We start from the raw sequence: 45,273 nt of genomic DNA, 5'->3' as shown, positions 1-45,273 counted from the left end.
ACCACGGTTAGAAAGATTGGCGCATACCTGCGCCCAAAATGAAGCGCCTTCTTCTTTGGCAATCCACAATCCTAAAATGTGTTTGATGCCGTCAAGGTCCACACCGATTGCCATGTACGCACTCTTGTTGACTACCCGGCCGCCATCGCGGACTTTAATGCGCAGCGCGTCCAGGAAAATGACCGGGTAGAACTCATCTAGCTGGCGGTTTTGCCAGACCATAACCTCATCCAAGACGGCGTCAGTAACCGCTGAAATCGTCTCATGGGAGATATCAACCCGCATCGCCGTTGCCATGTGGTGCTGGATATCCCTAATTGTCATCCCACCGGCGTACAAGCTGACAATCATGTCATCGACATCAGTTAAACGTCTCGAGCCTTTAGGGACCATAGTTGGGATAAACGTCCCAGTCCTGTCTCTGGGGATATCCACGGTGACCGGCCCGTAGTTAGAATCCACGGTCTTTGTGTACGACCCGTTGCGGTGATTGTCTGTCCCAGCTGCAGCTTTGCCGCTCCTATCACCAGACTCGTAGCCGAGGTGGGCATCCATCTCGGCATTCAAACCCCTAGTAATCGAGGCTTGCAGCATGCCGCGAACCAGGTCATTGGCATCCGTTGTGGACGTGCCTAGGTCGTCAATCAGTTTCGCGATTTCAGGGTTAGCAAGAAGCTTCTTTTCAATCGCATCAATCTTGGCCTTATCGGCCGGATCTCGTCTTGTCACAGTAGTCATTCTGGCTTATCTCCTTATGCGGGATCGGTTCCCACACACAAACCATCAGACACTCTCTGAAGGTCCAGGCGATTGTCATCCTCAAGTCACGGCATCGTCTGCACTACCTTTTGGATGCGGCCGGCATGGCACGGTCGACATTCTTCTATCACCAGAAACGACTCAGCGATCCGGATAAGCACGCTGCGCTCAAAGACGCGATCCGGGGAAGCTTCGAGCGCAACAAGTATCGCTACGGCTACCGACGAGTGCTACTTGACCTGCGCAACCAGGGGTGGGTGGTCAATCACAAGCTCGTCTACAAACTCATGAGCGAGATGGGGCTTCGAGCCAAGATCCGCCAGCGCAGGCCATATGTTTCTTATAACGGGACGATCAGCCACATTGCCGACAACACACTTGACCGCAAGTTCACCCCAGATAAGCCAAATACCGTCTTTGTCAGCGACGTCACCGAGTTCAGGGTCGCAGGCCGCAAGGTCTACCTATCACCGGTGATGGATCTGTTCGACCGTTCAATCGTTGCCCACACCGTGGCTACATCGCCGTCGACAACGTTTACCGCCGATTCTTTAACTAAAACGATTAAAACGTGTGCGCCTGAGCCTGGGTGGATGATGCACACCGATCAAGGTTTCCAGTACCAGCATTCGTCCTGGCGCAACCTCATTCATGACAACGGCGGTGTTCAGTCAATGTCGCGTAAAGCCAACTGTTACGACAACGCGGTCATGGAGAACTTCTTCGGGCACTTAAAAACCGAGATGTACCACGGAGAAGTCTTCGACACCGTCGCAGAGTTCAACCAGGCCATCGACGAGTACATCCAGTGGTACAACACCGAACGCATCCAACAACGACTCAAGGGCCTGACCCCGATGCAATATCGAAATCAGACCCTTGAAGCCCTAACCGCCTAGAATTAAACCAGTCCAACTTTCGGGGGCCAGTTCAAGGTGCCTAGCCGGGGGATTTCTTTTTGAGCGTCTCACCGAACACTACGGCGGACGAATCAGCAACACTGACACCATCGTCCGTGCCATCAAAGAAGCAGCTCAACGAGAAGGACTCATTGAGTAAATATCGGCAGAAAGACAACCGCGAAAAGGCCCAACTTTACGTTGCTGGGCCTTCCTCACTCGTCTGGGCTTTTTAGTCGCTCTTCCTGTGGGAACGTACGTGCAACAGATACACGAACGGCCCTACCAGAGGAATTAACACTAGAAAGAGCACTATCCAAATATCCGACCACCGTTTGTTAGGCTGCCTGAAAAATACAATCACGCTGACAGCTAATAACACCACAGCCGCTAACGTGAGCAACATAAAAACATAATCAACCGGATATGGTTCTAATGGAGAAGCCCCATCACTTCTCAGAGCAGTTAACTGCATTTGTGAAATTTACATCCACCCCTGATTAATCACCTTACCGTTGCCATTTCCAACCACGCCCTGCGTAGCGTTCTTAGTGCTCCAGCTGATCCGACCCCATGGCGACGGCCAGCCACGCTTCACCTCTACAGCACAAAGAAATGTAGCATTACCACCCGATGTGTAGGCATTGCTCTTATCAGTTTTTACCTGGGTAAGCGGCTGGTAATTGTGCACCACAGTGCATTGATGGCCAAGAATTCGGGTAGCGCCCACCCCCGGTTTTGTTTCGTAAGATCCGCTCACTTTAGTTTTGGTGACGCTAATTCCTGCGAACTTAAACTCGTCCCACGACTCAATATGTTTTGAGCCACCAGCCGCATAAAACGTCACGCTCGGCGACGTCTTCAATTCGCGTGAGAAATCACCATCAGTAGCTACCGTTTCGCCCTCACCGTAGTTAAGATTCGGAACGCGCTTCCCTTCAAGAAACGCTTCTAGCTCTGAACGCTGATCGGAAGACAGTTGTTCAAATTTGCTCAGATCGGACATCGCCTGGCGATCCCCGTCTTCTGCAGACATACGCAAATTAGATGCAAACTCCCCAAGCACGGAAACGTTTTCTTCCGCCGCAGCTGCTACAGCAGTGCCCCCTGAAACAACCATGCATACCCCGATTGCTGTTGACAACACTTTTCCTAGACCGTTTATCTTCATATTCCTCATCTCCAACTTTCCCGGAACAGCAACTCATTGTGCTTGCCTATAACAATACTGAAGTCACCGCCACCTTTCAACGGCATTTCCGCCCAGCTTCCGCGCCAGAGGACGCGGAGAATTACCCCGAGCGCAGCAAAACAACTCACCACCACCCCACGCCAGGAAAACCCACCCCAAGCCCGAAACCGAGACCCAAAAGCCACCAATAGAAAGGCGCAGCCCCCCTACAACGCCTCAGCAGATGACTCAGAAAATAAGATAGACACGCCCAAAACGCGAAAAGAGCCTAGCCAGCGAACTCACTGTGCTAGGCTCTCCCGCAGGTGAAACAAGTTGATACCGATCATAGCAGACAACCGCTAAATGCAACAGTTTGCTTGCTGCGCGTGTTGAGAGGGAAACACCACGCGTTCCCGGAAGAGGGAAAAGAAAACAACCCCAACCGGCTTAGCGCTAAGCCGCAGCCGGTGCAGAGTCCGCCGTTAGAGGGTGTTCCTTAATCACGCGAAAATCACCGCCGGGCGCTCGCTATGACCATAAGGCATAGCGGAGATGGACCGCCGAGCCCGAGGCTTAGGCCATCAGCCATAACCTTAAAGCTGGTCAAGAGTGATTTTCATATGCCGCCGGTGGGGAGAGATAATGCGCTCCCCCAGGAACCCGCTATACGCGGGGCTGATCGATTCGACTGACCGAGATGACGGGCTGAATCCAGACATTCCTGCCTTTAACGCTCTCCTTTTACTACCGAGAGCGTGGGTTAAGGGTCAAAATGTGTGTCTGGCTCGGCGTGTCGCTGGGGTTAGATTTGGCCTTTTTGGATGCCGATTGAAGTGTCCCAGGTTTTGTTCCGTTTAAGTAGATGGGAAAATCTGGAATATGCCAAGAAAATTTGACCAGGATGCAAAGGACCGTGTGGTCCGTCTTGTAGAGGACCGCATCTTGGCGGAAAATATGTCGATGCAAGCCGCGTGCCAGGCAGTAGCTCCAAAGCTGGGGGTTTCATGGCATACGGCCCGTCAATGGACTCAACAGGCCCGTCGTGCGGGAAACATCCCAGAACCTGTGCCTGAAGATTTGGCCGCGGAAAACGCGAGGCTGCGTCGTGAAAATCAAGAGCTACGCGACACTAATGAGCTGCTGAAGGCCGCTTCAGCTTTTTTCGCGTCAGAACTCGACCCAAAACGTCGGAAATGATCCGGTTCATCGATGAATACCGGAGTAGTTTTTCCGTCGAGTTCATCTGTAAGACGTTGAAGAATAACCGGGCTGGTGGGTTTATCACCTCGCGTGGGTATCGCCAGTCCAAGGCCCGTGGGTTAAGTGCTCGTCGCCTTCGTGATGCTGTGCTGGTCGAACGCATTAGAACTGTTCATCGGGATAATTACGGTGTCTACGGTGTACGGAAAATGTGGCATGCTCTCCGCCGTGACGGAATTGATATCGGTCGTGAACAAACTGCCCGTTTAATGCGCTTGGCCGGTGTTTCTGGCAAAGGCAAAGGCAGATCACCACTTACAACCCGTAAGCCTAACGTGCCTGATCTGCGCCCAGACTTGGTCGAGCGTGAGTTCAAAGCCCCCGGCCCGAACAAACTGTGGATGGCTGACATTACGTATGTGCGCACGAAGAAAGGCTTTGTGTATGCCGCGTTTGTCACCGACGTTTACTCCCGACGGATCGTTGGGTGGGCGTTATCAGACTCGATGCGCACCGAAGCGTTGCCGCTGCAAGCTCTTAATCAGGCGATCGTGTGTGCTAAGGAAACAACAGGTCTCATTCACCATTCGGATCACGGCTCGCAGTACGTCAGCGTGGTCTACAACGAGCGCCTTGCCCAGCACGGGATTGCCGCTTCCACCGGAACTGTCGGGGATTCTTATGACAATGCTCTGGCTGAAAACGTTAACGGCTCCTACAAGAACGAGCTAATCCATACTCGCAGGTTGGATGATGTTGTCGAGGTAGAAATCGCGACGTTCGAGTGGGTGTCATGGTGGAACGAGATGAGGCTTCACCAAAGCTTGGGATACCGAACCCCAGTCGAAGTGGAAACCGATTTTTGGAAGCAGAACCCGCCGCAAGAAATAATAGAAATCAAGGCAAATGCCTAGGAACAAAACTCGGGGCACTTCAGGGCGACGTTTGATGCTTGATGCCCCGCAGGCTTGACACCGCCATCGTGTGGTTCCTTTGCTGGTAGTTCCGTTGCGTTTCATGTCGCCGCCGCAGTGGCAGCGTGGTCGATTCTTCGGCATCAAGCCACCACACCACCAGGGCCTACCACATCCAGGTAGAAACACCGGGGATTTCCCGTCAAGGACAGCGATATACGGTCTTGAGGCCTATACTTTCAACAAACACACTGGACAGTGACTATAAATCACCGATCTCAGACACACTTTCTGACCCTTAACCCGAACTCAAGCATCCCCGAATTTCCCCGGGTGCTCTTGTGGGCTGAACTTAAACCTCGCTGAAAAAGTCAGCTATTTCACCTAGACCAAATCCCCGTATCAAGGCACCAACGACGGGTACCAGCGCCATAGAAATAATGGGATTTACTCGGCCGCAGATCAAAATTCCCGCCGCAGCAGAGGTGAGCGTCGGACCCATGGCCGCAAGCCCGACTAGGACCCCCTTAGTGGCGCTGCACACGCCGACGATCTGCCATGCCCTACGCTACGCGGGCAAGCGAGTATGCCCCAGGTTAAACCTCGGCTATCGGCGGCCTACGGCTGCCCCCAAAGCCCACACAGATTTAAATTGAATTTCCTATAGACAATCGTCATCACGAAGCACTTCGCGCTGCTTGAAAAGTCCCCACCCCAGCAAAAGCATTCAAGGAATTACACGGAATTTTCCGCAAAAATTGCAGCTAAACACCCCACATATGGGAAACGACGCGGTGCCCCTACAGCGCCGCGTCGTCCCTATTCCCTATCACTCACAACGGATTGGAGAAACCGTTCGCCTACCCCCTAAGTAGGCTTTGTGAGCAAGACCAACTGTAGCACTCGCACAATGCAAACGGTAGCGCGAATCAAAATTCCCAGTTTCCACCAATGTTTCTTATTCTTAGGTGTGCTTTTTCAGACCTAATGAACCGTAGGTTTGAATTTTCCTGTGGATGGAGCCCACCACTTTGCACTCAGCCCAATGAGAGTGATGGCGAGCAATACCGCAACGCCGGTCCACAAGACGGCCTGTTCGCCTTCGTTACCCGCCGCCGTGACGGCCGCGGTAGTCCAATTCAGTGGCAAAAGATTAGAAACAATCTGCCAAACCTTAGAAACACCGGCAATTGCCGCGGATTTCCACAGCCACCCCACCAGAGCGGTCTGACCTATGCCAAACAGCGCCGCGAGGATGCTGCCGGCAGTAATACCGCATAGCCCGAGTAGGCCACGGGTGATGACCGCCATGGACAGCGCGCCCAGAAGGAGCGCCGCGCCGGCCCACACCGCCGCCACAGGGGTAAATCCGGTGGCAAGCACAAAGAGGAGGATTTCGCCGATGGCGACCGCGGCCAGCGTGCCGCCGAAGACCGTCAACCATGGGCGGAATCCCACCTGCCAGGCCACACCGGACGCGGCGCCTGCGAGCAGGACCAAAGCGGAGACCAGCATCGCCACAATAGGGCTGAGCAGATGTGCCGGGCCGTCGGTCGCGGTATGCACCGGCGGCAGGGCACGCTGAATTTCACCCACATTGGTCTGGTTTTGGGCCGCCATGGTGGAAAGCCTGCCGGCGCCGTCGTCAAGCTTGTCCACGCCCTCCTGCGCCTCACCAACGCGCTTGTTCAGCTCCGCAATTCCCTCGTTGAGCTCCTGCGCACCGGATACGGCCTGGTTCACGCCATCGTGATAGGCATAGCCGTTGACCGCCAACTGATTGGATAGATCGCGCGAGCCGTCCTTGAGCTTCTTGAGCTGGTCGGTCACTGAATTATCCAGGCGGAAATTATTCACCTGCGCACGGAGATCGCCCAGCTGCGAGCGAATTTCCTTCGCTTCCTTGGACTTATTGCCTTCCAGGTCGCGCATCGTGCCATCGATGGCCTGCAGAATCTGCCCTTGGACGGCACCGAGGCCCACCACCTGGTCCACGGCACCGCCAACGCCATTGGCCAGCTCCGTTGCACCGCCACCGAGCGTATTAGTTCCGGACTGCAGCTGATTGAGGCCGGCCACCAGTTCTTGGGAGCCCGTCGCCAGCTTGTCGACGCCCCCTCCGAGCTCATCCGCCCCCTTATTCAGCTCTCCTGTGCCGTCGTCAAGCTGCGTGGCGCCCGATTTAAGCATGCTCGCCTGTGCCTGCGCGCGGCTGGCCGCCTCGGCGGCTTCCTTCACCTCTGGCGAGGCGGAATTTTCCCGCGGCGCTCCAAATGGCTGCGCGGCGCTAGACCAGGTGTGGGCGGGTTCCCACTGCGCAAGGCCCGCCACTGCAGCGCCGATAATGAGCGGCAGGGCGAGCAGGAGGATCAAGAGGACGCTGCGCCACCGGGAGGGGGACGCAGCGTCTGGGGAGGCAAGGCGTGAGGTCATGGTAATGAACCTATCCTTGCAGGTCACTCCCCTGTTGCAGGCGCGCCGAACACCCCCGCATTGGCAGTTCCTCTACGATATATGGCATGTCCCACAATTATCCCCTATCCCCTTCCCGCTACCTCGCCGCTGCGGCCATCGCGCCGCTGTGCTTCAGCCTTGTTGCCTGCTCCAACGACGCCGATACCTCAGCAGAACCGGAGTTCTCCGACGCCACCGCCGCAAACTCCTCGGCCGAGGAGACCTCGCCCGAGGAAACCACGAGCGAGCCCGCTACCTCGGAAGCCGCAGACACCGCCACTGAGACCGCGGCGGCCGAGCCCACTTCTGCGGAGGCAGCTCCCGCTGAGGACACCGCGGAATCCGGCAACGCAGAAAGCAAAGCCCCGGCCGCCGTACCCGCCGACACCGGCCGCGGCGATTGCTCCCCAGAAGCGCTACAGCCCGCAGCTCCCACCATGACCAGTATCCGAGTCAATAACTGCGATGGTCAGTGGGCCCACTTTGGCAAAGACAGCACGGACTGGACTGCCTGGGCGCGCTATGAGGGCGGCCAGTGGGTAGCCATTGAATCCATTGGCGAGGCAACCTCCGGCATGGCCGCCCCGTGCTACGACGTGGATAAGTGGGCCGCCGAGGGCGCTCCCGCCTTTGTTACGGAAAAGATGCGCCGCTGCGACTAGCCACACAGCAAGAAACCGCCCCCGTACCGTGCAGTAAAGCAACTCGGTACGGGGGCGGCGTCGTTAGCGCACAAGCGCTGCCGGGAAAAGATTACTTCTTCTCGGCGTAGACCTCGCGCACGCGCTGGCCTAGGGCTGGGTGCACGTTGGTCCAGTATTCGTAGACGCGCTCCTCGGTCTCCTCGGATACGCCGGCCATCGCGTTGGTGATATTGGTGACCAGGCGCTCCTTGGCGGCATCGTCATAGACGTTCTCGTACAGGTCGCGCGCCTGCACGAAGTCATCGTCCTCGGCGTGGCGAACATACGGTGCACGCACCAAGTCGCTGCCGTGGGACTCCGGATTGATGTAGAGCTCTGCCGCGGTGGTGGTCTCGAGCTGGGAGCGGTCGTTTACAGCGGCGTCGTCAAGCACGCCCGTACCCTTGTCGTGGCGGTTGGGCGAGTAGACCGGATCCTCCGGAGCATTGAAGAGGAACTGCATGCTGCCCTCGTGCTCGTAGGTATTGACCTCGTTCACATTCTGCGGCTGGTTAACCGGCAGCTGCTTGTAATTCGCGCCGATGCGGTAACGCTGCTGGTCAGCGTAAGCAAAGGCGCGGGCCTGCAGCATCTTGTCTGGGGATAGGCCAACGCCCGGCACAATATTGGAAGGATCGAGCGCCACCTGCTCAATCTGGGCAAAGAAGTTGCGCGGGTTGCGGTTGAGTACAAAGTAGCCCACATCGTGCAGCGGGTAGTCCTTCTTGGACCAGACCTTGGTCAGGTCGAAGGGGTTAAAGCGGTAATTCTCCGCCTCATCCAGCGGCATGATCTGCACCTTAACGTCCCAGATCGGGTAGTTGCCCTCCTCGATGGCGTTGTAAAGATCCTCGCGGTGGCAATCCGGGTTCTGGCCGGCGGTGGTGGTGGCCTCCTCATCGGTGAAGTTCTCCACGCCCTGGCGGGACTTGAAGTGATACTTGACCCAGAAAGCCTCGCCTTCTTCATTGACCCACTGGAAGGTGTGGGAGCCGTAGCCATTCTGGTGGCGGGTGGACTTCGGGGTGCCGCGGTCACCCATCAGATAGGTGACTTGGTGTGCGGATTCCGGGTTGCGGGTCCAGAAATCCCACTGCATATCGGCATCGCGCAGGCCATTGGTGCCCAAGCGCTTCTGGGAGTGGATGAAGTCTGGGAACTTAATGCCATCGCGAATGAAGAAGACCGGGGTGTTATTGCCCACGATGTCGAGGTTGCCCTCCTCGGTGTAGAAGCGCAGGGCAAAGCCGTGCACATCGCGCCAGGTATCCGGGGAGCCCTGCTCGCCGGCCACGGTGGAAAAGCGGCCCATCATCGGGGTGACGGTGCCCTTCTGGAAGACCTTGGCCTTGGTGTAGGCAGAGACATCTTCCGTGATGTGCAGCTCACCAAAGGCACCGTGGCCCTTAGCGTGCGGCGTGCGCTCGGGCACGCGCTCGCGGTTGAAGTGCGCGAGCTTTTCAATGAGGTGGATATCATTGAGCGCCACCGGTCCCTGCTGGCCCGCGGTCACTGAGGTGTTTTCGGACGGCACCGGCTGGCCCGAGGGGCGGGTGGTATTTCCCTTGCCAGCGGGGCGCTGGCCCTTGTTCAGGATGTCATCAGCGGTAAATTCACTCATTTTTGCCTCCTGGCAATTCGCGGTCAGTTCTTCCCAGTGTGGCAAAACTTTGCACGGTTGTCAGGGCTCGCCAAAGAGAGTAAAGGGTGCTGGTAGATTCATTCAGGTGACTCACCACTCCGCAGCAGACGACGCCCGCGTCACCGACCTCGCTCTTCGGGCCGGTCGCGGCGACCGCGCGGCCCTGACGGAGTTTATCAAGGCCACCCAGGATGATGTGTGGCGCTTGCTGGCGCACCTGGGCGGGCCCGAGGGGGCCGACGATCTCACCCAGGAGACCTATCTGCGCGTCATCAGCGCCCTGCCGCGCTTTGCGGCGCGGTCCTCCGCCCGCACGTGGTTGCTGTCTTTGGCCCGGCGCGTGTGGGTGGACAATATTCGCCACGATATGGCCCGGCCGCGAAAGTCTGCCACCGAGTACGAAGACGCGATGGGTGCGACGCCGGAAGACTCCGCGGCGTGGAGCGAGTGGATCGATGCCCGCACGCTTATCGACGCCCTCCCGGCCGACCGCCGCGAAGCCCTCATCCTCACCCAGGTACTGGGCTATACCTATGAGGAGGCGGCCAAGATTGCCGGCGTGCGCGTGGGCACCATCCGCTCCCGCGTTGCGCGCGCCCGCAAGGATCTCATCGCGGGGATAGGGTAATACCCCCAAATAGCCCCCTGCGATTGCGGAGTTAATTTCACTCCCAAATTGTTACGCTCTGGTTACCTTGTATCCCGCGGGCCCCAGATATTGGCACTTAGCTGCACTTTACGCCTCGCGTGCGGGGTGAACGAGACCACAGTTGGGGCGATTCTTGCCCGAAATATCTGTCCAATGTGTGGTTTATTAGTTGTGTACACACGTGATAAATCGACCGTCGATCCGGGCCCGCGCGATACCAATGCCGGGCCCGGCGCGTGTGAGTAAGAGAGTTTCTCCCTTTCATGTTAAAACGCGCAATCGGAATTTCCATGGCGTTTATCGGCGTCGTCGTGGGCGCAGGCTTCGCCTCCGGCCAGGAGGCCATGCAGTACTTCGTGGCCTTTGGTGACTGGGGCCTGTGGGGCATCGCCCTAGCCGCTGGTTTGATGATGATCACCGGCATCTCCATCCTGCAGCTCGGCTCGTACTTCCAGGCCGAGGAGCACACCGCTGTCTACGACAAGGTCGCATCGCCATTTACCGCCAAGATTTTGGACTGGTCCACCCTGGTGACCTTGTTCGCCATCGGCTTCGTCATGTTCGCCGGCGGTGGTTCGAATATCAATCAGCAGTTCCCGTCCGTCCCAGTATGGGTGGGCGCCACCGCCATGCTGATTTTGGTGCTGCTCGTCGGCCTGATGGATGTCGACCGCGTAACCGCAGTCATCGGTACCATCACCCCATTCATCATCATCTTCGTGGTCATTGCCACCGGCTATACCATCTTGAATGCGGACGTTGATTTCTCTGCCATGAATGACTGGGCGATCAACAATGTTGATACCTCGCTGCCTAATTGGTGGCTAGCCGCACTGAACTACACCGGCCTGAACGTGATGACGGCAGTATCCATGTCCATCGTTATCGGCGGTAACTTCCTGGATAACCGTGCAGTTGGCGTCGGTGGCCTCATCGGTGGCCTGCTCTATCTCATCCTGTTGGCACTGTTGGTATTCGCCCTCTTCTTCGAGGCAGAGACCGTCAACGGCCAGGACATGCCGGTACTGAGCCTGATTACCAGCATCCACCCAGTCTTGGGCGTGCTGATGACCTTTGTCATTTACGGCATGGTCTTTAATACCGCCATCGGCATGTTCTACGCGCTGGGCAAGCGCTTGACCCGCAATAACCCCAAGCGCTTCTACCCGGTTTATGCCGGCGCCTGCATCATCGGCTTCATCTTGTCCTTCGTAGGCTTCCAGGCCTTGGTCAGCAACGTCTACCCGATCCTGGGCTACCTCGGACTGCTGATGATCGTGGTGATGGTCTTTAACCGCATCAAGAACGGCAGCAAGCTCTCGGACGAGTCCGACCGCCGCATGCGCGCACACGAGCTGGTGTCTCGTCGTCTGGATCCGCGCAAGCGCTTTACCAAGAAGAACGAGCGCGAGCTGCGCAAGTTGGCTGCAGCGTCCAATATGGAAACCACCGAGTTCGTCACCAATATCGCAGAAGAGATCCACGAGGAGCTCGAAAATGATGATGATATTGAGTATGACCGCGAGGATCCGGAGCCGTCCGTGACCTACGTGCAGCACACCAAGCCGGAGGTTCCGTCGTCCACTAGCGACCTCGACTTTGGCAAAAAGGGCACTGGTACCGACTCCGGCACTGGCACCGCCAAGCCGGTTTCTGAGGACTAGCCCCCTCGTCCACGGCTGATAGGCCCAAAGCTCGGCGCCCTCCTTCCCTTGCTATTAGGAAAGGAGGGCGCCGAGCTTTTTAATGCGACAGGCGGCGATGTAGCGCTGTGCTAGACGAGCAGCTCTGCAATCTGGATGGTGTTGAGAGCAGCGCCCTTGCGCAGGTTATCACCGGCAACAACGAGCACGAGGCCCTTGTTATCGTCCACCGTCTGGTCCTGGCGGATGCGGCCAACCAAGGACTCGTCGATGCCGGTGGCGGCGAGCGGAGTGGGGACGTCGGCAAGCGTAACGCCCGGAGCGCCACCCAAGAGCTCGGTGGCCTGCTCTGGGGTGATGGGCTTATCGAACTCGGCGTGAATGGTCAGGGTGTGGCCGGTGAAGACCGGGATGCGCACGCAGGTGCCCGCTACCTTCAGTTCCGGAATGTCCAGGATCTTGCGGGATTCGTTGCGCAGCTTTTGTTCCTCGTCGGTCTCCAGGGAGCCATCATCAACGAGGTTTCCGGCCATCGGCAGGGCGTTATAGGCGATAGGTGCCACGTACGGCCCAAAGTCTTCGTCATCAATCGCGGAGCCGTCGTGGACCAATCCCACATTGTGCTCGCCAACGGAATAGACCTGCGCGGCCAGCGCCTGCACGCCGGCCAGACCGGAGCCAGACACCGCCTGGTAGGAGGACACGTGAAGCTTATTCAGGCCAGCGGCATCGTGGAGGACCTTCAGCACTGGCATGGCAGCCATGGTGGTGCAGTTCGGGTTCGCGATGATGCCCTTCGGGGTGTTCTTGGCTGCCTCGGGGTTGACCTCGGAAACGATGAGGGGAACCTCTGGGTCCTTGCGGTAGGCCGAGGAATTATCCACCACGGTCGCGCCGGCTGCGGCGAATACCGGGGCCCACTGCTTGGAGGTGGAGCCACCGGCGGAGAACAAGGCAATATCAACGTCTGCAACGGATTGCTCGGTAACCTCAGCGAGGTCTTCTACGGTAATCTGCTCACCGCGAAACTCCAGCTCGGTGCCGGCGGAGCGAGACGAGGCGAAAAAGCGCACCTTATCCGCCGGGAAATTGCGTTCTTCCAAGATGGAGCGCATAACGCGGCCGACCTGGCCGGTAGCGCCTACGACTGCAACAGTGGTCATGACTTAAAAATCCTCTGTAGTTGCTTTTGGGTATTTAACGTCCGGTTCCAGCATAAACCGTGGCTTCTTCTTCGCCACCAAGCTGGAACTTATCGTGCAGCGCACGAGCTGCCTTATCCAGGTCAGCCTCGCGGGTGAGCACAGAGATGCGGATTTCGGAGGTGGAGATGAGCTCCATATTGACGTCGACGTCGCGCAGGGCCTCGGTAAACTCGGCGGTCACGCCCGGGTGGGACTTCATGCCGGCGCCGACGAGGGAGACCTTGCCCACCTGGTCGTCGTAAAGCACATTGGCCCAGCCTCCTTCAGATTTCAGCTTGCTCAGCAGCTCCATGGCACGCGGGCCGTCGGCACGCGGGCAGGTGAAGGTGATATCGGTGGTGCCGTCCTCCAGGGAGGAGACATTTTGCAAGACCATATCGATATTGATCTCTGCATCGGCAATGACGCGAAAGACCTTCGCAGCCTCCCCCGGGCGATCCGGGATGCCCAGGACGGTGACCTTTGCCTCGGACTTATCGGTTGCTACACCAGTTAGTACTGCTTCTTCCACGGGGATATCCTCCATCGATCCGGTAACTAGGGTGCCGGGGTCATTTGAATAAGACGAGCGAACTCGCAAGGGTACATTGAACGCGCGGGCGTACTCCACGCTGCGCAGGACCAAAATCTTGGAACCTACCGCGGCCATCTCCAACATCTCTTCAAAGGAGAGCTTGTCTAGCTTCTGCGCGTCCGGGACGATGCGCGGGTCTGCGGTATAGACGCCATCAACATCGGAGTAAATCTCACACACGTCCGCGTTTAGCGCGGCTGCCAGTGCCACCGCGGTGGTGTCGGAGCCGCCGCGACCCAAGGTGGTGACATCGCGCGATTCCTTGTTAACGCCCTGGAAGCCGGCGACGATACAGATCTTGCCTTCGTCCAAAGCCTCGGTCAGGCGGCCCGGGGTCACGTCCACGATGCGGGCATTGCCGTGGCGCTCGGTGGTGAGCACTCCGGCTTGGGAACCGGTAAAGGACTGGGCGTGGGCACCAAGCGATTCCACTGCCATGGCTACTAGAGCATTAGAGATGCGCTCGCCGGCGGTGAGCAACATATCCATCTCTCGCTGCGGCGGTACGGGATTGACCTGGGCGGCAAGATCGAGCAGCTCATCGGTGGTATCGCCCATGGCGGAACACACCACGACAACGTCGTTGCCCTGCTTCTTGGTGGCCACGATGCGCTCCGCAACGGCGCGGATGCGGTCTGCGGATTCGAGGGATGAGCCGCCATACTTTTGCACGATCAGGGCCACGGTAAGGATGCCGCCTTTCGTCGTTCAAGGCATCCCTGGCGTGTGTGTACACGCCCAGAAATACCTGTCGTTCATTAGTCAAATACCCATGCTACCCCGCAGGGTCTTTGCCCTCATCATAATTCCTAGACAATGCTTAATTTTTATTCACACGCCCCCAACGTTAAGCGCACCACACGTTAGCTTCCTCAGCGCAGAAAAACGCGCGCCATGCAGGGAAGAATATGCATATAGCAGGATTTTTTACTACCGTTGAGCGGGTGTTAAGCAACCTCCTCGCCATCTTTTTCGCGCTCGCATCCGCGCTGACGGTTGCTTGGGGTACGGTCATCCGCCACCGCATCGCCCTCGACGCCGATGATTCGGTCATGCGCGCCGCCATGTCCAACCCCTTGTGGTGGGTGGGCACCGCGGCCGCCATTGGCGCCTATGGCCTGCAGGTCATCGCCCTCGGTTTTGGTACCTTGCTGGTGGTCCAGCCCATCTTGGTGCTGTCCTTAATGTTTACCCTGCCGCTTTCGGCGTGGTATTCCGGCCGCAAAATGCCTTTCCATGAGGTCTTTTGGTCCATTGCATTGACCATCGCGGTGGGCATCATGGTCGTCTACGGTCGGCCAGTCGCTGGCAACCCCCGCCCAGAATGGAGCGATTGGTGGCCAGCACTCCTCGTGGGGTTGGTCACCCTCGCAATCTTGGGCGCGGCAGCCACGAAGCTGCCAGAGCAGCGGCCTTTAGCCTTGGGCACGGCCTGCGGCGTCATCTACGGCTTCGTCGCCCTGCTATCAAAGGCCGTGGTGGACATTTTCACCCACGAAGGCCTTAGCACGCTCCTGGCAAGCTGGCAGTTTTACGGTCTCATCGGTCTCGCGCTCACCGGCACCGTGGTGCAGCAATATTCCTTCAATGCCGGCCCCCTAGCCCATTCCCTGCCGGCCATGACCATCTTTGAACCCATCGTGGCCTTCGGCTTGGGCTACATGGTGCTGGGAGAGAAATTCCTCATCGATACGGCCGTCGGTTGGGCAATTATGCTCATCGCCCTTACCGTTATGGTGCTTTCCACCATCGTGCTCTCCCGCAGCCCGGTAAGCCAGCGCGGCTAAATGGCCCACTCAAATACGCCGAGCATATAGGCCGAAAACCACGCCCCGAACAGGGCCCAGGCGCCAACCGCCACGCTTGCCGACGTCCCCTTTTTCACCCACGGCAACAACACAATCACCGCCGGCAGGAGCAGCCGGGGCCGCGAGTGCATGATGCCATCAGAAAGCAGCACGTTCGCCATCAGCACTGCAGAGAATAGCCAGGCCGCTAACGGCAGGCGGCGCCATGCCAGCACCAGGCATACCGGGGCAGCGATCATTACGCCGGCGCTGAGCAGGTAGCCGCCATTGGTGGCCCCGGTGAGCGTCTCCCACAGCCAAATGGCCGTGGCTTTGCCGCCATCGAAGCCGGAATTCCAATGTTCCTTCTGAATGCCAAAGTAGCCGCCGACATCTTTCAAGTGGCTGCTCGACCACCACAAATAGCCCACCAGCGGCACGACCGAAAACGCCACCGCGGCCCAGGCTCGCCAGTCCTTTCGGGCCCGCAGCAGCACCATAAGCCCAAAGACCGCAACGAGGTCCACCGCGGTAAGGCGCACGAGCCCGGCCACAAAGATATACGCCGCGGCGGCCCACCAGCGCTCGCCCACCAGCGCCACCACCGCCCAGATAGCCAGTGCCCCGAAAAGCGCCTCGGTATACGGCATAGAAAACACGATGGACATCGGCGCGCTAGTTACCACTACGGCGCTGAGTACCTGGGCCCACTTCCCCATGCCCATCTGCGCGGCCAGGGCCATCACCCCGGCGGCCAGCGCGATGCTAAAGAGCACGTTGAGCGCGATGGCAGTGCCGGCCTCGCCGGTTCCCAGGATGCCGCTCACCGCACGCACCAGGAAGGGAAAGCCCGGGAAGAAGGCCATGGTCGTCTCATGGACCGGCCCATCCGTTGAGATATCCGCGCCGAAGTACCCGCCGCGGGCGATTTCTACGTAGTGCTTGGCGTCCCACTTATTAAGCAGGCCCCAGAGCTTATCGTCCTGCACGGCGGCCACGGCCGCGAGCACGCCCACGCGCAGTGCGGCGCCGATGAGCGCAACGAGCGCGGCAGGCGCCCACAAGGAGCGCAGTAAGGACGGTGAGGTGGGTGCGGCATGGCGGGCTGTAGACACGAAAGGCATAGTACCGTACCGCCGCCGTGTCTCATTGAATGAAATCTCTTGTCACATAGTGAGAGAGCCTGTAGTGTGACCGATATGGCACAGCGGATTGACCTACTCCTTATCTGCCGCGGCGGGATTTCGGCCTAAATACTGGCCAGCGCCCCGTCGCGGAGTCCGGCTACCCAAGCCCAGCTGGCCGTCTCCCCATAGACACCACAGACAAGGAAACCGCACCACCATGTCCCCCACTGACTCTTTCATCAGCGCCCCTCGCGATATCACCACCCCGAACGGCCCACGCCGCGAAGGACAGCCCGCATGGAATAAGCAGCGCGGCTCCGCCATGCCCCACGAGCGCTACCAGCCCTTCGCCGTCGAGGTGGAAGACATCGACCTGCCGGACCGCACGTGGCCCAGCAAGAAAATCACGCACGCCCCACAGTGGTGCGCGGTGGATCTGCGCGATGGCAACCAAGCGCTGATTGATCCCATGAGCCCAGAGCGCAAGCACCGCATGTTCGACCTGCTGGTCAAGATGGGCTACAAGGAAATCGAGGTCGGCTTCCCGTCCGCCTCCCAAACGGATTTCAACTTCGTCCGCGAAATCATCGAAGGCAATAAGATTCCCGATGACGTCACCATCCAGGTCCTAGTCCAAGCGCGCGAACGCCTCATCCGCCGCACCTTTGAGGCCTGCGAGGGCGCCAAGAACGTCATCGTGCACTTCTATAACTCCACCTCGAAGCTGCAGCGCCGTGTGGTCTTCCGCAAGGACAAGCCCGCCATCAAGAAGCTGGCTACCGACGCCGCCGCACTCATCAAATCCATCGCCGCGGACTACCCAGACACCACGTGGCGCTGGGAGTACTCCCCCGAATCCTTCACCGGCACCGAGCTAGACTACGCCCGCGAGGTCTGCAATGAAGTAGTAGAGATCATGGATCCCTCCCCTGATAACCCAATGATCATCAACCTGCCCTCCACCGTGGAGATGATCTCGCCCAATGTCTACGCCGATTCCATCGAGTGGATGCACCGCAATCTAGCCCGCCGCGAGGACATCGTGCTCTCCCTGCACCCGCATAATGACCGCGGCGAGGGAATCGCCGCCGCCGAGCTGGGCTTTATGGCCGGCGCGGACCGCATCGAAGGCTGCCTGTTTGGCAACGGCGAGCGCACCGGCAACGTCGATCTCGTCACTTTGGGCCTGAACATGCTCACCCAGGGCGTGGACCCGCAGATCGATTTTTCTGATCTGCCGCAGATTCGCGAAACCGTTGAATACTGCAACCAGCTGCGCGTGCCGGAGCGCCACCCCTATGGCGGCGAGTTGGTCTTTACCGCCTTTTCCGGTTCCCACCAAGACGCCATCAACAAGGGCTTGGATGCGCTGGCAACCACCATCCGCCCCGGCACGAACAATACCGAGGTCTCGTGGGAAGAACTGCGCGCAGCCATCTGGGAGGTTCCCTACCTGCCTATCGATCCGAAGGACGTGGGCCGCGACTACCAGGCGGTCATCCGCGTCAACTCCCAGTCCGGCAAGGGCGGCGTTGCCTACATCATGAAGACCGACCACGGCATCAATATGCCGCGCGCCATGCAAGCGGAATTTTCCACCGTGGTGCAAGAAATCACCGACTCCGAGGGCGGCGAGGTCAATTCCAAGAATATGTGGGACATCTTCGCCACCGAATTCCTTGATCGCGAGACCCCGCTGGCTGTGGAGGCCTTCCACATGGACAACTCCCCGGCCGCTGACGGTGACGTCGCCGTGACCGCCACGGTTGCCTTCCGCGGGGAAAAATCCACCGTCTCCGGCACCGGCAACGGCCCCATCGCGGCGTATGCCAACGCGCTGGAATCCCTGGGCATCGACTTCGAGGTCATGGAATACTCCCAGCAGTCCCGCTCCGCCGGCGACGACGCCGAGGCCGCCTGTTATATCGCCGCCGACGTCAACCAGAACAAGGTCTGGGGAGCAGGCATCGCCGGATCCACCACGCGGGCTTCCATCAACGCGATTAACTCCGCCGTCAACCGCGCCTTGGCCTAAGCCCAGCCGCCGGTGCTACACACCAGTGCCGCACCTCGGCGTGGTAGAAGGGTGGGTATGCCTTCTTCTACCTACCTCATCCCGCACCGCGGCTTGGGCGCCGTGCAGGCCCTGCCCATCTATGGTGCGCAGACGAAGGAAAACCAGGAGTTCACCGTCACCTTGGCGCCCCGCCAGGACGGTGGCCTGGAGGTGCGCACCGACTCCCCCATCGGGCACATCACCAGCGCAGACCGCGCCGAATACCCCGAGATAGATCTGCTCTTTCGCGCCGGGCTCACCCCTGCAGCCACGGCGGCGCCGCAGCCCGATGGATCCCTATCCCTGCTATTGCCCCGGCCGGGCCTCTGCCTGCCGGCCAATAACCCGCCAGCCGGCCCGTGGACGATGCTGGGCTATGCCCCGCCCATCAACATTACCGACCTGCCCGCGGATTTAGATATTCCCGCCCACGCCCGCATGCACGTATTGGTGACGCTTTCGCCCAGCACCACCGGTTCCGGCACCGATGCCTACCTGGGCCCGCGGTGGCTGGGGCGGTTGGAAGGGGTGGACGTCGCCAAGCAGGGCATAACCCTAGCCCACGCCTACCATGCGCCGCGCAGCACTGGCCGGGTGCTCAGCATCTATGCGGGAGCGCCGCTGCCGGATTCAAAGGAAGCCTCGCTTGCCGACGCCACCCCTACCTCCCCCGCCGCCACCGAAACCTTCGAAACCACGAGCTTCCGCGCCGTCAACGTCGATGACTCCGCACCGCGCCGTCAGTGGCGGCCTGCCCTCATTGCCCTACTGATGATTGCAGCGCTTATCGCCGTACTTATTTTCATCCTGTAGAAACTTTTGCTCAGGACAACGCCCCTTATTCACCGGCAGGGGAAATTGGAAATGGCCCAAGTCAACGCCTAAAATGCAGTGTGACTATTCCCCCGTATCGAAAGACCCCAATGACTTCGCTGGATTCCGCCACCTACGTGGTCCCCGACCACGGTTTTGGCGTGATCCATAATCTGCCCGTCGGGGATGTTCCGCCAGAAGTTTTCAGCGAATTGCTCGAGTCCACCGCCGCGGAAGGCGGTTACTTCTCCGCGGAGCTCGGTCCCCGCACCGCCCAGGAAGGCTTCGCGGTGTGGATCGGCGATTCTCTCCTTGGCTGCCTCAGCGCCGCTGACTCCCAGGCCTACGCCCTCTTTGACTGGATTCTCAGCGCCGGCCTACGCCCGCACACCACCGCCCATGTGAGCATGACGGACGCCTCCGGCAAAGAATGGCCCACGCTCAACCTGCTCCTGCCGGCACCGCACCTGTGCATCCCCGCCAATAACCCGCCGGCGCAGCGCTGGACCATGCTGCCCGGCGAGACCACCGCCACGATGACGGAATTTTCCAAGGACGTCACCGGCTTTCCGCAAACCGACGAGCACTATCTCGTCTCTTTGCACACCCGCGGTTTCCTGCGTCGAAATACCGTTGATGTCTATGTCAATAGCACCTTCTTAGGCTCCCTCCCGCGAGACGCCGCCCGCGAGATTGCCCCCGCCGTCCTCGACTGCACCAAGACCGGCCGCCTCGCCATTGCCCACGGCTACTTCCACTACAACGCCGATGACCGCCCCGCGCTGACCATCTACGCGCACAACGCCGCCAATAAGCACCACGCCGGCCTAGTTTTGGGCGTTGTCGCCGGTGGTGCCGCCGTCATGTCCGCAGCCACCGCAGCCCGCGCACAGGCCGCATCCGCTGTTCCCGGCGGCACTACTGCCGGTGCCACCACCGCCGGCGCTTCCGCAACCAGCGGTTTCAGTGTCACCTCTGCAGCCGGTGCTGCTGGCGCTTCCGGTGCCGTGACCTCGAACCTGCTGGCCGCAGCCGGCGTCGCCGTGCTCGTTGGTGGCGGTGCCACCGTGGCCACCAACCTACTGAGCGACGACGAAGCCCTTTCGGACTCCAACGCGCATTCCACCGCTCCTGCTCCGGAAGGCAACCATTCTTCCCACTTCGACGGCAATGGCCCCAAGCGCCCCGCGCACCCCGCCACGCCGCGCATCTACGATGCCGACCCCACCAGCGGTACCTCGGCTCCGCCCCCGCTTGCCGACGCCCCCTCCTCTCCAACACCGCACCACCACACCTACCCTTCGCAGAGCACGAAAAAGCCCAGCGCGACGCACTCTCGTCACGCTGACCGTGCCCAGACCCACGCCCCTGCCTCCGACAACCGACGTGGCCACCACAGCGAACCCCGCGGCGGCCACCACGGCGAGGATTCCCAGTCAATTTCCCGCGCCGCCTCCGCCGCGGCTTCTGCCGCCATGGCCGCAGCCAATGACGTCGCCTCGGCCCCGGCCCCAGCCCCAGCACCGTCTCAGACCACGCCTGCCGCGACGCCATCCTCCAGCTCAGAACCCGCACCCCAGGTAGCGGCGGCCAAGACGCCGACCGCAACCTCCTCGTCCTCCCAGTCTGCAGAGCCTTCCCAGACCACGGAGTCTACGAAGAGCACGACATCTGCGGAGCCGTCCTCTGCGGCATCCTCGCCTGCCAAGCCGTCCGATCTGCCGACCTCAAGCACATCTACCTCGGAAAAGACAACTTCCGAGAAAACGACGACTGAAACCACCACCGCAGCCTCGACGGAAAAGCAGACCGCAGAGCCTTCCAGCTCCGCCACCAGTTCTGCCACGAGCGAGCCAACGTCTGAGCCGACCCAGGCTGCAGACTCGTCTACGTCTACCTCTGCGTCCTCTACGTCCACTTCGGCACAGCCCGAGCCCGAATCTTCAGAGCCTGCGTCCTCGGATTCAAAGCCCTCGGAGTCGACCGCACCTACGACGACGTCTCCGTTGCTGACCTCGGAGTCCGAGCCCGAGCCTAAGCCGGCGCCGGTTACCACCGCGCCAAGCACCACTATCGCAGGTTCCGAGCTCGAGCCGACGCCAGAGCCGGAGACTACTGCTCCTACGACGACGATCCCTGGCTCAGAAATCGACCCCACCCCCGAACCAGAGATCCCTGTAGAGCTCGAACCGGCGCTGCCTATGCCGTACCGCAGCGCACCGGATGGACCGGAGATGCCGCTGGTACCGTCCGAGCCGGAAGAGCCGGAAGAACCGGAGGAACCGGCAGAACCGGCAGAGCCCGCAGAGCCGGAGGAACCGGGGCGACCTGAGGAGCCCGAGGAGCCAACGACTCCGCCGAAGGTCATTGTCATCGTCGTCGAAAATTAAGCGGCGCGTCCTGTCCCCCTGCACGAAATGCGGGATACTACACTGAGTTTAATGAACAACACACCTGGCCCCTCCCCGCAGCACACGCCGGCGTCGGCCCCAGCGCCGTCGCCCGCGACGGTGGCTTCGCGCCACGCGGCCAGGTCCACAGCACCCAAACCGGGCGCAGAACAGCGACGCACTCGGCCGCGCCGCGCGGTGCGACCGTCCGGCGAACCAGACGCCGCAAAACCCAAGCCAAAACCGAAGCCGAAGCCGCACCCACCAGCCCATCACGAGCGACCTGCCGCGCCGGAGGCAGCTAACAAGAAGCCGCAGCAGCCGCAGCAGGCCGAATCATCCACCGATGCGGCCGACTACCCCTACGTGGCGCTGACCCTACAGACCACCGGCATCCACCCCAGCACCGGGCGCATCGTGACTATCGACGCCGTTGCTTTCAACGACGCCGGCGAACACGGCCAGCTCTTCCACGCCGTCCTCAAGCCCGATATCGACGCCGGACCGCGCCACCTCCACGGGCTGAGCACCACCGATATTGAGCAGGCACCAGCTTTTGGCAAGATCCTTAAATCGCTGGACAAGCTTATCGACGGCCGCACGCTCATCGTCCACGATCTCCCCTATACCTGGGGCTTTCTCGTCGCCGAGGCCCGCCGCGCCATGATGGCCGCCGCGCGCCAAAACCGGGCGCGCAACCGCGGCCGCAACAAGGGCCGCCGGCGCCGCCAAAAGGTCGGTCACGTCCCCACGCCGGTTCGCATTATCGATACCTTGGCCACCTCCTATGCGCAGCAGGTGCGGTCGAATGATGTGCGGTTGGGGGGCGTCGCCAAGCAGAGCGGCCTGGACGCCACGCCGAAAGCCTCGGTGGAGCGCGCCGGCCGGCCCGAGCCAGAAACCTCCCGCGAGGACACCGAGCTGCTCATCGCGCTCTACCGCCAGCAGGAAGGCGGCACTGTGCGCAGCTATGCGCCGGATGATGTGCGCGCCGATCGCTTTGGCCTGCAACGCTCCCACGTGCGCGTCGACGCCGCCGAGGCCCCCGTCCAGCACCACAACCCGGGCAAATACGAACCGGGCAAGGAGCTGCGCCGCGGCATGGAAATCGTGGTCGCACCGGAAATCCTCGAGGATCCGGACACCATCATCGCCGCGCTCATGCGCGAGGAGCTCAATTATTCGGAAAAGCTTACCCGCGAATCCTCGCTGGTGGTCTGCAATGTCACCACGGATCTGGTGGGAAAGCCCATGCATGCCCACCGCAAGGGCATTCCGCTTATGTCGGACGCCGCGTTTCTTGACGCCCTCACGCGCATCGAAGACGCCGAGCCCGAACCCGAATCCGCTAAGCCTGCGCCGCGCGCCCAACGCTCGCCGCAGAACAACAAAAAGGGCGGCGGGAAGAACAACAAGCGGCGCCGGCGCCGCGGCGGCCGCGGAGGTCGCGGCAGGGGCCGACGAAATTCTGGCGGCTCGGCGGGGAAAAAGAACGACTAGGCCGCCCGCCCGACTACCCTAGGGGACATGAGTTTTAGAGTCCCGGGTGCGTTGAAGAAGTTGCGCACCACCACCGCCACTACCGCCGCGAAGCTGGCCACCACCGCTTCCCGCGCCACCGGCCGTGGCGCCGGCGGCATGATCGGTGGTCTAATCGCCAATGCCATTGACCCTTCCATCATGACCAACCTGGGTGGTGGGCGCCCAGCCGTGCTGGTTACCGGCACCAACGGCAAGTCCACCACCACCCGCATGTTGGCCGCCGCGGTCCGCGCCGAGCACACCGTAGCCACCAACGACGGCGGCGACAACATGGACGCCGGCATCATCTCCGCGCTCATGGCCGGCAAAGACGCCTCGCACCTGGTCCTCGAGGTGGACGAGCTCCACGTGCCCCACGTAGCCGATAACCTCAACCCGCAGGCCCTAGTCCTGCTCAACCTCACCCGCGACCAGCTGGACCGCGTGGGCGAAATCAACAAGATTGAGCGCGCCCTGCGCGGCGCCGTGGAGGCTCACCCAGACATGCTCGTCATCGCCAATTGCGACGACGTGCTCATGACCTCCGTGGCCTATGACGCCAAGAATGTCATCTGGGTCTCGGCCGGCGCCGGCTGGCTCGGCGATTCCGTCACCTGCCCCCGCACCGGCGGGCACGTCGTGCGCACCGAGGATGACTGGTACGCCGTTAAGCCGCTTGCCGACGGCCGCGAATTCCGCCGGCCGCAGCCTACCTGGGGCGTCGATAAGCATGGCATCATCACCCCGACCGCCAAGCGCCCGCTGAACCTGGCGCTGCCCGGCCGCGCGAACCGGGGCAACGCCGCCCAAGCCATCGCCGCGGCCGTGCAGGGCTTCGGTGTGGGCCTCGATAAGGCCATTGCGGCCGCTGAGGGCATCGACGACGTCGCCGGCCGCTACTCCACCATCCACTGGAAGGGCCGCGAAATTCGCCTGCTGCTGGCCAAGAACCCGGCCGGCTGGCAAGAAGCCCTGTCCATGGTGGACCGCAGCGCCGATGGCCTGGTCATCGCCACCAACGGCCAGGTGGCCGATGGCATCGACATGTCCTGGCTCTGGGACGTGAAATTCGAAGGCTTCAATGGCTTAAGCGTCAAGGCCGCCGGCGAGCGCGGCACCGACCTGGCCGTGCGCCTGGTCTACGCCGATATCTCCCACGAGCTCATCCCGGACCCAATGGACGCGCTCGCCGCCTGCCCGGAGGGCCGCATCGAGGTCCTCGCCAACTACACCGCCTTCCGCGATTTGAAGAAGGCGCTTTCCAAGGAGGCCACCAATGCTTAATATCGGCCTAGTGCTTCCCGACGTCCTCGGTACCTACGGCGACGACGGCAACGCCCTCGTCCTGCGCCAGCGCGCCCGCATGCGCGGCTTCGAGGCGGAGATTCACCCCATCCGCTTGGGCGAGCCCGTGCCCGAGACGCTGGATATCTACACCCTCGGCGGCGGCGAAGATACCGCGCAGATCCTGGCTGCGGACCACCTGATTTCCGATGGCGGCCTTACCCGCGCCGCTAACGCCGGCCGCCCCGTCTTTGCCATTTGCGCCGGCCTGCAGGTCCTAGGCGAATCCTTCCGCGCCTCCGGCCGCATTATCGACGGCGTCGGGCTGCTCGACGCCACCACGGCCGGCATGCAGGACCGCGCCATCGGCGAAGTAGCCTCCGAGCCCACCCGCGCCGGTGTTACCGCGGACCTCACCGAGCCGCTGACCGGTTTTGAAAACCACCTAGGCGCCACCATCCTCGGCCCCTCCGCGCAGCCGCTCGGCACGCTCACCCGCGGCAATGGCAATGCCGACCAAGCCGCCACCGCCGATCTCAGCGACGGCTCCGCCCAGCGCACCTACGAAGGCGCCGTCCAAGGCAGCGTCATCGCCACCTATATGCACGGCCCGGCGCTGGCCCGAAACCCGCAGCTGGCGGATCTCCTCCTCGCCCAGGCCATGGGCGTGGCCCTCGCGGACCTCGAGCCGATTGAGATTCCGGCCGTCGACCGCCTGCGCGTCGAACGTTTCAACGCCTCCGAGCCCCCGCGCTCCCAAAGATAGGCTCAAACCTGTGGATAACTTCGCCCGGCGGCCGCGAAACCCCCGAGTTATCCACAGGCTCAGCCGCTTCCCCTTGTAGCGGCTTGCCCCCACCCATAGGCTGCGGGGCATGACGTTATTGGAGCAGCTGGGCGACATCGCTAAGCGCGGCGTGGAACTTCTCGAAGAGGCCCACGCCGCCTCCAGCCTGCCCCTGCCCGCGGACCAAGCACGCACCGTGCGCCGCACCGCCGCGGCCTTCCTCTCGCCCACCAGCCACTCGCGCTACCAATCCCGCGCCCTGGCCGCTGCGCGCCGCAACCAACACAGCCTGGAGACCCTCGCGCTCATCGCCCGCCGCTCGCGCGGCATTTCTGACCCCACCAAGCGCTGGCAATTCCGCGAGAAGCTGTGCGCCACCGCCGGCACCACCGCGCAGGTCTCGCGCGCGGCGACTCGGCTGCTGCGCGAAATCAACCCGCCGCCCGAGCGCGAAGACGGCGGCCGCCGCATCATGCACGGCGAGAAAACCACCCTCAGTTTCACCGGCCCCGCCGCGCAGATGGCCGATATCTGGGCCGCCGCCAAGTCCGACCCGCTGGCCTGGCTCACCGGTTCCCGCGCCGCCGCGCCCGCGACCGTGACCACCAATGTCATCATCGAGCTGCCGGATTACCTGAAAATCCTGGCCGGCGACGGCGACGACATCCGCCTCGCCATGACCAACGGCGCGACCATCACCGGCGCCGAACTCGTCCGCCGCACCCTAGCCGGCGCCGGCCTTTTCACGCTCATCCACCCCGAACGCGGCCCGGTCAACCTCTACCGCACCCGGCAGGCCTCCGCGAAGCAGCGCCGCATGCTCGAGGCTGAAGGCGCCCGGTGCGCCTGGCCCGCTTGCCGACGCCCCGCCTCCGAATGCCAAGCCCACCACCTCCTCGAATACTCCCGCGGCGGCCTCACCCACCCCGAACACATGACGCTGCTGTGCCCGTATCACAACTCCATCAACGGCCTGCCGGGCCGCGGCCGCATGGCCCGCGTCAACGGCCGAATCGCCTGGCTTCCGCCCGCCAGCCGGCACAACGCTTCGCCTAGCAGCCCGCATAGCAGCATGCATAGCGGCCACAGCGGTATACACAGCAACGCGGAGAGCGGGGTGGCCAGCAGAGCGCACGGCCCGCCGGTATTCACCGGCCGCGCGCGAACCGGGCCCACGGCCGCCGTCCCCTAGCCCGCGCTTGCGGATTCCCCGTGCTAAATGGTCAGGCGGCCAGAAAGCGCGCGGGACAAGGTGAGTTCGTCCACGAACTCCAGATCGCCTCCGAGCGGCATGCCGGAGGCCAATCTGGTGATCTTCAAATCAGGGAAGTCGCGCAGCAACCGCACCAGGTATGCGGCGGTGGCCTCGCCCTCCGTATTGGGGTCGGTGGCGAGGATGACTTCGTGGATGGTGGGGGTGGCGTCGTAAAGCGGGGCTTCAGGGGTGGAATCCGCCAGCTCGCGGTCCGGCAGCACGCCGCCCAGGCGCTGCAGCAGCGTGGAAATATTCAAATCGCGCGGGCCCACATTCGCTAGCGGATCCAGCGCGCCACCCAAGACGTGGTAGCGGCCCTCATACTCTCCGGTGCGCTCGATGACCTGGATATCCTTCGGCTCTTCCACCACGCATATGGTCGAGGCGTCGCGCTGCGAATTAATGCAGATGCGGCAGACATCCTCGCGGGAAATATTGCAGCAGATGCGGCAGAAGGTCACGCCGTCGCGCACCGCGCCCAGCGCGTTCTGCAGCCGCTCGATGTCCTCGGGCTCCATGTGCAAAACGTGAAACGCGATGCGCTGCGCCGACTTCGGGCCGATGCCCGGCAGGCGCGAAAACTCGTCGATGAGGTCTTGCAGAGGTCCTTCAAACATCAATTACTCCCAAAATCAGCAAAAGGCCGCGGCCCCAACGCGGGGCAACGGCCTTTTATCGTATCGTGCGGGCTACTGGTTGCCGCCGAAGACATCCTCAAAAGACGGGCCACCCTGGCCTCCCATGCCCTGGGACAGCGGGCCGATCTTCTCCTGTGCCAGGCGGCCGGCCGCAGCGTGGGCCTCCTTGAACGCGCCCATGACCAGGTCCTGCAGGGTGTCGACGTCCTCTGGGTACACGACGGACTTATCGATCTGCAGGTCCACGAGCTCGGCGCCGCCGGTCATGGTCACCTTAACCAGGCCGTTGCCTGCCTGGCCCTCGACGTTGGTGGCGAGGATTTCTTCCTGCGCTTTCTGCAGATCCGCCTGCACCTGCGCGGCCTGCGCGATGAGGTCGTTCATGTCATTTGCCTGCTGCATTGGGTCTTGGTCAGCCATGTCGTTTCCTTTCTAAATCAACTGTAAATTTCGCTACTGCCCGAGTGTACCGTGCTTGCCGGTTAGGCACGCCGCGCGCCCAGCTCGCGCTCCAGCAGTTCCATAGCTACCTCGGTAGCGCTGCGATGATCCATCTCGCCGGTCGACTGCGCGGCCTCCATCATGTCCCGCTCTTCGTCATCGCGGGTATAGGCCGGCGGCTCCTCGGGCGGAGCGGCAAAGTCCGGCTCAGGCTCGGGCGGCAGCGGCACGCCGTTACTAAACTGCGATTCATCGCGTTGCTTGGCAGCCTGCGTCGCCCGTGCGATGCGTGAGCGCCACCCGGGGACGCTTTCCGGCTTACTCTCCGCCTCCTGGTCGTCGGCAGGCTCGCGCGCCGGCTGATTCGGCGTCCACGCTTCCTTGCGCTGCGGCGGCCGCGGGGCATCGAAACCGGCGGTCTTCGGGTCGGTGCCCACCACACAGGTCACGGCCACATCGCGCTGGAACTCCTCCTTGAGCACCTCCACGATGACCGCGTTATTGGCGGGCGCGTTGATGCGCTCGGCCAGCGCGCCGGTGGTGTGCCCCAGCGTCAGGGTGCCATCGCGGAAGCCAAGCACGCGGGCTTCAGCCAGCATGATTTCGGCCACCTTATTCCGCTTTCCGACGCTCCCCCTCAACGCCACCCATTTCTCCCTCACGGCCTCTGCGAAGTCACCCGCCGGCTCCTCCGCCGCCTGCGGCTGCGCCATTTCCGACGCCTTCTCTGCGCCAGACTCCGCCCCAGATTCCGGCTTGGTTTCCTGGACAGATTCCTCTGCACGGGCCGGCACGGGCTTCTCCAGTGGCTCGCGCTGCTCCTCCTGGGCCGGCCTTGAGTGCGGTGCCTCGCTCTGTGCTGGCTGCGCCGGCTGCGCCGATTGCTGCTCGGGCACGTCCGCTTGCGGGATTTGCCGCTCACGCTGCCACGGGTCTCCAGCCTCTTGCTGTTGCGGTTGCGGCTGCGACTCTTGGTTCTGAGGCTTCTGCGTGCGTTGCGCCTCGGCGGCCGCCGGCTGCTCGGGTTGCGCCTTCGGTTGCGATTCCGGTTGGGACGGGGCCTGCGGCTGCGGCTGCGGCTGAGCGGCCGGTGCTGAGGTTGGAGCAGAAGACGGGGCAGAAGCCTGCTGCTCCTGGGACTTGGCGCGGCGGCGAGCGATGATGGCAGCAGCGGCGGACTGGGGGTCTTGAGCACTGGCGACGGCAGAGTTGGCCGCGGGAGCACCGCCCGGGGTCGCAGGGCCAGCCGGCGCGGGCGAGACCGCGGCAGCATTGGCAGCGGGGGCGGGGGCGGGAGCCGCTGCGGGTGCCGGCGCGGCAGCAGCGGGGCCGGTGGACCCGATAAGCAGATGCGCGCACATGATTTCCAGCAGCAGGCGCGGTGAAGTCGCACCGGTGAGGTCGCTGATGCGGTCGTTGACCGTGGAGGCCAGGTAAGTCAGCTGCGGGCCGGAAAAGCGCTGCGCCTGGGCGGTGAGCACGGAGGCGCGGTCGGTGGGCGCGGAGACGAGGCCGGCCTCGATGGCGCCGGGCACGGCCTGCAGAATCATCAAATCGCGCAAACGGTCGAGCAAATCGACGGCGAAGCGGCGCGGATCGTGGCCGGCCTCGATGACGTGGTCGACCATCGCGAAGAGGCCGGGTTTGTCTTGGTTGGCGAGGGTTTCGATGGCGTCGTCAAGCAGCGAGACATCGGTGACGCCCAAAAGCGGCCGGGCAAGATCGTAGGTCAGGCCATCGGGCCCGGCGCCGGCTAGCAGCTGGTCCAGCAGAGACAAAGTATCGCGCGGGGAACCGCCGCCCGCCTCAATGACCATGGGATACACGGCGTCCTCGACCTGTACGCCCTCAGCCGCAACGGTGCGCTGCAGCAGGCCCTTCATGGCCGGCGGGGTCAGCAGGCGGAAGGGATAGTGGTGGGTACGCGAGCGAATGGTGCCGATGATTTTCTCCGGCTCCGTAGTCGCGAAGATGAAAATGACGTGCTCGGGCGGCTCCTCCACCACCTTGAGCAGCGCGTTCGCACCGGAGGGCGAAATCATATGCGCCTCGTCAATGATGAAGATACGGTAGCGCGATTCGGCCGGCGCGTAGTAGGCGCGGTCACGCAGCTCGCGCATGTCTTCCACGCCGTTGTGCGAGGCGGCGTCGAGCTCCGTCACGTCCAAGTTGCCGGGGCCTCCGGGGGCGAGGGAGACGCAGGAATCGCACTTGCCGCACGGCGTCGAGGTGGGCCCGTGTTCGCAGTTGAGCGAGCGGGCCATAATTCGCGCCGAGGAGGTCTTGCCGCAGCCGCGCGGGCCGGAAAAGAGATAGGCGTGGTTGATGCGCCCCGCATCAAGGGCGGCGGATAGCGGCGTGGTGACCTGCTCTTGGCCCACGACCTCCGCGAACGTTGCTGGACGATATTTCCGGTATAAAGCCACGGTTAGCCATTTTACCGGCTAACCCTCGCGCGACCAGTCCAGCAGGTCAATGCCCTGCTCGGCCACCGCCGCCTGCAGCTTGCCGACGCCCTCTTCTACCCCAAACGCATATTCCGAATCCGTCAGCATGACTAGCTGCAGGATGAGGGTCAGGCGGCCTTCCTCGCGAAACTGCGGGGTCTGCCCGCCCCACAGGTACGGCGCGATGAAGAGCCCATGGTGCACGGTAACGCCTGGGACATCGAGGATGGACGGCAGCATCACGCCCGGCTGCGCCGGAAGCAGGCCGCCGGCCTTTTCGAAGGTGTCGGCGGCGGCGTTGATGGCGGCGGCCACCTCGGGCTGCCCGGTGCGCGCCACCGTCAACAGCTCGCAGCGCACGTCGGTGCCGTCGTCCTGCCTCTGCAGGCCGGTGTCGGTGGCGTTGAAGGTGGTGGTGAGGGCGAGCGATTGGGCGTCGGCAAGCGAGGCAAGGCCCAGCCGGCGCTTATCGACGTAGCGGAACTCCAGCGGCGCCGGGATAATCTCGCTCAGCCACAGGGCAGACTCGTCGTCGTTGATGTTAGGCCCCCAGCTTCTCCACGGCGGCAAGCAGCACACAGGTAGCGACGCCGTCCATCGCCGCCTCAACCTCTTCCTGCGGCGGCAGGGTTGGGGCGAGGCGAATATTGCGGTCGTTATCGTCCTCGCCATAAGGGAAGGCCGAGCCAGCTTGGGTGAGCAGGATGCCGGCATCGCGCGCCAGCTCCCACACACGGTTGGCGGTGCCGTCGACAACGTCGAGGGAGATGAAGTAGCCGCCCTTCGGGTTGGTCCACTGCGCCACCTCGTACTCGCCGAGGCGCTTTTCTAAGATGCGCAGCACGGCGTCGAACTTGGGCTTAATCAGCGCTGCGTGACGACGCATCACCGCGCGCACGCCCTCGGCGGAACCGAAGAACTCGTGGTGCGCCAGCTGGTTAATCTTATTGGGGCCGATGCCGCGGATGCCGGCGTGTTCCAGGTACCACTCGAGGTTGTCCTTGGAAGAGCCGAAAAAGCCTATGCCCGAACCGGCGAAGGTTATCTTCGAGGTAGAAGACATAGCCCAGAAGCGATTCGGGTTGCCTTCCTCCGCGGCGATGTCCAGAATCGGCAAGATTTCCGGGAATTCCTCGGTTAAGGTGTGCACGGCGTAGGCGTTATCCCACACGATGCGGAAATCCGGCGCGCCGGCCTCCATGCGGGCGAGGCGGCGGGCCTTGTCTTCAGAAATCACGGCGCCGGTGGGGTTAGCGAACATCGGCACTACCCACATGCCCTTGACTGCCGGATCCGCTACCAGCTTTTCGACGGCCTCTACATCCGGCCCGTCCTCCTCCATTGGCACCGTGACCAGCTCGAAGCCGAATTGCTCCGTGATAGCGAAGTGGCGGTCATAGCCTGGCACTGGGCAGATCCACTTGAGCTTTTCTTCCTTGCCCCATGGGCGCTCGGAGTCGTTGGTGCCGAAGATATAGGCCCAGGAGATGAGGTCGAACATGATATTCAGCGAAGAGGAATCCCCGGCTACGAGCAGCTCAGGGTCCATGTTGGTCAGCTCGCCCCAAATATCGCGCAGGTCCTTGATGCCCTTTTGGTTGCCGTAATTGCGCAGGTCGTTTCCGGCCGCGTCGGTGTAGCGCCCCAGCCCCGGCAGGGCGAGGAGATCATTGGAGAGGTCCAGCTGCGCCTTCGCTGGCTTGCCGCGAGTCAGGTCCAGATTTAGACCCTGTGCCTTGAGGTCCTCATAATCCTTGCGGACCTGGGCGGCGAGCTCGTTTAGTTCGGACGATTCCAAAGTAAGAAGCGACATGTGTATGTCTACCTTCCATCTATAGGGCGACTTTTAGCCCCCAATAGTAACGCACGCCATACAAAAAGGGGACCCCGCGCACCCGCCAGAGCCTCCTGACCCTTGCTGCATTCCTGCCCTGGGGGAGTTCAGAGGATGGACGCCACGCGGAATCCTGTCTCATACTTTAACGCCCGCGCGCCGGTTTAGCCAAATGGGCTACCGGCACCTCCACGCTTTCGGCCGCGCTTCCCCGGCACCAACGGCACCCGGACCCCGTTGCGGGTTAAACAATCCTTGAAAACCGTCGAAAACCCTGATTGACCTGGCGATTGGTAAAATAATTGCCACGGCTGCTAATGTTTCTTCTCGGAGGATTCGACTAGCGGCCTATGTCACACGCCTGGAACGCGTGCGGGGTTCACGCCCCTCGTGGGTTCAAATCCCACATCCTCCGCCAGAGGAAATCCCGGCTCCTGCTTCATAGCAACGGAGCCGGGATTTTGTAATGCCCGGGAACCCGGCCGCGCTAGCCGACGCCGCACTTGCCGCTAATCAATAGCCGGCGGCTCGTAACCATCCGCCTTCAGCCAAGCGACATGCGGCGGAGTATTCATTGCCCACTCGGTGCGCGCCCAGAGGAAAGCTTGGGAGACTTCGGCCTCGGAATAGCCCCCATCGCGCAGGTATTGCCGGAATCCGTTCGGGCCTGGGTCTTTGATCCAGAGCCAGACATAGTCGTCGAGGGAGTCGTCGGCAAGCAAGCCCTCCAGCCCGTCCGGAACGTACTCGCGCTCTGTTCGCACGCGCTCCACCAGGTCCTGGTCGAGGAAATCATAGAGATAATCCAGCCCATCCTCGAGCTGGGCATAATCGAAGGGATCCATGCCGCCTAGCCTAGTGGCGCTTGGTACCCAAGACCATGCGATCGATTTCTTCCAGCACCTCGTCCACGATGGCCGGGTTATAGGCGCGGTAGCCGCGCATGCGCAGCAGCTCCTCCTGTGCCGCCGTCAGAGCGGTCCGGCGAGCCTCCAATGCTACGTGGCGTGCCTGCCAGGCGCGTTGCTTGCGGGAGTCTTCGGAAACATCCTCGCCATCGCCAATCCGGTCTTCCAGCCACTGGATAACGTTGGCGGAAATTTCCGGATCAACCTTTTCGGCGTCGGGCGCTATATGCCCATCTGGCCGGAAGTGCGACAGCGCCTCGATGCTGGCCGCACGCGCACGGGCAACAACGGCAGCGCGCATCTTATCGCTGGCAATCTGGGAAGCCTCCGTAAGGTCGAGTCGTTCCATCAACCACGGCAGCAGCAAACCAGGCACCACCATCGTGACCAGCAAGACGGTGAGCGCGATGACCGCGAGCTCGTGGTGGAAACTGAACACACCGGCCGGGATGGACAAAACCAGCGCCAGAGTGACCAGGCCGCGCATGCCGGACCACGTCATTAGCAGCACCTCTTGCAGGCGCAAGGGCGCCACGCGCGGGCGGCCGCGAGAGACATTGATGCGGTAGTAGATGTACATCCACACCAAACGGACGATAAAGGCCACAAGGGACAAGATGACGCCCACAACCACCGAGTGCCACAGGTCCGAGCCCACTTCCCCGATGGCGGTATTGACCGTCAGGCCTATAAGCCCGAAGGCCACGCCGGTAAAGAGCAGCTCGATGGTCTCCCAGAAAGACTGACCGGAAAGACGGTCCTCGGCCTGGATATCGGCGCGAGAATTTAGCTCCACGGCCGCGATAACCACGGCGATAACGCCGGAGGCACCGAGTTCCTCTGAAATGAGGTAGACGGCGAACGGCGTCACCCAGGTCAGTGCGTTGCGCGCGGTGACGTCGTGGACGTGGGTAATAAACAGCGCCACCAGCCGGCCGACGCCCCAGCCGAGGCCGCCCGCGACGAATGCGGAGTAGAAGAAGTTGAGCACGCCGCCGCCGAAGGAGAGCTCATCGCCTTGGGTTACGGCCGTCAGCGCGAGATTGAAGGCGACGATAGAGGCGGCGTCGTTAAACAAGCCCTCGGTCTGCAAGGTGGTGATGATGCGGCGTGGGATGCCGGCGGGCTCGGCCACGGCGTCAACGGCGACGGGGTCCGGCGGGGCGATGGCCGCACCGATGAGGATGGCTGCGGCCAGGCTGATGCCGGGCAGGAAGGCATAGGCCGTAAAACCTACGGCCAGCGTGGTGGCGACCACCAGCAGCACGGACAGGCTCAAGATGGTCACCCATTGCTCGCGGATAACACCCCACGAGGTGCGCCGGGCCAGCGCCCACAGCAGCGGCGGCAGGAAGATGGGCAGGATGAGCTCGGTGGGCGGTTCGAACTGTGGCAGGCCGGGCACGAAGACGGCGCAGGCGGTGATGATCGTCAGCAGGGCCGGCCACGGCAGCCCAATCTTGTCACCGATGGCGACGACGAACACGGTCAGCAGCATGAGCCCAATGAGCACCAGTAGAACTTCCATGGGCTCAGATTTTACCCGCGCCAGATATAAGGCTCAGGGCTGAGTCGATCGGGCGCGAATTGCGCGAGCAGATCCGCAGCACTGTGAGCTTCGTACCCCAGCGAGGCCGCCAGCTGCTTGACGACGTCCCCCTCCTCCCCCATCTCCCGCATGGTCACCGCCCCATCGCGCTTGGCCAAACGCTCGCCGGATGCATTGAGCACGAGCGGGACGTGGATATACTCCGGCGGTTCGATGCCGAGCAGCGAGGCAAGGTAGGCCTGGCGCGGCGCGGAGGAGAGCAGATCATCGCCGCGGACCACTTGGTCGATGCCTTGATAGGCATCGTCGACGACGACAGCCAAGTTATAGGCCCAGCCGGTGTCTTGGCCGCCGCGGCGCAGGATGAAGTCATCCACGTCGCCCGTATAGGTGCCGTGGAGGGCGTCGTGGATGGTGAAAGTGGGGGCGTCGGCAAGCAGGCGAAGGGCGGGCTGGCGATTCTGGGCCGCAAGCTCGGCGCGCTTGGCCGCGCGCTGGTCTTCGGTGAGGTTGCGGCAGGTGCCCGGGTACTGGCCGGGAATGGCGTGCGGGGCGCGGGAGGCCTCGCGGATATCCTTACGCGAGCAATAGCACTCGTAGGTCGGCAGCTGGGCCAGGGCCTGCTCATAGGCGGCGTCGCGATCGTGCTGGTAGATGACCTCGCCGTCCCAGTCCAGCCCGAGCGCGCGCAGATCCGCGAGCTGGCGCTCGGCCGACTCCTGGGAGGAGCGCTGCTTATCGATGTCCTCCACCCGCACCACAAAGCGCCTCCCCGTCGACCGGGCGAAAAGCCACGCCAGAAGCGCCGTGCGGAGGTTTCCAAAGTGCAGATCGCCCGAGGGGCTGGGCGCGTAACGGCCGGCGCCGGTGGTCGCGGAATTCATGCCCATAGTCTACGGGCTGGCACAATGGCGGGCATGGAAAAATCGAACGGCGCTGAGGTGCGCTTCATTCCCGTCCGCTCCACCCTCTACCCCTGGCTGGTCACCGTGTTTGTGGTGACCTTCCTGATTTCAAATATCAACGCCACCAAGGGCGTCCAGCTCGGCCCGCTGGTTACCGACGGCGCCTTCTTCCTCTTCCCGCTGGCCTATATCGTCGGCGATGTGCTCTCGGAGTGCTATGGCTTCAAGTCCACCCGGCGCGCGGTCTATATCGGCTTTGCGATGGCCATTCTGGCGGCCGTGTGCTTCTATATCGCCATCTGGCTGCCGGCGGCCGATTTCTACGAGGGCCAGGAGGCCTTCGCCGCCACGCTCGGCCTGATGCCGCAGATCCTGGCAGCTTCGCTGGCCGGCTACCTGGTGGGCCAGCTGCTGAATGCCTGGACGCTGACCGCCATGAAGAAGCGGTCCGGCGAAAAGGGCCTCTTCGCGCGCCTTATCGCCTCCACCGTGGTGGGCGAGTTCGGCGATACGCTGCTCTTTTGCGCTATCGCCGCACCGGTTATCGGCGTAGACACCGTGGGCGGGTTCATTAATTACGTCATCGTGGGCTTCGTATGGAAGACCCTGATGGAGGCCGTCATGCTACCGGTGACGGCCGCGGTCATTAAGTGGGTGAAGAAGCGCGAGGACTACTTGCCGGCGTAATAGCGGCCGAGGAATTCATCGCGGTAGGCCTCGTAGTAGCCACCGTCGATGGCGGCGCGGATATTATCCACCAGGCGAATCATGAACTCCACGTTGTGGATGGTGCACAGCGTGCCGGCGAGGAATTCCTTTGCCTTGAGCAGGTGGTGCAGGTAGGCCCGGGAGTAATTCTCGGATACGTAGCCGCCGAATTCCTCGTCCACGCCGGCAAAATCCCGCTTGAAGCGCGCATTGGTAAGGTTCATGCGGCCGTCAAGGGTGTAGACGCCGCCGCGGCGCGCCAAGCGGGTGGGCGCCACACAGTCGAAGGTATCGGCGCCGGCCTCGACGGCGGTGAAGATATCGTCCGGCTCGGAGATGCCGAGCAGGTGGCGCGGCTTGTCCTCGGGTAGCTCATCGCAGACCCAGCCGACGATGGTGCCCAGGTTTTCCTTTTCCAGCGCGCCGCCGATGCCGAAGCCGCCGAAGCCGCGCTTGCCGTCCTCGCGGGCGGCGCGGTCGAGGTCGAGCAGGCCGCGGGTGGCTTGGCGGCGCAGATCCTCGTACTGCGCGCCTTGAACAACGCCCCACAGCGACTGCTTCGGGCGGTGGGCGCGCTCGCGGGTGAGGCGGTCGTGCTCGTCCAGGCAGCGCTTGGCCCAGCGGTGCGTGCGCGCGACGGATTCTTCCTGGTAGGTGCGCGTATCAACCAGCGTGGTCAGCTCGTCGAAGGCAAACATGATGTCTGCGCCCAGCCCGTGCTGGATCTGCATGGACTTCTCGGGGGTAAAGCGGTGCTTGGAGCCGTCGATGACGGATTTAAAATCCACGCCGTCCTCGTCCACCTGCGCCATGCGTTCCTTCTTGGCGGCGCGGATGTCCTTATCGCTGAGATCCGCAATATCCATCGCAAGGACCTTTTTGAACCCCACGCCCAGGGACATGACCTGGAATCCGCCGGAATCGGTGTAGGTCGGGCCGTGCCAGTTTTCAAACTTGGCCACGCCGCCGGCCTCGTCCACGATGTCGTGGCCCGGCTGCAGGTAGAGGTGATACGCATTCGACAAGATGGCCTGCGCACCGGTAGAGCGAATTTGTTCCGGGGTCAGCGTCTTGACCGTGGCTTTGGTGGCCACCGGGATGAAGGCCGGGGTCTTAATATCACCGTGCGGGGTGTGGATGACACCGCTGCGGCCGTGCTTGCCGGGGCCTTCAGGCAGGCGCTTGCCGACGTCGAAACTCAAGTCCATCTTTACTCTTCTTCCTTGTGTGCAGGGCTAGGGGTAGGGCTAGAGGTAGCGTGTTTAGCTTCCCATTCTTCTTCCAGGGCGGTGCCTTCGATATCCAGGGTGGGCAGAATCTTCTCCAACCACTTTGGCATCCACCACGTCGCGCGGCCCATGAGGAACATGGTGGCGGGGACGAGGGTCATGCGGATAAAGAAGGCGTCGAAAAGCACGCCGGCGGCCAAGGCAAAGCCGAAGATCTGGATGAAGGGCAGCGGCTGGTTAATAAAGGCCACGAAGACCGAAATCATAATGATGGCCGCGGCCGTCACCACGCGGGCGCCTTGGGTAAAGCCGGTGATGGTGGCCTCGTCGACGGCGTTATATCGCCCTCCGGTGCCCTCCGGGTGGCGCGAGATGTGCTCGCGCATGCGGGTGACCAGGAAGACCTGGTAGTCCATCGCGAGGCCGAAGGTCACGCCGATGAGGAAGATGGGCATGAAGGAAATCAGCGGGCCCGGCGCGGGAACCAGGTTCCACAGGCCTTCCTGCCAGACCAGAACGGTCAGGCCGAAGGCGCCGCCGACGGACAGCAAGAAGCCCAGGCCCGCAACCAGCGGCACCAGGATGGAGCGGAAGACCAACAGCAGTAGCACGATGGCCAGGCCTACGACGATGGCCAGGTACGGCGCCATGGCTTCCTCGAGGCGCTCGGTGATATCGAGCTGCACGGCGGTCAGGCCGGTCAAGCCGATGTCGGTACCGGTGGCGTCTTCAATCTCGCTGGTGGCCGAGCGCAGCGCGTGCGCAACGTTGACCGTCGCGGCATCCGTCGGCGCGGTGTCTGGGGTGACCATGATTTGCGCGGCGCGCTGGTCCTGGCTCAGGCCGACGATCTGCGCGTGCTTCACGCCGCCCAGCCCCTTGAGCTGGTCCGCGGTGTACAGGAAGGACGCGAGCGCGGCCTTATCCTCCGGCGAGGAATTGTCCGCAGCGTCTGCGGAGGTGTCTACTACCTCGGCGGCCGGGGCGATTTCCGGCTCGGCCTCGGCCGCAGCCTCGGGCTGGTCCGGCTGCGGCTGCTCGGGGGCGGCGCCTTCCGGCGCACCGTCCTCCGGCGCACCGTCCTCTGGTGCAGTGTCCTCGGGCGCGGCCTCCGCGTCCGGTGCGGGGGCTGGTTCGGGCTGGGATTGGGCGTCGACAAGCGGGGCGAGGGCGCCGGCATCCGCGTTGACCGTATGGGCATCGACCACGGCGAGGAAGGGGCCATTGACGCCGGGGCCGAAGCCCTCGGACATGATGTCGGCGGCCTTGCGCTGGGTGGTATCGGGATTGGAGGTGGTATCGGCCGGAAGGGCGAGCTCCATGTGGAGCACCGGCGCGGTCATCGCGCCCAGGGAGAGCACAACCAACGCCATGGCCAGGCCGGGGACCTTCTGAACCAGGCGCACCCAGCGGTTGCCCATGGTGGGACCGCGGCGGCGCTTGCCCTTGCGGGTCGGGTTGCCGGCCACGCCGGGGATGCGGCCATTGAAGGCCTTATCGCCCAGCAGGCCAAGCATCGCGGGAATGAGCGTCAGCGAGACCAATACGGCGATGGCGACGGTGCCGGCGGCGGCCAAGCCCATGGCTGTCAGGAAGCCAATGCGTGCAATGAGGAGCGCGAAGAGCGCGGTAAAGACCGTCGCGCCGGCAAAGACCACGGAGGAGCCGGCGGTTCCCACCGCCATGCCTGCGGCATCGGGCCCGTCCATGCGGCGGCGCTCGGCACGGTAGCGCGACAGGATAAACAATGCATAGTCAATGCCCACGGCAAGGCCAATCATGATGGCCAGGACCGGGGTCATATTATTGAGCTCAATCCAGTGGGTGGCAATGAACATGCCCAGCGCGCCTAGTCCCACGCCGATGACGGCGGACACCAAAGGCATACCCGAGGCCACCAGGGAGCCAAAGGTAAAGATGAGCACGATAAAGGCAACGCCGAGACCGATGATCTCAGAGGTGGAATTGACCGCGATTTCATCGCCGAAGCCGGCACCATTGCCCTCTACCGTGAGGCCGCGGTCGCGGGCGATGTTCATTGCGTCGGTAACGGTGTCTTTGTCGGCCTGCTCCACGCTATAGGGCGACTCGGCGTCGAAATTGAAGGTGGTGTAGGCAATGGTCTCGTCATCATTGACCATGGCGAGGTTATCTGCGTCCGCGCGGGCGGATGCTTCCGGTAGCCCCATATCCGTGAACTGGTGGATGACCTGGTCCTGCAGGCGAGGAGAGACCTCAAGCGGGTTGCCAAAGCGCGTGGTATCGCCCATCTCCAGGTTGTCCTCGAGATAGGAGATGGTGGCGTCGATAGCCTCGCGGTTGGCGGGATCAGAAAGCTTCTGACCGTCTGGGGCCTTGAAGACCACGTTGACCGAGGGCGAGTTGGCAGGGTTGCCGCCCTCTGGGAAGAGATCCATGGTCTTATAGGTGGCGTCGATGGACGGGGTTCCCTTGATGGAGAACTCGCTCGTCATCGGTTTCATCAGCAAGGCGGCGGCACCGCCGACGGCGGCGAGCAGCAGCAGCCATGCCACGATGACCTTCCACTTATGGAGGAAAGACCAGCGCCCAAGACGATAAAGCAGTTTAGCCACGGGTAGATGTACCTTCGCATTCGCGTGGGGGACGGATTGAACTTTGCCCTAGTGTAGTGGCCATACCCCACAATCCCCTATCACGAAGCCACCTGCGTCCCAGTTTTCACAGCTGGCGGCCAGCCAGCCGGATTCCCCGCGCCTCCCGGAAAATTGGGCAAAAGAAAATCCCGACCTGCGCAAACAGGCCGGGATCCCGGTGCGGTGGCGGCGGGATTTGAACCCGCGGTTGGGGGTTACCCAACAATCGCTTTCGAGGCGATCACCTTCGGCCGCTCGGACACGCCACCGCGTTCCAGATTACGGGAGTGGGCCCGAGCGACAAAATCGCTGCGCCGGCGGGGTGCCAGCGCAGCGAGATGTGGAAACGAGGAACGAGGATTAGTCGTCCTTCAGGCCGCCGATAACCTCGTTGGCCTTGTCCTTAACGCCTTCAGCGGCGTCAGACAGCTTGTCCTTGGCCTCGGAGGTGACCTGGTCGGCCTTGCCCTCGTTAGCTACGTCCTTGTTGTCGGTAGCTTCGCCGTAGGCTTCCTTTGCCTTGCCTACAAGGCCGTCCTTCTTGTTTTCCAAATCGCCCATGATCACTCCTTTGAGTAGACAGTTGTTGTATGACCACCAGTGTACGCACGTTTAGCGCAGGCCGTCGAAGAAGTTTCGGAGCAACCCAGCGCATTCACCTTCGAGGACGCCGCCGCGGACCTGCGGGGTAAAGGGGGCGGTGGGGGCACGCAGGACATCGATAAGCGAGCCGCACGCGCCCGTCTTGGGCTCAAAGGCACCGAAGACCACGGAGGACACCCGCGCGGCCTGCAGAGTGCCGGCACACATGGCGCAGGGCTCTAGGGTGACAACGAGTTCGCAGCCGGAAAGCCGCCAGCCATCGCCGTGCACGCGAACGGCCTGGCGAATGGCCTCGACCTCGGCGTGGGCGGTCGGGTCCGCAAGCTCTTCGCGGCGGTTGACGCCGGTGGCAAGTTCGGTTCCGGCGGCGTCGTAAAGCACCGCACCCACGGGGACGTCGCCGGCCGGTGTACGCTTGGCGACGTCGAGGGCGCGGCGCATCCGAGCCTCAGCGCGCAGCAAGGGCTCAGGCGTTATCAATGACGTCTTCCAACTCATCGCCAAAGCCGAGCTCGCCGGCGATGCGCAGCAACATATCGGAAGGCCAGTCCTCATCATTGTCAATGATGTAGCCCACCTGGTCCTCGGATAGACCAAGGTCAGCGAAGATATCGAAATCGCCCTCGCCATAAGGATCGGCCTCTTCGGGGTCCACATCCGGGATTTCATGATCGTTGATATCCATGAAATCGGCGGCGAAGTCATCGTCGACACCATAGGTGGCGTCCGAGATGAGCATCTTTACCCCGCCCGGCACTGGGCGCACGGCAATAAAATAGGCATCCTCCACGCACAGCAGCGCGAACGCAGCGCCCTCGGAACGCAGGCTGCGCACCGCATTGATGGAGGTCTGCGGATCCTCAAAGTCATCGTTGAATCTGCGCACCAGCCATTGGCCCGAGTTGCGGGCGACGGTTACTGCGAAGGAGTAATTTTCGTTGCTCATACCTCGTGAGATTAGTCGTGTTGTGCCACAATTGTCATCGTGAGTTCTCAAGATGTTCAACGCCCTATCTGCATTATTGGCCTCGGCCTCATCGGCGGCTCTTTGCTGCGCGATCTCGCCAGATACAATCACCCCGTTTTTGGCTACAACCACTCCACGTCCGGCGCCCGCACTGCAGTAAAACAGGGTTTTGACGTCACCGATGATCTTCCGGCGATTTTGACCCGCGCGGAGACGGAGAACGCGCTCATTGTCATAGCCGTGCCCATGGGCGCGGTGGGCGAGGTGCTCGACGCCATTCAGGAGCACGCGCCGAGCTGCGGTATTACGGACGTCGTTTCCGTTAAGACGGCCGTGCGCCAGCAGGTGCTGGAGCGCGGAATGGAGTCGCGCTACGTGGGCGGCCACCCGATGGCGGGCACGTCCAAGTCCGGCTGGGATAACTCGCAGAAGGACCTGTTCCGCCGCGCGGCGTGGGGCATTACCTATGACTACGCCGCCGAGTGCGAGGCGCGCGGGGAAAAGATTCCGAAGCAGTGGATTGAGACCTTCACCGAGGTCGTGCGTATGACCCAGATGGTGCACGCGGAGGCGGTGCCTATCCGCGTGGCTAATCATGATGCCGCGGTGGCGCGCATTTCCCACCTGCCGCACGTCTTTGCGGAGATCCTCGCCGTGGTGGGCGATAACGGCGGAATCCTGGCACAGTCCCTGTCCGCCGGTTCGTTCAAGGACGCTACCCGCGTGGCCGGCACGCACCCGGAGCTGGTGCAGCAGATGTGCGAGACCAATGCGCCGGCGTTGGTGGAGGCATTGGACGAGGCCATGGACTTGCTGCGCGATGCCCGCGAGAAGCTCGATTCCCCCGAGCCTTCCATCGCTGAGCTTACCGACGCCGGCTACCGCGCCCGCACCCGCATCGATGCCCGCTCCGGCGCGCGCAAGGAATCGGTCTCCCCGGTCAAGATTTCTTCGCGCCCGGTGCTGCGCCTGCACCCAGGCGGCCCGAAGTGGGTGGCACAGTTGCGCCAATCCGAGTCCCTGGGCGGACGCATCGAGATTTTCTAGCCCTTGCGGCCGCGGTTGCGCAGACGGGGAATCCGCGCCAGCACCGCGGCGGCGATCAGGCCGATGGCGGCTATGCCCGCATAGAGCCCCGCATGATCTGCACTGGTCTGCGGGGTTTTCGGCGGTTCAGGGGTGGTCTTAGCGGAAAGGATGGCGCCTTTATCGCGGTCGCTCACCACGCCTTCTATCCAATCCTTGGTGCCGGCCAGCGTGGTGATTGCCGCGCTTGGCGAGGGCAAGTCCGGATCCCCATTCGCCGTTCCCGCGGTGGCCAGGCCGGCAAGCTTTCCGTCGACGAAGAAGGGACCGCCGGAGTCACCGCCCTGCATGCCGGCGCGGCCGGTGGAGTGCACATCAAGGATCGCGCTTTCAATCAGCGGCATCGCTTCGCCGGCCGGCACACTTTCTGTCCCCTCTGGTGCGCTGAGCCCCGGCATGGCCTCGGCCGCAGGAATGCTTTCTCCGCCAGCGGCATCCTCGGCGGCAACCTCGGCGCCAACCTCGGAGGCGTCTGCGGCACCTGGTGCGGTGGAGCTGGCGGGGCTAGCAGGGCCGGCGCCGAGGAGCTCAGCCACTTCCATCTCCGCCTGCGGCAGCTGGCCGCGGCGCGCCATGGAGGAACTGCTGCTCCAGCCGTAAAGCGTGCCGCGCTGGCCAGGTTCTGGCACGTGAGTGGAAATCTCGGCCGGGGTGGTGTCGGTGACGGGGGTGGTGAGGTGGAGAAGGGCGGCGTCGGAAAGCGGGGATAGCGCCCAGGAATCGGCGTCGTAGGTGGTGCCATTGATGCGGGCCTGCGTGCCCTCGTTGTTGACGGACTCGAGGCAGTGGCGCGCGGTAAGCACCCACTGGGTAGCCACGAGGGTGCCGGTGCAATCGCCGAAGCTGCCCACGCGCCCGATTTTCAACTGCGCCACGGTGCGCGACTCCGCCGAGTCTGGGGCCGGCTCGCCGTGCTCGAGGGCGCTGGCAGGGGCGGCGGCTAATGCCACAATGCCGGCGGTAAGCAGGGCGGGGAAGATTTTGTGCTGCATGATTAGTCCTTCTTTCCGGCAGGAACTGCGATGGCGATGGTCTTAGCGACGGCCCATTCGGCCGGCCCCTTCCCGATCAGGCGCCGCCATAGGCTCGCGAGGACGAGGAAGAGGGCGATAAACGCGCAGGCCCACCCGGTGTTGTGGAGGGAGACGTGGCTTTGCCAGTAGTAAGCGGTGAGCACATGCAGGATGTAGATGCTTAGCGACATCGCCCCCAACGCAGCAAAGGGATACGCCAGCTTAGGCACCGTCCAACCGATAAGCAGGCATAGGTGCAGGACGATGGCGGCGACGGCGATGGATAGGACAATCTCTCCTAGCACGCCGGTGTGGCCGGTAAAGCGCAGCCAACCAGGCATATCCGGGTTAAAGCGGAAGTAAAAGCCGGCAGCCGCAACGGCGGCCGCGATGGCGGTGGACACCCACTGGGCAGCGGCGCGGGAGCTGCGGATATAGACCTCATAGAGCAGCATGCCAGCGAGGAAATAGGCGCAATAGGCCAGCAGTGGATAGACCTGCGGAAGGGTCAGCGGCGCATATTTTATGGTCGCGGCAGCGGTGGCGGCGGCGAGGAGCAGGGGCTTCCACCACCAGCGCAGCGGCGGGACCCAGGACACCAGGATCATCGTGATGCCGATGACCACGAGGACGATTTGAATCTCGCCGCCCACGGGCAGCAGGGCAAGGCCGATAAAAGTAATTATGCAGCCGCGGGCGATGATGCGCAGGAACGTAGTCGCCGTGAAATCGCGGGAAATAAGCATCAACGTGACGCCGGCCAGAACGGCGAATAGTGCGGCGGGCAGGCCATTTAAAATGACCTTGGTATGCCACACCAAGGAGGCCATATGCAGAACTATCATGCCGATAATCGCAAGTGAGCGGGCTATATCGAGCCCTACAATGCGCGAGGGTGCTAACACCTAGCGTTCTCCTTCAAGACGGAGGGGAACGCGTCACCGCGCTCCCCTTGTTAATAAAGACTTTCTTTTTCTACTAAGTCTGTCTGGAAGGTTGCTGGAAATATTTTATACGTGTCCTGCATTTTATAAGTGGATTGGGTGAGACTTGTGTAGAACTAGTCACGGAAGGAACTATCGCGGCGCTTGCGCGAACGGGAAGGATCGGCGGCCAGCTTTAGAAGCGGGGCTGCGGCGATGCCGATGGCCAAGCCGGCCAAAAAGAGCCAGAACATGCCAGAGCCCAGCCACAGCATTAAGCCAAGGATGGCGCCGGCAATGAGGCCGGAAACAAGCGAGGAAGACTTCATAGATCGAGACCTGGGTGAGGCGGGCTAAGATACAAGAAAAGCCGCCCGAAGGCGGCTGATTTTGTGCGCCCGGAGGTGTCTGAGTTCATGACATATTTGACAGTCTGTGCCTGAGGGAATCGTCGTGATGCTTGACAGATCAGCCGCGACATATTTGACGCTTAGGGCTACCTTACCGTGTCGGGTGATGCTTGACTGGTGAGTCGGGACATGTTTGACACTATGAACAGTCCTAACCGCAATATGGCCATCGTCAAAGCTG

General features: G+C 62.3%; 37 protein-coding genes, 2 tRNA genes, 1 other RNA gene and 2 pseudogenes. 16 read left to right on the top strand and 26 right to left on the bottom strand.

Annotation, left to right across the window (positions count from 1 at the left end; translation table 11 throughout):
- Window positions 1-738: IS256 family transposase (locus tag MHX61_RS09455; protein ID WP_239194374.1), on the bottom strand; the 738-nt coding region annotated here is incomplete at its 3' end.
- 56 nt (window positions 739-794) lie between these two features.
- Between MHX61_RS09455 and MHX61_RS09450 the strand changes: the two are divergent.
- Window positions 795-1,658, top strand: a pseudogene (locus tag MHX61_RS09450) (IS3 family transposase); the annotation flags it as partial.
- A gap of 484 nt (window positions 1,659-2,142) precedes the next feature.
- On the opposite strand, the gene MHX61_RS09445 reads toward MHX61_RS09450, so the two are convergent.
- A complete protein-coding gene (locus MHX61_RS09445; protein WP_239194373.1) occupies window positions 2,143-2,829 on the bottom strand; it encodes a hypothetical protein in 687 nt (228 codons plus the stop codon).
- A gap of 882 nt (window positions 2,830-3,711) precedes the next feature.
- On the opposite strand from MHX61_RS09445, the gene MHX61_RS09440 reads away from it, so the two are divergent.
- Window positions 3,712-4,946 (top strand): IS3 family transposase gene (locus MHX61_RS09440; protein ID WP_239194372.1). Its coding sequence is split into 2 segments (ribosomal slippage): window positions 3,712-4,003 and window positions 4,003-4,946, totalling 1,236 coding nucleotides; the frame shifts between segments, so codons are not numbered across the junction.
- 15 nt (window positions 4,947-4,961) lie between these two features.
- Here MHX61_RS09440 and MHX61_RS09435 read toward each other — a convergent pair.
- Window positions 4,962-5,090, bottom strand: a pseudogene (locus MHX61_RS09435) (IS256 family transposase); the annotation flags it as partial.
- Window positions 5,091-5,930: 840 nt separating this feature from the next.
- A complete protein-coding gene (locus MHX61_RS09430) occupies window positions 5,931-7,379 on the bottom strand; it encodes a hypothetical protein (RefSeq protein WP_239194371.1) in 1,449 nt (482 codons plus the stop codon).
- Window positions 7,380-7,465: 86 nt separating this feature from the next.
- Here MHX61_RS09430 and MHX61_RS09425 point away from each other — a divergent pair, with 86 nt between their 5' ends.
- Window positions 7,466-8,062, top strand: a complete 597-nt coding sequence (locus tag MHX61_RS09425) for a hypothetical protein (RefSeq protein WP_239194370.1) — start codon at window positions 7,466-7,468, stop codon at window positions 8,060-8,062.
- Between the two features lie 91 nt (window positions 8,063-8,153).
- Here MHX61_RS09425 and MHX61_RS09420 read toward each other — a convergent pair whose 3' ends face one another.
- A complete protein-coding gene (locus MHX61_RS09420) occupies window positions 8,154-9,704 on the bottom strand; it encodes a catalase (protein WP_204610449.1) in 1,551 nt (516 codons plus the stop codon).
- A gap of 106 nt (window positions 9,705-9,810) precedes the next feature.
- On the opposite strand from MHX61_RS09420, the gene MHX61_RS09415 reads away from it, so the two are divergent.
- Window positions 9,811-10,353 carry an RNA polymerase sigma factor gene (locus MHX61_RS09415; RefSeq protein ID WP_239194369.1) on the top strand — a complete coding sequence of 181 codons (543 nt, stop codon included), beginning with the start codon at window positions 9,811-9,813 and terminating at the stop codon, window positions 10,351-10,353.
- A gap of 284 nt (window positions 10,354-10,637) precedes the next feature.
- The gene (locus MHX61_RS09410; RefSeq protein ID WP_239194368.1) at window positions 10,638-12,038 is read left to right on the top strand and encodes a hypothetical protein; all 1,401 of its coding nucleotides are present in this window, start codon (window positions 10,638-10,640) and stop codon (window positions 12,036-12,038) included.
- Between the two features lie 110 nt (window positions 12,039-12,148).
- On the opposite strand, the gene MHX61_RS09405 is transcribed toward MHX61_RS09410, so the two are convergent.
- Window positions 12,149-13,180 (bottom strand): aspartate-semialdehyde dehydrogenase, encoded by a 1,032-nt coding sequence (locus MHX61_RS09405; RefSeq protein ID WP_204610455.1) that lies wholly within the window; start codon window positions 13,178-13,180, stop codon window positions 12,149-12,151.
- A gap of 34 nt (window positions 13,181-13,214) precedes the next feature.
- A complete protein-coding gene (locus MHX61_RS09400) occupies window positions 13,215-14,480 on the bottom strand; it encodes an aspartate kinase (protein ID WP_239194367.1) in 1,266 nt (421 codons plus the stop codon).
- Window positions 14,481-14,704: 224 nt separating this feature from the next.
- On the opposite strand from MHX61_RS09400, the gene MHX61_RS09395 reads away from it, so the two are divergent.
- Window positions 14,705-15,583: a DMT family transporter gene (locus MHX61_RS09395; protein WP_023020396.1), complete on the top strand. Its 879-nt coding sequence runs from the start codon at window positions 14,705-14,707 to the stop codon at window positions 15,581-15,583.
- Here the strand turns inward: MHX61_RS09395 and MHX61_RS09390 are convergent.
- Entirely contained in the window at window positions 15,580-16,707 is a 1,128-nt protein-coding gene (locus tag MHX61_RS09390) for a mannosyltransferase family protein (RefSeq protein ID WP_239194366.1), read from the bottom strand. The genes MHX61_RS09395 and MHX61_RS09390 overlap by 4 nt on opposite strands.
- A gap of 220 nt (window positions 16,708-16,927) precedes the next feature.
- On the opposite strand from MHX61_RS09390, the gene leuA reads away from it, so the two are divergent.
- The 7 genes from leuA (at window position 16,928) to MHX61_RS09355 (ending at window position 26,753) form a co-directional block, all read left to right on the top strand.
- Window positions 16,928-18,745, top strand: a complete 1,818-nt coding sequence (gene leuA, locus MHX61_RS09385) for a 2-isopropylmalate synthase (RefSeq protein ID WP_239194365.1) — start codon at window positions 16,928-16,930, stop codon at window positions 18,743-18,745.
- A 57-nt stretch (window positions 18,746-18,802) separates the two neighbouring features.
- Complete coding sequence (locus MHX61_RS09380) at window positions 18,803-19,579, top strand: hypothetical protein (RefSeq protein WP_239194363.1); 777 nt, start codon at window positions 18,803-18,805, stop codon at window positions 19,577-19,579.
- A gap of 110 nt (window positions 19,580-19,689) precedes the next feature.
- Window positions 19,690-21,969: a hypothetical protein gene (locus tag MHX61_RS09375; RefSeq protein ID WP_239194361.1), complete on the top strand. Its 2,280-nt coding sequence runs from the start codon at window positions 19,690-19,692 to the stop codon at window positions 21,967-21,969.
- 198 nt (window positions 21,970-22,167) lie between these two features.
- Window positions 22,168-23,469, top strand: a complete 1,302-nt coding sequence (locus MHX61_RS09370) for a DNA polymerase III subunit epsilon (protein WP_316987332.1) — start codon at window positions 22,168-22,170, stop codon at window positions 23,467-23,469.
- 27 nt (window positions 23,470-23,496) lie between these two features.
- Complete coding sequence (locus MHX61_RS09365) at window positions 23,497-24,774, top strand: MurT ligase domain-containing protein (RefSeq protein ID WP_239194357.1); 1,278 nt, start codon at window positions 23,497-23,499, stop codon at window positions 24,772-24,774.
- Window positions 24,767-25,540 (top strand): type 1 glutamine amidotransferase, encoded by a 774-nt coding sequence (locus MHX61_RS09360; RefSeq protein ID WP_239194355.1) that lies wholly within the window; start codon window positions 24,767-24,769, stop codon window positions 25,538-25,540. The genes MHX61_RS09365 and MHX61_RS09360 overlap by 8 nt, the downstream gene beginning before the upstream one ends.
- Before the next feature lie 109 nt (window positions 25,541-25,649).
- The gene (locus MHX61_RS09355; RefSeq protein WP_239194353.1) at window positions 25,650-26,753 is read left to right on the top strand and encodes an HNH endonuclease signature motif containing protein; all 1,104 of its coding nucleotides are present in this window, start codon (window positions 25,650-25,652) and stop codon (window positions 26,751-26,753) included.
- 23 nt (window positions 26,754-26,776) lie between these two features.
- Here the strand turns inward: MHX61_RS09355 and recR are convergent, their stop codons facing one another.
- From recR to ffs, 6 genes are all read right to left on the bottom strand, one after another.
- Window positions 26,777-27,433, bottom strand: coding sequence for a recombination mediator RecR (gene recR, locus MHX61_RS09350; RefSeq protein ID WP_005323161.1), 657 nt, complete (start codon window positions 27,431-27,433; stop codon window positions 26,777-26,779).
- A gap of 72 nt (window positions 27,434-27,505) precedes the next feature.
- The gene (locus tag MHX61_RS09345) at window positions 27,506-27,874 is read right to left on the bottom strand and encodes a YbaB/EbfC family nucleoid-associated protein (RefSeq protein WP_239194351.1); all 369 of its coding nucleotides are present in this window, start codon (window positions 27,872-27,874) and stop codon (window positions 27,506-27,508) included.
- A 62-nt stretch (window positions 27,875-27,936) separates the two neighbouring features.
- On the bottom strand, window positions 27,937-30,321 hold the full coding sequence (locus MHX61_RS09340) for a DNA polymerase III subunit gamma and tau (RefSeq protein WP_239194349.1): 2,385 nt from the start codon (window positions 30,319-30,321) through the stop codon (window positions 27,937-27,939).
- A gap of 18 nt (window positions 30,322-30,339) precedes the next feature.
- Window positions 30,340-30,921 (bottom strand): suppressor of fused domain protein, encoded by a 582-nt coding sequence (locus MHX61_RS09335; protein ID WP_239194347.1) that lies wholly within the window; start codon window positions 30,919-30,921, stop codon window positions 30,340-30,342.
- The gene (locus MHX61_RS09330) at window positions 30,884-32,155 is read right to left on the bottom strand and encodes an aminotransferase class I/II-fold pyridoxal phosphate-dependent enzyme (protein ID WP_239194345.1); all 1,272 of its coding nucleotides are present in this window, start codon (window positions 32,153-32,155) and stop codon (window positions 30,884-30,886) included. Before MHX61_RS09330 ends, MHX61_RS09335 begins: the two co-directional genes overlap by 38 nt.
- Before the next feature lie 60 nt (window positions 32,156-32,215).
- Window positions 32,216-32,314, bottom strand: an RNA gene (gene ffs, locus MHX61_RS09325) — signal recognition particle sRNA small type.
- Between the two features lie 191 nt (window positions 32,315-32,505).
- Here ffs and MHX61_RS09320 point away from each other — a divergent pair.
- Window positions 32,506-32,594, top strand: a tRNA-Ser gene (locus MHX61_RS09320).
- Window positions 32,595-32,685: 91 nt separating this feature from the next.
- On the opposite strand, the gene MHX61_RS09315 is transcribed toward MHX61_RS09320, so the two are convergent.
- The 3 genes from MHX61_RS09315 to gluQRS are packed head-to-tail and all read right to left on the bottom strand — an operon-like array spanning window position 32,686 to window position 35,517.
- A complete protein-coding gene (locus MHX61_RS09315; protein ID WP_239194343.1) occupies window positions 32,686-33,021 on the bottom strand; it encodes a hypothetical protein in 336 nt (111 codons plus the stop codon).
- A 10-nt stretch (window positions 33,022-33,031) separates the two neighbouring features.
- Window positions 33,032-34,612 carry a sodium:proton antiporter gene (locus tag MHX61_RS09310; protein ID WP_239194341.1) on the bottom strand — a complete coding sequence of 527 codons (1,581 nt, stop codon included), beginning with the start codon at window positions 34,610-34,612 and terminating at the stop codon, window positions 33,032-33,034.
- Window positions 34,613-34,623: 11 nt separating this feature from the next.
- Window positions 34,624-35,517, bottom strand: a complete 894-nt coding sequence (gene gluQRS / locus MHX61_RS09305; RefSeq protein WP_239194339.1) for a tRNA glutamyl-Q(34) synthetase GluQRS — start codon at window positions 35,515-35,517, stop codon at window positions 34,624-34,626.
- Between the two features lie 33 nt (window positions 35,518-35,550).
- Here gluQRS and MHX61_RS09300 point away from each other — a divergent pair, with 33 nt between their 5' ends.
- Entirely contained in the window at window positions 35,551-36,225 is a 675-nt protein-coding gene (locus MHX61_RS09300) for a queuosine precursor transporter (RefSeq protein ID WP_179387271.1), read from the top strand.
- On the opposite strand, the gene tgt is transcribed toward MHX61_RS09300, so the two are convergent.
- The 6 genes from tgt to MHX61_RS09270 all read right to left on the bottom strand — a co-directional run bounded on the left by tgt (window position 36,210) and on the right by MHX61_RS09270 (window position 41,639).
- A complete protein-coding gene (tgt, locus tag MHX61_RS09295) occupies window positions 36,210-37,454 on the bottom strand; it encodes a tRNA guanosine(34) transglycosylase Tgt (protein WP_239194337.1) in 1,245 nt (414 codons plus the stop codon). The two genes, MHX61_RS09300 and tgt, sit on opposite strands and share 16 nt — an antisense overlap.
- 2 nt (window positions 37,455-37,456) lie before the next feature.
- Entirely contained in the window at window positions 37,457-40,069 is a 2,613-nt protein-coding gene (locus MHX61_RS09290; protein ID WP_239194335.1) for an MMPL family transporter, read from the bottom strand.
- Window positions 40,070-40,271: 202 nt separating this feature from the next.
- A tRNA-Ser gene (locus tag MHX61_RS09285) sits at window positions 40,272-40,359 on the bottom strand.
- 91 nt (window positions 40,360-40,450) lie between these two features.
- A complete protein-coding gene (locus MHX61_RS09280) occupies window positions 40,451-40,651 on the bottom strand; it encodes a CsbD family protein (RefSeq protein WP_239194333.1) in 201 nt (66 codons plus the stop codon).
- Between the two features lie 51 nt (window positions 40,652-40,702).
- Window positions 40,703-41,134 carry a nucleoside deaminase gene (locus MHX61_RS09275; protein ID WP_239194375.1) on the bottom strand — a complete coding sequence of 144 codons (432 nt, stop codon included), beginning with the start codon at window positions 41,132-41,134 and terminating at the stop codon, window positions 40,703-40,705.
- A gap of 25 nt (window positions 41,135-41,159) precedes the next feature.
- Window positions 41,160-41,639 (bottom strand): tRNA adenosine deaminase-associated protein, encoded by a 480-nt coding sequence (locus tag MHX61_RS09270; protein WP_239194331.1) that lies wholly within the window; start codon window positions 41,637-41,639, stop codon window positions 41,160-41,162.
- 39 nt (window positions 41,640-41,678) lie between these two features.
- Here MHX61_RS09270 and MHX61_RS09265 point away from each other — a divergent pair, with 39 nt between their 5' ends.
- Entirely contained in the window at window positions 41,679-42,707 is a 1,029-nt protein-coding gene (locus tag MHX61_RS09265; protein WP_239194330.1) for a prephenate dehydrogenase, read from the top strand.
- On the opposite strand, the gene MHX61_RS09260 is transcribed toward MHX61_RS09265, so the two are convergent.
- From MHX61_RS09260 to MHX61_RS09250, 3 genes are all read right to left on the bottom strand, one after another.
- A complete protein-coding gene (locus MHX61_RS09260; RefSeq protein WP_239194329.1) occupies window positions 42,704-43,738 on the bottom strand; it encodes a trypsin-like serine protease in 1,035 nt (344 codons plus the stop codon). The genes MHX61_RS09265 and MHX61_RS09260 overlap by 4 nt on opposite strands.
- Before the next feature lie 2 nt (window positions 43,739-43,740).
- Complete coding sequence (locus tag MHX61_RS09255) at window positions 43,741-44,604, bottom strand: DUF418 domain-containing protein (protein ID WP_255717677.1); 864 nt, start codon at window positions 44,602-44,604, stop codon at window positions 43,741-43,743.
- Between the two features lie 215 nt (window positions 44,605-44,819).
- Window positions 44,820-45,011: a hypothetical protein gene (locus tag MHX61_RS09250; protein ID WP_204610484.1), complete on the bottom strand. Its 192-nt coding sequence runs from the start codon at window positions 45,009-45,011 to the stop codon at window positions 44,820-44,822.
- Between the last annotated feature and the right edge of the window lie 262 nt (window positions 45,012-45,273).

The sequence above is a fragment of the Corynebacterium sp. ACRPF genome, from assembly GCF_022347395.1.
Lineage (GTDB): Bacteria > Actinomycetota > Actinomycetes > Mycobacteriales > Mycobacteriaceae > Corynebacterium > Corynebacterium tuberculostearicum_D.
Note: the sequence above shows the minus strand (reverse complement) of the source record. Positions and strands in the feature narration are given on the sequence as shown.

What these genes read in the sequence shown, in the direction of transcription:
- MHX61_RS09445 (WP_239194373.1), bottom strand. Translation starts at nt 2,829, where the DNA reads ATGAAGATAAACGGTCTAGGAAAAGTGTTGTCAACAGCAATCGGGGTA.
- MHX61_RS09430 (WP_239194371.1), bottom strand. Translation starts at nt 7,379, where the DNA reads ATGACCTCACGCCTTGCCTCCCCAGACGCTGCGTCCCCCTCCCGGTGG.
- MHX61_RS09425 (WP_239194370.1), top strand. Translation starts at nt 7,466, where the DNA reads ATGTCCCACAATTATCCCCTATCCCCTTCCCGCTACCTCGCCGCTGCG.
- MHX61_RS09420 (WP_204610449.1), bottom strand. Translation starts at nt 9,704, where the DNA reads ATGAGTGAATTTACCGCTGATGACATCCTGAACAAGGGCCAGCGCCCC.
- MHX61_RS09410 (WP_239194368.1), top strand. Translation starts at nt 10,638, where the DNA reads ATGTTAAAACGCGCAATCGGAATTTCCATGGCGTTTATCGGCGTCGTC.
- MHX61_RS09405 (WP_204610455.1), bottom strand. Translation starts at nt 13,180, where the DNA reads ATGACCACTGTTGCAGTCGTAGGCGCTACCGGCCAGGTCGGCCGCGTT.
- MHX61_RS09395 (WP_023020396.1), top strand. Translation starts at nt 14,705, where the DNA reads ATGCATATAGCAGGATTTTTTACTACCGTTGAGCGGGTGTTAAGCAAC.
- MHX61_RS09390 (WP_239194366.1), bottom strand. Translation starts at nt 16,707, where the DNA reads ATGCCTTTCGTGTCTACAGCCCGCCATGCCGCACCCACCTCACCGTCC.
- leuA (WP_239194365.1), top strand. Translation starts at nt 16,928, where the DNA reads ATGTCCCCCACTGACTCTTTCATCAGCGCCCCTCGCGATATCACCACC.
- MHX61_RS09380 (WP_239194363.1), top strand. Translation starts at nt 18,803, where the DNA reads ATGCCTTCTTCTACCTACCTCATCCCGCACCGCGGCTTGGGCGCCGTG.
- MHX61_RS09375 (WP_239194361.1), top strand. Translation starts at nt 19,690, where the DNA reads ATGACTTCGCTGGATTCCGCCACCTACGTGGTCCCCGACCACGGTTTT.
- MHX61_RS09365 (WP_239194357.1), top strand. Translation starts at nt 23,497, where the DNA reads ATGAGTTTTAGAGTCCCGGGTGCGTTGAAGAAGTTGCGCACCACCACC.
- MHX61_RS09360 (WP_239194355.1), top strand. Translation starts at nt 24,767, where the DNA reads ATGCTTAATATCGGCCTAGTGCTTCCCGACGTCCTCGGTACCTACGGC.
- MHX61_RS09355 (WP_239194353.1), top strand. Translation starts at nt 25,650, where the DNA reads ATGACGTTATTGGAGCAGCTGGGCGACATCGCTAAGCGCGGCGTGGAA.
- recR (WP_005323161.1), bottom strand. Translation starts at nt 27,433, where the DNA reads ATGTTTGAAGGACCTCTGCAAGACCTCATCGACGAGTTTTCGCGCCTG.
- MHX61_RS09345 (WP_239194351.1), bottom strand. Translation starts at nt 27,874, where the DNA reads ATGGCTGACCAAGACCCAATGCAGCAGGCAAATGACATGAACGACCTC.
- MHX61_RS09330 (WP_239194345.1), bottom strand. Translation starts at nt 32,155, where the DNA reads ATGTCGCTTCTTACTTTGGAATCGTCCGAACTAAACGAGCTCGCCGCC.
- MHX61_RS09315 (WP_239194343.1), bottom strand. Translation starts at nt 33,021, where the DNA reads ATGGATCCCTTCGATTATGCCCAGCTCGAGGATGGGCTGGATTATCTC.
- MHX61_RS09310 (WP_239194341.1), bottom strand. Translation starts at nt 34,612, where the DNA reads ATGGAAGTTCTACTGGTGCTCATTGGGCTCATGCTGCTGACCGTGTTC.
- gluQRS (WP_239194339.1), bottom strand. Translation starts at nt 35,517, where the DNA reads ATGAATTCCGCGACCACCGGCGCCGGCCGTTACGCGCCCAGCCCCTCG.
- MHX61_RS09300 (WP_179387271.1), top strand. Translation starts at nt 35,551, where the DNA reads ATGGAAAAATCGAACGGCGCTGAGGTGCGCTTCATTCCCGTCCGCTCC.
- tgt (WP_239194337.1), bottom strand. Translation starts at nt 37,454, where the DNA reads ATGGACTTGAGTTTCGACGTCGGCAAGCGCCTGCCTGAAGGCCCCGGC.
- MHX61_RS09280 (WP_239194333.1), bottom strand. Translation starts at nt 40,651, where the DNA reads ATGGGCGATTTGGAAAACAAGAAGGACGGCCTTGTAGGCAAGGCAAAG.
- MHX61_RS09275 (WP_239194375.1), bottom strand. Translation starts at nt 41,134, where the DNA reads ATGCGCCGCGCCCTCGACGTCGCCAAGCGTACACCGGCCGGCGACGTC.
- MHX61_RS09270 (WP_239194331.1), bottom strand. Translation starts at nt 41,639, where the DNA reads ATGAGCAACGAAAATTACTCCTTCGCAGTAACCGTCGCCCGCAACTCG.
- MHX61_RS09260 (WP_239194329.1), bottom strand. Translation starts at nt 43,738, where the DNA reads ATGCAGCACAAAATCTTCCCCGCCCTGCTTACCGCCGGCATTGTGGCA.
- MHX61_RS09255 (WP_255717677.1), bottom strand. Translation starts at nt 44,604, where the DNA reads ATGATAGTTCTGCATATGGCCTCCTTGGTGTGGCATACCAAGGTCATT.
- MHX61_RS09250 (WP_204610484.1), bottom strand. Translation starts at nt 45,011, where the DNA reads ATGAAGTCTTCCTCGCTTGTTTCCGGCCTCATTGCCGGCGCCATCCTT.